General features: G+C 62.7%; 52 protein-coding genes (2 of these 52 cut by a window edge). 24 read left to right on the top strand and 28 right to left on the bottom strand.

Going from position 1 to position 57,173, the window contains the following annotated elements; translation table 11 throughout:
- Positions 1–304, bottom strand: the 5' end (the start) of a protein-coding gene (locus tag HU715_RS16290; protein ID WP_186706550.1) for a DUF6515 family protein. 704 nt of this gene lie to the left of the window's left edge; only the first 304 of its 1,008 coding nucleotides appear in the window; its start codon is at positions 302–304; its stop codon lies off the left edge, out of view.
- Between the two features lie 414 nt (positions 305–718).
- Here HU715_RS16290 and HU715_RS16285 point away from each other — a divergent pair, with 414 nt between their 5' ends.
- Positions 719–1,198, top strand: a complete 480-nt coding sequence (locus HU715_RS16285) for an Lrp/AsnC family transcriptional regulator (RefSeq protein WP_003185723.1) — start codon at positions 719–721, stop codon at positions 1,196–1,198.
- A 250-nt stretch (positions 1,199–1,448) separates the two neighbouring features.
- A complete protein-coding gene (locus HU715_RS16280; RefSeq protein WP_003228500.1) occupies positions 1,449–1,658 on the top strand; it encodes a DUF2788 domain-containing protein in 210 nt (69 codons plus the stop codon).
- On the opposite strand, the gene HU715_RS16275 is transcribed toward HU715_RS16280, so the two are convergent.
- The 4 genes from HU715_RS16275 to HU715_RS16260 form a co-directional block, all read right to left on the bottom strand.
- Positions 1,653–2,219 (bottom strand): pseudouridine synthase, encoded by a 567-nt coding sequence (locus tag HU715_RS16275; RefSeq protein ID WP_186706610.1) that lies wholly within the window; start codon positions 2,217–2,219, stop codon positions 1,653–1,655. The genes HU715_RS16280 and HU715_RS16275 overlap by 6 nt on opposite strands.
- A 152-nt stretch (positions 2,220–2,371) precedes the next feature.
- Positions 2,372–3,871, bottom strand: coding sequence for an AMP nucleosidase (amn, locus tag HU715_RS16270; RefSeq protein WP_186706611.1), 1,500 nt, complete (start codon positions 3,869–3,871; stop codon positions 2,372–2,374).
- A 314-nt stretch (positions 3,872–4,185) separates the two neighbouring features.
- Positions 4,186–5,835, bottom strand: coding sequence for an acyl-CoA dehydrogenase family protein (locus tag HU715_RS16265; protein WP_186706551.1), 1,650 nt, complete (start codon positions 5,833–5,835; stop codon positions 4,186–4,188).
- A gap of 70 nt (positions 5,836–5,905) precedes the next feature.
- Positions 5,906–8,290: a hybrid sensor histidine kinase/response regulator gene (locus tag HU715_RS16260; RefSeq protein WP_186706552.1), complete on the bottom strand. Its 2,385-nt coding sequence runs from the start codon at positions 8,288–8,290 to the stop codon at positions 5,906–5,908.
- A gap of 420 nt (positions 8,291–8,710) precedes the next feature.
- Between HU715_RS16260 and HU715_RS16255 the strand changes: the two genes are divergently transcribed.
- From HU715_RS16255 to HU715_RS16240, 4 genes are all read left to right on the top strand, one after another.
- Positions 8,711–9,508: a hydroxymethylpyrimidine/phosphomethylpyrimidine kinase gene (locus HU715_RS16255; RefSeq protein WP_186706553.1), complete on the top strand. Its 798-nt coding sequence runs from the start codon at positions 8,711–8,713 to the stop codon at positions 9,506–9,508.
- A 17-nt stretch (positions 9,509–9,525) separates the two neighbouring features.
- The gene (thiE, locus tag HU715_RS16250; protein WP_186706554.1) at positions 9,526–10,152 is read left to right on the top strand and encodes a thiamine phosphate synthase; all 627 of its coding nucleotides are present in this window, start codon (positions 9,526–9,528) and stop codon (positions 10,150–10,152) included.
- A 28-nt stretch (positions 10,153–10,180) separates the two neighbouring features.
- The gene (gene hemL, locus HU715_RS16245) at positions 10,181–11,464 is read left to right on the top strand and encodes a glutamate-1-semialdehyde 2,1-aminomutase (protein WP_186706555.1); all 1,284 of its coding nucleotides are present in this window, start codon (positions 10,181–10,183) and stop codon (positions 11,462–11,464) included.
- Between the two features lie 217 nt (positions 11,465–11,681).
- Positions 11,682–12,236, top strand: coding sequence for a tetratricopeptide repeat protein (locus HU715_RS16240; RefSeq protein ID WP_186706556.1), 555 nt, complete (start codon positions 11,682–11,684; stop codon positions 12,234–12,236).
- Positions 12,237–12,424: 188 nt separating this feature from the next.
- Here HU715_RS16240 and HU715_RS16235 read toward each other — a convergent pair whose 3' ends face one another.
- Positions 12,425–12,754 carry a DUF1820 family protein gene (locus tag HU715_RS16235; RefSeq protein WP_003185742.1) on the bottom strand — a complete coding sequence of 110 codons (330 nt, stop codon included), beginning with the start codon at positions 12,752–12,754 and terminating at the stop codon, positions 12,425–12,427.
- A gap of 133 nt (positions 12,755–12,887) precedes the next feature.
- Between HU715_RS16235 and miaB the strand changes: the two genes are divergently transcribed.
- The 5 genes from miaB (at position 12,888) to lnt (ending at position 18,326) form a co-directional block, all read left to right on the top strand.
- Positions 12,888–14,216, top strand: a complete 1,329-nt coding sequence (miaB, locus tag HU715_RS16230) for a tRNA (N6-isopentenyl adenosine(37)-C2)-methylthiotransferase MiaB (RefSeq protein ID WP_186706557.1) — start codon at positions 12,888–12,890, stop codon at positions 14,214–14,216.
- A 217-nt stretch (positions 14,217–14,433) separates the two neighbouring features.
- On the top strand, positions 14,434–15,444 hold the full coding sequence (locus HU715_RS16225; RefSeq protein ID WP_186706558.1) for a PhoH family protein: 1,011 nt from the start codon (positions 14,434–14,436) through the stop codon (positions 15,442–15,444).
- Complete coding sequence (ybeY, locus tag HU715_RS16220) at positions 15,437–15,895, top strand: rRNA maturation RNase YbeY (protein ID WP_186706559.1); 459 nt, start codon at positions 15,437–15,439, stop codon at positions 15,893–15,895. Before HU715_RS16225 ends, ybeY begins: the two co-directional genes overlap by 8 nt.
- Before the next feature lie 40 nt (positions 15,896–15,935).
- On the top strand, positions 15,936–16,775 hold the full coding sequence (locus tag HU715_RS16215) for a CorC family transporter (RefSeq protein ID WP_186706560.1): 840 nt from the start codon (positions 15,936–15,938) through the stop codon (positions 16,773–16,775).
- Positions 16,776–16,802: 27 nt separating this feature from the next.
- Entirely contained in the window at positions 16,803–18,326 is a 1,524-nt protein-coding gene (lnt, locus tag HU715_RS16210; RefSeq protein ID WP_186706561.1) for an apolipoprotein N-acyltransferase, read from the top strand.
- 142 nt (positions 18,327–18,468) lie between these two features.
- Here the strand turns inward: lnt and HU715_RS16205 are convergent, their stop codons facing one another.
- Positions 18,469–19,230 carry a YdcF family protein gene (locus HU715_RS16205; protein ID WP_186706562.1) on the bottom strand — a complete coding sequence of 254 codons (762 nt, stop codon included), beginning with the start codon at positions 19,228–19,230 and terminating at the stop codon, positions 18,469–18,471.
- A gap of 103 nt (positions 19,231–19,333) precedes the next feature.
- The gene (locus HU715_RS16200; RefSeq protein ID WP_181289424.1) at positions 19,334–19,654 is read right to left on the bottom strand and encodes a hypothetical protein; all 321 of its coding nucleotides are present in this window, start codon (positions 19,652–19,654) and stop codon (positions 19,334–19,336) included.
- Positions 19,655–19,947: 293 nt separating this feature from the next.
- Between HU715_RS16200 and leuS the strand changes: the two genes are divergently transcribed.
- The 5 genes from leuS (at position 19,948) to HU715_RS16175 (ending at position 26,117) form a co-directional block, all read left to right on the top strand.
- Positions 19,948–22,554: a leucine--tRNA ligase gene (gene leuS / locus HU715_RS16195; RefSeq protein ID WP_186706563.1), complete on the top strand. Its 2,607-nt coding sequence runs from the start codon at positions 19,948–19,950 to the stop codon at positions 22,552–22,554.
- Between the two features lie 90 nt (positions 22,555–22,644).
- Positions 22,645–23,250, top strand: coding sequence for an LPS-assembly lipoprotein LptE (locus tag HU715_RS16190; RefSeq protein WP_186706564.1), 606 nt, complete (start codon positions 22,645–22,647; stop codon positions 23,248–23,250).
- 39 nt (positions 23,251–23,289) lie between these two features.
- The gene (gene holA, locus HU715_RS16185) at positions 23,290–24,327 is read left to right on the top strand and encodes a DNA polymerase III subunit delta (RefSeq protein ID WP_186706565.1); all 1,038 of its coding nucleotides are present in this window, start codon (positions 23,290–23,292) and stop codon (positions 24,325–24,327) included.
- Between the two features lie 230 nt (positions 24,328–24,557).
- A complete protein-coding gene (gene arfA / locus HU715_RS16180; RefSeq protein ID WP_030140368.1) occupies positions 24,558–24,722 on the top strand; it encodes an alternative ribosome rescue factor ArfA in 165 nt (54 codons plus the stop codon).
- A 72-nt stretch (positions 24,723–24,794) separates the two neighbouring features.
- Positions 24,795–26,117, top strand: coding sequence for a lytic murein transglycosylase (locus HU715_RS16175; RefSeq protein WP_186706566.1), 1,323 nt, complete (start codon positions 24,795–24,797; stop codon positions 26,115–26,117).
- 129 nt (positions 26,118–26,246) lie between these two features.
- Here HU715_RS16175 and HU715_RS16170 read toward each other — a convergent pair whose 3' ends face one another.
- The 13 genes from HU715_RS16170 to HU715_RS16110 form a co-directional block, all read right to left on the bottom strand.
- A complete protein-coding gene (locus HU715_RS16170; protein ID WP_186706567.1) occupies positions 26,247–27,179 on the bottom strand; it encodes a S66 peptidase family protein in 933 nt (310 codons plus the stop codon).
- A gap of 1,026 nt (positions 27,180–28,205) precedes the next feature.
- Positions 28,206–29,228: a lipoyl synthase gene (lipA, locus tag HU715_RS16165; RefSeq protein WP_014340371.1), complete on the bottom strand. Its 1,023-nt coding sequence runs from the start codon at positions 29,226–29,228 to the stop codon at positions 28,206–28,208.
- A gap of 1 nt (position 29,229) precedes the next feature.
- Positions 29,230–29,877 carry a lipoyl(octanoyl) transferase LipB gene (gene lipB / locus HU715_RS16160; protein WP_186706568.1) on the bottom strand — a complete coding sequence of 216 codons (648 nt, stop codon included), beginning with the start codon at positions 29,875–29,877 and terminating at the stop codon, positions 29,230–29,232.
- A complete protein-coding gene (locus HU715_RS16155) occupies positions 29,877–30,152 on the bottom strand; it encodes a DUF493 domain-containing protein (protein WP_053125656.1) in 276 nt (91 codons plus the stop codon). The genes lipB and HU715_RS16155 overlap by 1 nt, the downstream gene beginning before the upstream one ends.
- Positions 30,153–30,233: 81 nt before the next feature.
- Positions 30,234–31,391, bottom strand: a complete 1,158-nt coding sequence (locus HU715_RS16150; protein ID WP_186706569.1) for a D-alanyl-D-alanine carboxypeptidase family protein — start codon at positions 31,389–31,391, stop codon at positions 30,234–30,236.
- 308 nt (positions 31,392–31,699) lie between these two features.
- Positions 31,700–32,725 (bottom strand): septal ring lytic transglycosylase RlpA family protein, encoded by a 1,026-nt coding sequence (locus tag HU715_RS16145; RefSeq protein WP_186706570.1) that lies wholly within the window; start codon positions 32,723–32,725, stop codon positions 31,700–31,702.
- Entirely contained in the window at positions 32,725–33,735 is a 1,011-nt protein-coding gene (gene mltB / locus HU715_RS16140; RefSeq protein ID WP_186706571.1) for a lytic murein transglycosylase B, read from the bottom strand. Before mltB ends, HU715_RS16145 begins: the two co-directional genes overlap by 1 nt.
- A 17-nt stretch (positions 33,736–33,752) precedes the next feature.
- Positions 33,753–34,856 (bottom strand): rod shape-determining protein RodA, encoded by a 1,104-nt coding sequence (rodA, locus tag HU715_RS16135; protein WP_186706612.1) that lies wholly within the window; start codon positions 34,854–34,856, stop codon positions 33,753–33,755.
- 31 nt (positions 34,857–34,887) lie between these two features.
- A complete protein-coding gene (gene mrdA, locus HU715_RS16130; RefSeq protein WP_186706572.1) occupies positions 34,888–36,783 on the bottom strand; it encodes a penicillin-binding protein 2 in 1,896 nt (631 codons plus the stop codon).
- Between the two features lie 10 nt (positions 36,784–36,793).
- Positions 36,794–37,261, bottom strand: a complete 468-nt coding sequence (gene rlmH, locus HU715_RS16125; protein WP_047229490.1) for a 23S rRNA (pseudouridine(1915)-N(3))-methyltransferase RlmH — start codon at positions 37,259–37,261, stop codon at positions 36,794–36,796.
- A gap of 9 nt (positions 37,262–37,270) precedes the next feature.
- Complete coding sequence (gene rsfS, locus HU715_RS16120; protein ID WP_186706573.1) at positions 37,271–37,765, bottom strand: ribosome silencing factor; 495 nt, start codon at positions 37,763–37,765, stop codon at positions 37,271–37,273.
- A 71-nt stretch (positions 37,766–37,836) separates the two neighbouring features.
- Positions 37,837–38,523: a nicotinate-nucleotide adenylyltransferase gene (gene nadD / locus HU715_RS16115; protein WP_186706574.1), complete on the bottom strand. Its 687-nt coding sequence runs from the start codon at positions 38,521–38,523 to the stop codon at positions 37,837–37,839.
- Position 38,524: 1 nt separating this feature from the next.
- Positions 38,525–39,796 (bottom strand): glutamate-5-semialdehyde dehydrogenase, encoded by a 1,272-nt coding sequence (locus HU715_RS16110; RefSeq protein WP_186706575.1) that lies wholly within the window; start codon positions 39,794–39,796, stop codon positions 38,525–38,527.
- A 404-nt stretch (positions 39,797–40,200) separates the two neighbouring features.
- On the opposite strand from HU715_RS16110, the gene HU715_RS16105 reads away from it, so the two are divergent.
- Together HU715_RS16105 and HU715_RS16100 are read left to right on the top strand one after the other, a co-directional pair.
- Positions 40,201–40,878, top strand: coding sequence for a DNA-3-methyladenine glycosylase (locus tag HU715_RS16105; RefSeq protein WP_186706576.1), 678 nt, complete (start codon positions 40,201–40,203; stop codon positions 40,876–40,878).
- 334 nt (positions 40,879–41,212) lie between these two features.
- Positions 41,213–42,529, top strand: a complete 1,317-nt coding sequence (locus tag HU715_RS16100) for a bifunctional DedA family/phosphatase PAP2 family protein (RefSeq protein ID WP_186706577.1) — start codon at positions 41,213–41,215, stop codon at positions 42,527–42,529.
- 157 nt (positions 42,530–42,686) lie between these two features.
- On the opposite strand, the gene HU715_RS16095 is transcribed toward HU715_RS16100, so the two are convergent.
- Genes HU715_RS16095 through HU715_RS16085 form a run of 3 tightly spaced genes read right to left on the bottom strand, consistent with a single transcriptional unit; the run spans position 42,687 to position 44,366 of the window.
- Positions 42,687–43,277, bottom strand: coding sequence for an LON peptidase substrate-binding domain-containing protein (locus tag HU715_RS16095; RefSeq protein ID WP_186706578.1), 591 nt, complete (start codon positions 43,275–43,277; stop codon positions 42,687–42,689).
- A 10-nt stretch (positions 43,278–43,287) separates the two neighbouring features.
- On the bottom strand, positions 43,288–44,004 hold the full coding sequence (locus HU715_RS16090) for an LrgB family protein (protein WP_186706579.1): 717 nt from the start codon (positions 44,002–44,004) through the stop codon (positions 43,288–43,290).
- Positions 44,001–44,366, bottom strand: coding sequence for a CidA/LrgA family protein (locus HU715_RS16085; protein WP_186706580.1), 366 nt, complete (start codon positions 44,364–44,366; stop codon positions 44,001–44,003). The genes HU715_RS16090 and HU715_RS16085 overlap by 4 nt, the downstream gene beginning before the upstream one ends.
- A gap of 354 nt (positions 44,367–44,720) precedes the next feature.
- On the opposite strand from HU715_RS16085, the gene HU715_RS16080 reads away from it, so the two are divergent.
- The 3 genes from HU715_RS16080 (at position 44,721) to HU715_RS16070 (ending at position 47,666) form a co-directional block, all read left to right on the top strand.
- Positions 44,721–45,176: a MaoC family dehydratase gene (locus HU715_RS16080; RefSeq protein ID WP_186706581.1), complete on the top strand. Its 456-nt coding sequence runs from the start codon at positions 44,721–44,723 to the stop codon at positions 45,174–45,176.
- A gap of 102 nt (positions 45,177–45,278) precedes the next feature.
- Positions 45,279–46,997 carry a C13 family peptidase gene (locus tag HU715_RS16075; RefSeq protein WP_186706582.1) on the top strand — a complete coding sequence of 573 codons (1,719 nt, stop codon included), beginning with the start codon at positions 45,279–45,281 and terminating at the stop codon, positions 46,995–46,997.
- Positions 46,998–47,024: 27 nt separating this feature from the next.
- A complete protein-coding gene (locus HU715_RS16070; protein WP_186706583.1) occupies positions 47,025–47,666 on the top strand; it encodes an oxidoreductase in 642 nt (213 codons plus the stop codon).
- Positions 47,667–47,950: 284 nt separating this feature from the next.
- Here the strand turns inward: HU715_RS16070 and HU715_RS16065 are convergent, their stop codons facing one another.
- From HU715_RS16065 to HU715_RS16050, 4 genes are all read right to left on the bottom strand, one after another.
- Positions 47,951–48,235, bottom strand: coding sequence for a YceK/YidQ family lipoprotein (locus tag HU715_RS16065; RefSeq protein ID WP_186706584.1), 285 nt, complete (start codon positions 48,233–48,235; stop codon positions 47,951–47,953).
- Positions 48,228–48,860: a flavin prenyltransferase UbiX gene (ubiX, locus tag HU715_RS16060; protein ID WP_053125690.1), complete on the bottom strand. Its 633-nt coding sequence runs from the start codon at positions 48,858–48,860 to the stop codon at positions 48,228–48,230. The genes HU715_RS16065 and ubiX overlap by 8 nt, the downstream gene beginning before the upstream one ends.
- Positions 48,857–50,206 carry a UDP-N-acetylmuramate:L-alanyl-gamma-D-glutamyl-meso-diaminopimelate ligase gene (gene mpl, locus HU715_RS16055; protein WP_186706585.1) on the bottom strand — a complete coding sequence of 450 codons (1,350 nt, stop codon included), beginning with the start codon at positions 50,204–50,206 and terminating at the stop codon, positions 48,857–48,859. Before mpl ends, ubiX begins: the two co-directional genes overlap by 4 nt.
- A gap of 252 nt (positions 50,207–50,458) precedes the next feature.
- On the bottom strand, positions 50,459–52,363 hold the full coding sequence (locus HU715_RS16050) for a sigma-54-dependent Fis family transcriptional regulator (protein ID WP_186706586.1): 1,905 nt from the start codon (positions 52,361–52,363) through the stop codon (positions 50,459–50,461).
- A gap of 534 nt (positions 52,364–52,897) precedes the next feature.
- Here HU715_RS16050 and exaC point away from each other — a divergent pair.
- The 3 genes from exaC to HU715_RS16035 all read left to right on the top strand — a co-directional run.
- Entirely contained in the window at positions 52,898–54,418 is a 1,521-nt protein-coding gene (gene exaC, locus HU715_RS16045) for an acetaldehyde dehydrogenase ExaC (protein WP_186706587.1), read from the top strand.
- 280 nt (positions 54,419–54,698) lie between these two features.
- The gene (gene eat, locus HU715_RS16040; RefSeq protein WP_053125697.1) at positions 54,699–56,147 is read left to right on the top strand and encodes an ethanolamine permease; all 1,449 of its coding nucleotides are present in this window, start codon (positions 54,699–54,701) and stop codon (positions 56,145–56,147) included.
- Positions 56,148–56,204: 57 nt separating this feature from the next.
- On the top strand, positions 56,205–57,173 hold the 5' portion of the coding sequence (locus HU715_RS16035) for an ethanolamine ammonia-lyase subunit EutB (protein ID WP_186706588.1). The gene runs 426 nt beyond the window's last position; the window shows 969 of its 1,395 coding nt (coding positions 1–969); the start codon lies at positions 56,205–56,207; its stop codon lies beyond the right edge, outside the window.

Genomic DNA, 57,173 nt, shown 5'->3' with positions numbered 1-57,173 from the left:
GGTTGCCAGGTTGCGGCTGCGGCGGCCGCCCATGAACGTTAGGGTCCTGGGGCGGACGATCGTAGTGCTGTCCGCCTGGGTCATGCGGCTTGACCTCGAACTGACGACTGTTGTCGCCCCGAATGATCTCGTTGCCCTGCGGCCGTGGCTGGCCTGAGTAACCCTGGCCGTTGCCGCCACGACCGTCCTGCCCGCGACCGCCGTCCGGGCCGCCACGGTTTTGCTGATCGTCGGCCATTCCCTGCGCACTGACACTTGCCCACAACAGACCAACACCTGCCAAACGCCAGATGCGCGACTTCATGAAATTCCTCACAACGGTTCAAGGCCTGATGATAAGACTGAGAAAGCCCAGGCCGGTTCTGCGACAGATTATCAGCCACGGGGTTTATTTCGCAGGCATTAAAAAAGGGAGGCCCGTCGGCCTCCCCTTGAGAATTTCGTCCGTGCGCGACGCTTATGACGTCGGCTCACCTCACGCCGTCTTCTGGACGGTGTGCAGCTCGGGGGCCTGCCAGTACCGGTGGGTACTGCGGCCGCAGCCGGCCTGATTGGGCGGGCTGCACTGGACTGTTTGTCCGAGCAGTGATCTTGGTGATAAGCATAAGCCTGGGGTGCCGATAGATGATTGCGAAGATTGCGGAAATAAACATCACTTGCGCAATTTTTAACCCCGGATAGATAATCCGCCGCAATTATCAAGATAAAGGCCCGACCGATGAGCAAACTCGACCGTTACGACCTGAGCATTCTGGCGGAATTGCAACGTGACGCGCGCATCTCCAACCAGGAACTGGCCGAACGCATTGGCCTGTCGCCCTCCCCCTGCTCACGGCGGGTCAAGCAGTTGGAGGATGACGGCTACATCACCCGCCAGGTCGCCCTGCTCGACCGCAAGCTGCTCGGCCTGAGCCTGACGGCTTATGTGCTGATCGGCATGGACCGCCACACTCCCGAGCGTTTCGAGAACTTCGAAGCCGCCATCCGCAACCTGCCACAAGTGCTGGAGTGCAGCCTGGTCACCGGCATGGACGCCGACTACCAGCTCAAAGTGGTGGTGCCGGACATGGACCATTACCAGAAACTGCTGCTGGGGCACCTGACCCGGATCGATGGCGTTACCAGCGTGCGTTCGAGTTTTGTGCTGAACCAGGTGCTTAACAGCACTGAACTGCCGTTGACGCATCTGCGTAGCTGACCGCTTTCATGCTCTACACAGTTTTCCTGTGGGAGCGGGCTTGCTCGCGAAGACGACGGCACACTCAACATTTTTGCTGTTTGACAGACCGCTTTCGCGAGCAAGCCCGCTCCCACAGTCAATTTGGCACTGCTGAATCCGGGTTCACGATGAATAGCTGCGACACACCGCCGCAGGCCAATCCTCCACCCGCCCCCCATGCCTTATACTCGCCGCGCCTTTTCAATCCCGCCCACGCCGGAGTGTCCTGATGGATCCTGCTGTCTTCGAAGAGTGGATGATGACCGGCCTGGTCAGCATCCTGATCATTTTCATGGGCTTCATCGTCTGGGACCTGGCGAAGAAGTCCAAGGCCGGGCGTTTTGGCTCGTTCATCCTGTTTTTCGTGCTGGGCCTCGGCGTGGCGGCGTTCATCATCAAAAGCGTGGTGATCGGCCTGATCGAATCCGGCGCGTTATAAGCGCGCCGGGACTTCTTTCCACTGGCCCTGGTCGAGCCCTTCGAGTGTCCAGTCGCCGATCCTGACCCGCACCAGGCGCAGTGTCGGCAAGCCCACTGCGGCAGTCATCCGCCGCACTTGGCGATTGCGCCCTTCGCGGATCACCAATTCCAACCAACTCGTCGGCACGCTTTTACGAAAACGCACCGGCGGGTTGCGTGGCCACAATTGCGGTTCGTCCAATGGGCGCGCCTCGGCCGGCAACGTCATGCCGTCGTTCAACTCCACGCCATCACGCAAACGCTGCAACTGTTCAGCGCTCGCCTCACCCTCGACCTGCACCCAATAGGTCTTGGCCAATTTGTGCTTGGGGTCGGCAATACGCGCCTGCAACTGCCCATCGTTAGTCAGCAACAGCAAGCCTTCGCTGTCCCGGTCCAGGCGTCCGGCCGGGTAGATGCCCGGTATGTCGATAAAATCCTTGAGCGTCGCCCGCCCCTCACCGTCACTGAATTGCGTCAGCACATCGAAGGGTTTGTTGAACAGGATCAGCTTCGGCTCGGCCGGCGGAGCCTTGGCCACACGGCGCGGTGCGGCGATTGCAGGCTTCGCGCCAGGGCGACGGGAAGCAGGGCGTGGCGGACGGGGCATGGCAAATACAACATCTAACGGTCAGGGCCGACCATGCTAGTGGCCCGACCGTTAAATAACCACCATCCCCCTTCAACAGGACATCAGCGGAACGGCGGCTCGTCGAAGCTGCGCAGCTTGCGTGAGTGCAACGAGTTGAGTTCGGTGCGCAGCAGGTCCAACGCCGCGATGCCGATTTTCAGGTGCTGGTTGACCGCTCGCTCATAGAACGCGTTGGCCGAGCCCGGCAATTTGATCTCGCTGTGCAACGGTTTGTCCGAGACGCACAGCAACGTGCCATAGGGCACCCGCAGGCGATAACCCTGGGCGGCGATGGTGCCGCTTTCCATGTCCACCGCCACGGCGCGGGACAGGTTGATCAGCGGCCGTTCCTGGGCCCAGCGCAATTCCCAGTTGCGGTCGTCGTAGGTCAGCACGGTGCCGGTGCGCAGGCGTTTTTTCAGCTCGTCGCCCTTCTCGCCAGTGATGTTCGCCGCGGCCTGCTGAAGCGCCATCTGCACTTCGGCCAGGGCTGGAATCGGAATATTCGGCGGCACCACCCGGTCGAGGATCCCGTCGCGGCGCATGTAGGCGTGGGCCAGCACGTAGTCGCCGATGGTCTGGGACTGCCGCAGCCCGCCGCAATGGCCGATCATCAGCCAGCAATGCGGGCGCAGCACGGCCAGGTGATCGGTGATGTTCTTGGCGTTGGACGGGCCGACACCGATGTTCACCAGCGTCACGCCATGGCCGTCGCTGGCCTGCAAGTGATAGGCCGGCATCTGGTAGCGGTGCCAGACCACGCCGGCAGCGATGGCCGACGCTTCGCTGTGCTCCATGTTCTTGTCGATGATCACGTTACCCGGCAGGACCATGCGCACGAAACGCGGGTCGCTGCGCAGTTGCTCCAGGCCATGGACGATGAACTGGTCGACGTAGCGGTGGTAGTTGGTCAGCAGGATCCACGGCTGCACATGGCGCCAGTCGCTGCCGGTGTAATGCACCAGCCGGCGCAGGGAAAAGTCCACCCGCGCGGCGTCGAACAGCGCCAGGGGCAGCGGGTCGGTGTTTTCCCAATCATAGAGGCCGTCGGCGATGCCATCGGTGGCGGCCGACAGGTCTGTGCTGGGGAATACCCGCGCCAGCACGGCGGCGGTCACACCGGAGCCGGCCAGTTCGTCGCCTTGCTCCACCACGTACGGGTACGGAATGTTCTGCTCGCTGACCCCCACTTCCACGGTGACGGTAAAGTCGTGCATCAGCGGGACCAGCTGTTCCAGCAGATATTTACGGAACGCGGCGGGATGAGTGACGGTGACGCTGTAGGTGCCGGGCAACTGGACCTTGGCATAGGCACGCGTGGTTTGCGGGACTTCACCGTGGCAGTGATAGGTCAGGCGCAGGGCGGGATAACGAAACAATGCACGCTGCTCGGCATCCGGCTCGACGCGGTCCTTGAGATACCGCATCAGCGCCTGGTTCAGCGCGGTGGTCGCACGCTCGTGCAGGGCCGCCAGACGATCCACGGCTTGTTCGGCGGTTTGAACGACAATAAACGCTTCGGTCACGATCAGCTTCCTGTGTTCTGACTTGCAGGTCTTCATCTTGCCTGCATCGCCGCCCGACGGGAACAGTGGCGTACTTAGATGTTGCGTACGACTCAGGGCCACTGTGTGCGAGCCTGCTCGCGAAAGCGGTGTATCAGTCACTACAAATGCTGGATGGGCCGACGCTTTCGCGAGCAAGCCCGCTCCCACAAGGTTCGGTGGCGTACTCCGATGCTGTGTACCACCTCAGGTCCACTGTGGGAGCGAGCCTGCTCGCGAAAGCGGTGTATTAGCCACCACACATGCTGAATGGGCCGACGTCTTCGCGAGCAGGCTCGCTCCCACAGGGGCCTGTGCCGACCTGAGTCTTCTTAAAAGCCGTGCGGGGTCGAGCGGGCGACGATGGCCTCGACATTCAAGCCCCTCGGCAAGGCACCGTACACCCGGCCGGTCGAACCCAGGCGGCTGGCGATGAACGCATCGCTGACTTCGCTATTGCCCGCTTCGAGCAACAGCTTGGCTTGCAGGCCCACGGCGATGTCTTCGGTCAATTGTCGGGCGCGGTACTGGATGTCGTCGGTGTCCTTGAATGCGGCGTGCAATTGGTCGATATGGCGGGCCAGGCGCTTGTCGCCGTGGCCGTCGCCCAACTCATTGAACAATATCTCCAATACACCGGGTTCCTTGGACAAGGCGCGCAACACATCGAGGCACTGCACATTACCGGAACCCTCCCACGTCGAGTTGACCGGTGCCTCCCGGTACAGGCGCGGCAGGATGCTGTCCTCGACGTAGCCAGCGCCGCCCATGCATTCGGCGGCTTCGTTGATCATCGCGGGGGCGCGCTTGCAGATCCAGTACTTGCCCACCGCCGTCACCAGCCGGGCGAACTTGGCCTCGTGCTCATCGTTCAAGTGGTCCAGCGCCCGGCCCATGCGCAGGCTCAGGGCCAGGGCGGACTCGCTTTCCAGCGCCAGGTCCGCCAGGACATTTTGCATCAGCGGCTGTTCGCTCAACAGCTTGCCACCGACCTTGCGGTGCGCGCAGTGATGGCTGGCCTGGGTCAGCGCCTGGCGCATCAGCGCGCTGGAACCGACCATGCAATCGAAGCGGGTCATGGCGACCATCTCGATAATCGTCGGCACGCCTCGGCCCTCCTCACCGACCATCCAGGCCAGGGCGCCACGGAACTCGACTTCGCTGGAGGCGTTGGAACAGTTGCCCAGTTTGTTCTTCAAGCGCTGGATGTAGAACTGATTGCGCGTGTCGTCGGGGCGATGGCGCGGCAGCAGGAAACAGGTCAGGCCCTTGTCGGTCTGGGCCAAGGTGAGGAAGGCGTCGCACATCGGCGCCGAACAGAACCATTTGTGGCCCACCAGTTCATAGGCCTGGCCCGGGCCGCTGGCGCCCACCGGATAGGCCTTGGTGGTGTTGGCGCGTACATCGGTGCCGCCCTGTTTTTCGGTCATCGCCATGCCCAGGGTCACCCCGGCCTTGTGGGCCATGCCGACGTTGCGCGGGTCGTATTCGGTGGCCAGCACCTTCGGCACCCAGCGCTCGGCCAGGTCCGGCTGCAAGCGCAGCGCCGGCACGCTGGCAAACGTCATGGTCAGCGGGCAACCGGTGCCGGCTTCGGCCTGGCTGTGCAGGTAGGTCATCGAGGCGCGGGCGACATGCGCACCCGGCTGTGGCTGGGCCCAGGGCAAACTGGGCAGGCCATGTTCAATGGCGGTGCGCATCAACTGGTGATAAGCGGGATGGAATTCCACCAGGTCGATGCGATGGCCATAACGGTCATGGCTGGAGAACACCGGCTTGTTCTGGTTGGCGAGGAAGCCTGCTTCCATCAACGGCCCACCGGCCAGCGCCCCATACGCATCGATCCGCGCCTGCGCCCAACCAGCGCCAAAGCGCTGCGACCACTGTTGCAGCGGCAGGTCGATGCGGTACAGGTTGGCGCCATCCAGGGACGGCGGCTGATTGGTGACGTCGTGGGTTTCAGCGAACTGATGCAGGTTCATGACAGGGCTCCTCGATCGGCAGGGATTCAGTTAAGCACCGCCTCCAGGCCGAACAAAGTGTCATATGCGCCTAAATATCGGCGCTTTCGCCCTGCCTGGGGCACAGCACCCGACGCTGGAGCGTCGCCTGCAATGCCTCGAATTTCACCGGTTTGCCCAGGTAATCGATCAACGCGCCCGACGGGCAGCACGCCTGGCCCAGGTTCGGGCTGACTACCAGCACCGGCAGCTCTTCACAGCCGGATAAAGCGCGGATCTGGCAGCAAACCGACACACCGTCCAACGGCGGCAATTGGCAATCGAGCAGTACCGCATCGAAGCGCTCGCCGTGCAGCAGCTCCAGCGCGGCGCGGCCGCTGTCGGCGGTGCGCACCCGATAACCCAGCTTGAGCAACATGCCGCGCATGACCAACTGATCGATGTTGTTGTCATCCGCCAGCAGCACCGTGCAATCCTGGGGCTGGCGCGAGCCCTGGCGGGCCCCGAAGGAAAACGGCGTCGGGACCGCCGCTGGCAGGGCGACGTCAAATTCCACGTCCAGCTGGAAACGGCTGCCGCGACCGGGCTCGGACGTGTGGGTCAGGCGTCCGCCCAGCAGTTCCACCAATTGCCGACAGATCGCCAGGCCAACGCCGAGACCGCCGTATTCCCGGGTCATCGAGCCGTCGAGCTGGAAGAAGCGCTGGTACAAGGTCGCTTCCCCCAGGTCGGTAAAACCGATCCCGGTGTCGATGACGGCGAAAGACAACACCACCCGACCAAACTCCGTCGGCCGGCCGCTGACACGCAGGGCCAGGCCGCCCACCCGGGTGAACTTGATGGCATTGTCCAACAGGCATTCCAGGCTTTGGGCCAGTTTGCCGCTGTCGCCGAGCAAGCGGTCCGCCAGGCCCGGGGCTACGTCGACCTTGAAATCCAGGCCCTTGGCCGCGGCATTGGCGCCGAACTGCACCTGCAGCGCATCGACCACCCCGCGCAGGCTGAACGGCGCCGGATAGACCCTGAGCTTGCCGGCCTGCAACTCGGTGAGGGTGAGCATGCCGTTGACCATGCGCATCATGTCCCGCGCCGAACCGGCGGCGGTCTGTTGATACTGGGTCAGTTCCTCGTCCATCTCGACGGTTTCCATCAACTCCAGGGAGCCGATTACGCCATTCATCGGCGTGCGCAGTTCGTGGGTCAAGGTGGCGAGGAATTCATCCTTGAGCTTGTTGCCGTGGGCCAGTTGCTGGTTGAGCACTTCGAGCTTCTGCCCGGCGTCCAACAGGGTCTGGGCCTGCTGTTCGCGCATGGCATTGATGCGATCGGCCAGGGCCAGGGACAACAGCGCCACTTCGATGGCCGAGCCGATCTGGCTGGCGTACATGGTCAGGAAGACGTTCGGCAGGTAACCCAGCACCATTAAGGTATTGATGATGCCTCCCAGCAGAAACGCCGACCAGGCAATGATGAAATAACGCGCCACCCGCAGGCCACGCCACCAGGCGAACAGCCCGGCGGCGAAGATAGCCACCGTGAACACCAGCGCCAACGCCGTGGCCAGGCGCAGCGCCAGGGCATAGCTGGTCATCAGCGACAGGCCGACCACCACGGCGCTGTAGGCGATCAATGCGAGCAGCAAGCGATCCATCCAGCGGCCATGCTGGGCGGTTTGCAGGAAGCTGCGGGCAAACTGGCTGCCGAACAGCCCCGCGCAACCGATGAAGAACGGTGTCGCGGCGTTGGCCCACCAGGGGTTGTCCGGCCAGAAGTACTCGACGGCGGCGCCATTGACCGACAACTGGTACAGGCCGAACGAGGCAATATAGAAGATGTAATAGAGGTAGCTGGTATCGCGCACGCTCAGGTAGATGAACAGGTTGTACACCAGCATCCCCAGCAGCACGCCATAGATGATGCCCAGCACATACAGGCGCACCGGCTGTTGCTCGAGGTACGCGGTGCTCGACCACAGCGTCAACGGCGCCTGGATCGAACCCTGGCTTTGCAGGCGCAGGTAGACGGTCTGCCGCTGCTCGGGCTTGAACGCCAGGCTGAACAAGTAATTGTTCTGGCGGATTTCGCGATTGGCGAATGGCAACGCGTCACCGGTCTGGCGAACCAGGCGATAGGCTCCCGCCGCGTCGGGCAGGTACAAATCGAGGTGGTCCAGCGGCGGGTACGCCAGCTCCAGCAGCCAGGTGCGCTGGGCGTCCGGATTGGCGGGGCGATAGTGCAGGTCGATTTTCAGCCAGAAGGCTGACCGGGAGTAACCGGCGTTCAGCGTGGTTTTATCGTGGGGTTTGAAAGCACCCGCCGCGGATTGGGCCAGGACCTCGTCAATAGTGGCCGTGCCGGCCGCGTCTTCGAACACTTGCAGGGCATGGCCCAAGGGCAGGCTTTGGGTGAATTCATCGAATTCGAGGGCACTTGCCAGCGAGGGCAAGCACAGCAGCAACATCAGCAAATAGCGCATTTAAGCCCCAGCGTGGCCTGTCCGGTTGAGTCAGGAAGCCCCCCATTCCCTGAGTAGACGTAAAACCGGCATTACCTGTTATGTGTTGGATCCATCTCTAGCATAGCCGTTGATGGCCAATTTGCACCATTGAAATTTTTCCGACAGAGGGCTCTAGAACGGGCGTTTCAGAGCAAAGCATTGAGATAGAGCTGTTGCATTGGTCAGGTCGCAATTTCGTCGGCGCGGAGTTCTATTGTGGCGAGGGGATTTATCCCCGTTGGGCTGCACAGCAGCCCCAATAATTGTCGCCGCGCTATACCAGCCAGTTTGAATGGGGGCGCTTCGCACCCCAGCGGGGATAAATCCCCTCGCCACAGATGACCTCCATCATCACAGGTACACGCCGACCAGACGGGTTTGGTGGTAAGCTCGCGCACCATGAATATCTACAGCTCTCGCCCCGTTGTCCTCTGTCTCTCCGGCCATGATCCCAGTGGTGGCGCCGGCTTGCAGGCAGATATCGAAGCCCTGCTCGCCCAGGGTTGTCACGCCGCCCCGGCCGTTACCGCATTGACCGTGCAAGACACCGTCAACGTCAGCGATTTCCGTGTGCTCGACCGTGAGTGGGTGCTGGCGCAAGCCAATGCCGTGCTCAACGATGCCCAAGTGGCAGCAGTCAAGCTGGGAATGCTCGGCTCACTGGAAATGGTCGACACGGTGGTCGAACTGCTCCAGGCGCACCCGCACCTGCCGATGGTCTGCGACCCGGTGCTGCGCGCCGGCGGTGGTGGGCGCCTGGGCAAGGATGAGGTCGGCTACGCCATGCGCGAACGCCTGTTGCCCCTGGCGATCATCGCCACCCCCAACCTGCCTGAAGCACGCATCCTCGCCGAACTGCCCGACGGCAGCGCCGACGAGTGCGCGGAAAAACTGCTGCCCTTCGTCAAACACCTGTTGATCACCGGTGGCCACGGCGACGAACATGAAGTCCATAATCGCCTGTACAGCCGCGATGGCCGCCGCGAAACCTTTACCTGCCAGCGCTTGCCTGGCAGCTACCACGGTTCCGGCTGCACCCTGGCCAGCGCCCTCGCCGGTCGGCTGGCCCAGGGCGAACAGCTCGCCAGCGCCGTCAAGACAGCGCTGGACTACACCTGGCGCACCTTGCGCGATGCCGAACAACTGGGCAAAGGCCAGTTCGTCCCGCGTCGCCTGCCGCTGGATTTCTGCTCGTAGCACCGGAGGCCTGTGGAATGAAATTACGTGGCCTTTACGCCATCACCGATAGCCAATTGCTGGCCGGCAAGTTCCTCGCTTATGTAGAAGCAGCGCTGGAAGGTGGCGTGACCCTGCTGCAATACCGCGACAAAAGCAGCGACGAGGCCCGCCGCCTGCGGGAAGCCGAAGCCCTGCGCAACCTGTGCGAGCGCTACAAGACCCAGTTGATCATCAACGACGACGCCGAGCTGGCCGCACGCCTGGGCGTCGGCGTGCACCTGGGGCAGACCGACGGCCCGTTGGCGCCGGTACGGGCATTGCTCGGGCACAAGGCAATCGTCGGCGCCACCTGCCACGCCAACCTGGCATTGGCCGAACAGGCCGCCAGCGAAGGCGCCACCTATGTCGCGTTCGGGCGCTTCTTCAATTCCAACACCAAGCCCGGCGCCCCCAGCGCAAACCTTGAACTGCTCGAACAGGCGCACATCAAACTGCATATCCCGATCTGCGCCATTGGCGGCATCACCCTGGAGAACGCCGCCCCGCTGGTGGCCCACGGGGTCGACCTGCTGGCGGTGGTCCACGGCCTGTTCGGCGCCGACAGCACCGCTGAAGTGACGCGCCGTGCCCGCGCCTTCAACGCGCTGCTGCAGATCAAATAGTCCATTTTTCGTTTTCGAGAGCCCAACCATGTCCCGTTCCGAAACCCTGTTTGCCAATGCCCAGAAACACATCCCCGGCGGCGTGAACTCGCCTGTTCGTGCGTTCAAGAGCGTCGGCGGCACCCCGCTGTTCTTCAAGCACGCCGAAGGCGCGTACGTCACTGACGAAGACGACAAGCGCTATGTCGACTACGTCGGCTCCTGGGGCCCGATGATCCTCGGCCACAGCCATCCGGACGTGCTGGATGCGGTGCGCAAGCAATTGGTCCACGGCCTGTCCTACGGCGCCCCGACCGCGATGGAAACCGAGATGGCCGACCTGGTCTGCTCGATCGTGCCGTCGATGGAAATGGTGCGCATGGTCAGCTCCGGCACCGAGGCGACCATGAGCGCAATCCGCCTGGCGCGGGGCTACACCGGTCGCGACAGCATCATCAAGTTCGAAGGCTGCTACCACGGCCACTCCGACAGCTTGCTGGTCAAGGCCGGCTCCGGCGCACTGACCCAAGGCGTGCCGAGTTCGGCCGGCGTACCCGCAGCCTTCGCCAAGCACACCCTGACCCTGCCGTTCAACGACCTCGAAGAAGTCGAGAAGATGCTCGGCGAAGTCGGCCAGGAAGTGGCGTGCATCATCGTCGAGCCGGTGGCCGGCAACATGAACTGCGTACCACCGGCGCCGGGTTTCCTCGAAGGCCTGCGCAGCCTGTGCGACCAGCATGGCGTGGTGTTGATCTTCGACGAAGTGATGACTGGCTTTCGCGTGGCCCTCGGCGGCGCCCAGGCCCATTACGGCGTCACGCCGGACCTGAGCACCTTTGGCAAGATCATCGGCGGCGGCATGCCGGTGGGCTGCTTCGGCGGCAAACGCAAGATCATGGAGTGCATCGCCCCGCTGGGCCCGGTTTACCAGGCGGGTACGCTGTCGGGCAACCCGTTGGCCATGGCCGCCGGCCTGACCACGCTACGCCTGATCAGCCGCCCGGGCTTCCACGCCGAACTGACCGACTACACCACCCGCCTGCTCGACGGCTTGCAGATCCGCGCCGATGCGGCCGGCATCCCCTTCGTGACCACCCAGGCCGGCGGCATGTTCGGCCTGTATTTCAGCGGCGCCGATGACATCGTCACCTTCGAAGACGTCATGGCCAGCGATGCCGATCGGTTCAAGCGTTTCTTCCACCTGATGCTCGACGGCGGCGTGTACCTGGCCCCGAGTGCGTTCGAAGCCGGCTTCACCTCCATCGCCCATGGCGAGACCGAGCTGAAGATTACCCTCGACGCGGCCGAACGGGCCTTCGCGGCACTGAAGTAAGCCTGTGGATAACTGACGCTGGCTGACGCCGGCGTCAGTGATTGCTGACAACCCCCCGCCCTTTTCCTACGTATTTATGCCCGAAGCTGCTATTAGCATTCCCTCGCAGCAGAAAAACGAGTAAAGACTTTGTAAGGATGGCCCCGCTTATTTCATAATGCGCGCTTATTGGATCCCCTGGAGGGTCCGCGCGCCCCTCAGAGGTAAGTCGATTCCCATGAACCGCACCGGCCGCACCCTTGCCTTGGGCTGCCTGTTGCTCCTTCAGCCGCTGCTGGCGAATGCACAGGCAGGCGGCAACTCGTTGTTGATCCCGGCGCTGGGCCGTTGCACGCTCAACACCCAGCCACAAGATCTCGCACCGGCACTCGACGCCTGTCAAAAAGCGGCGGACGCAGGTGATGCACAAGCGCAATACGAGTTGGGCGAGTTCTACTACGAAGGCAAGACTGCACCGCGCGACCTCAAGCAAGCCCTCAACTACTTCGAAAAAGCCTCGCTGCAAGGCCATGCCCAGGCGCAATTCAAGCTCGGTGGCATGTTCTTCCATGGCGAAGGCGTGCCGGCCAACAACGTCCAGGCTTATATCGTGCTGAAGATGGCCGCGGTCAACGGCGCCGAAGAAGCCCTGGACACCGCCGACGAAGTCGCCGAGCAGATGCCTCGCGATGAATTGGAAGTGGCGACCCAGGTGCTGGGGCAGATCTTTCGCAAATACCTGATGGAATTGCAGAACGCCGACGGACGTACGCCTTTTTCGCCGTTGCCCTGAATCCACCACGGCCTTCTGTGGCGAGGGGATTTATCCCCGCTGGGCTGCGAAGCGGCCCCAAAGCAGTCAACTCAATCAATCTCTAATACCGAGGTGTCAGGTTTTAGGGCCGCTTCGCGCCCCAGCGGGGATAAATCCCCTCGCCACAAAGGCCGCGCTCGGCTTCTTTTCTCTTAACTGACTGGCAACTACTTTTCAGGCATCGGCATCGGAAACGGCATCACATTGCCGACCGCGCCGCGGGCTTCGCTGATTTTCGGGGTGCCCAGGCGTTCGACTTCGTCGATGCGCACGATCGAGTGCATCGGCACGAAGCTGCGCACCACGCCTTCGAACTGCGCCTTGAGCTTTTCCTCGCTCGGGTCGACGACCACTTGCGTGCGCTCGCCAAAGACGAACTCTTCCACTTCCAGGAAGCCCCACAGATCACTTTGATAGATCTGCTTGGCGTACATTTCGAACACCTGGCCCTGGTTGAGGAAAATCACCTTGTAGATTGGAGCTTCACGTTTGGTCATGGCTGGCGAAACACATCGGCGGGTAAAAATGAGGGCGCGAACTATAGCATAGCCACTGTTCGCGCAGCGGTAGGAACCGGGGGACTTGTTCCCTATAATGCGCGGTTCTTTGAATCACGTGATGAACCCGTCCATGGCCAAGAAGCTTTACATCGAAACCCACGGTTGCCAGATGAACGAGTACGACAGCTCGCGCATGGTCGATCTGCTGGGCGAACACCAGGCCCTGGAAGTCACCGCTCGCGCCGAAGACGCGGACGTGATCCTGCTCAATACCTGCTCCATCCGCGAACGTGCCCAGGACCGGGTGTACTCCCAGCTCGGCCGCTGGCGTGAACTGAAGCTGGCCAACCCGGAGATGGTCATCGCCGTGGGCGGTTGCGTGGCCAGCCAGGAAGGCGCGGCCATTCGTGATCGCGCGCCCTACGTGGACGTGGTCTTCGGCCCGCAGACCTTGCACCGCCTGCCGGAGATGATCGACGCCGCCCGCAGCACCAAGCTGCCGCAAGTGGACGTCTCGTTCCCGGAAATCGAAAAATTCGACCACCTGCCCGAACCGCGCATCGATGGCCCCAGTGCCTATGTGTCGGTGATGGAAGGCTGCAGCAAGTACTGCACGTTCTGCGTGGTGCCATATACCCGCGGCGAAGAAGTCAGCCGGCCGTTCGACGACGTGATCGCCGAGATCATCCACCTGGCGGAAAACGGCGTGCGCGAAGTGACCCTGCTGGGGCAGAACGTCAACGGCTATCGCGGCCTGACCCATGACGGACGCCTGGCGGACCTCGCCGAACTGATCCGCGTCGTGGCGGCAGTGGACGGCATCGACCGCATCCGCTACACCACCTCCCATCCGCTGGAGTTCTCCGACAGCCTGATCCAGGCCCACGCCGAGGTTCCCGAACTGGTCAAGCACCTGCACCTGCCGGTGCAATCGGGCTCTGACCGGATCCTTGCGGCCATGAAGCGCAACCACACGGCGCTGGAGTACAAATCCAAACTGCGCAAGTTGCGCGCCGCCGTGCCAGGTATCTGCATCAGCTCGGACTTTATCGTCGGCTTCCCCGGCGAAACCGAGAAAGATTTCCAGCAAACCATGAAGCTGATCGAAGACGTGGGCTTCGACTTTTCCTATTCCTTCGTCTACAGCCAACGCCCTGGCACCCCGGCGGCCGACTTGGCGGACGAAACCCCGGAAGAACTGAAAAAAGAACGGCTCAACGCCTTGCAACACCGCCTCAACCAGCAGGGCTTCGAGATCAGCCGACAGATGGTCGGTTCCGTCCAGCGGATTCTGGTGACCGATTATTCGAAAAAAGACCCGGGCGAGCTGCAAGGACGCACCGAAAACAACCGCATCGTCAATTTCCGCTGCGACACCCCGGCCCTGATCGGCCAGTTCGCCGACGTGCACATCGACGCCGCGCAACCGCACTCGCTGCGGGGTTCGCTCATTCAGTGAGCACTTATTCCCCTGTGGGAGCGGGCTTGCTCGCGAAAGCGGTAGATCAGACAACACATGCGCTGAATGTAAGACCGCCTTCGCGAGCAAGCCCGCTCCCACAAAAGACCGCGCCGGTCGCCGGAACCAGATTCGCCTGTTTAAGAGCTTTCGCACCCAGCCTACTGGCGTTATCCTTGATTTCACCCTAATTGCCCCTGGGCGGCTAAAAACGACCTTGAACGCACCCATCGAACCACATCGCTTTATTCTCGAGCCCTTTGAGGCTCGCCGCTTCGCCAATCTGTGCGGGCAATTCGACGAGCATCTGCGCTTGATCGAACAGCGCCTGGCCATCGAGATCCGCAACCGCGGAAACCAGTTCGAACTGATCGGCGAACCCAAGCACACCACCTCCGCGGAAAACCTGCTGCGCCGTCTCTACCGGGAAACCAAGGGGAGCGAGCTGTCGCCGGATACGGTCCACCTGTTCCTCCAGGAGTCGGCTGTCGAAGAACTCGACAACCCCGCCCCGTCGGAACCTGCCGTGGCCCTGCGCACGAAAAAAGGCATGATTCGCCCGCGCGGCTTGAATCAGCAGCGCTACGTGAAGGAAATCCTCGGCAACGACATCAACTTCGGCATCGGCCCGGCCGGTACCGGCAAGACCTACCTGGCCGTGGCCTGCGCCGTCGATGCGCTGGAACGCGAACAGGTGCGGCGTATCCTGTTGGTGCGACCGGCGGTCGAAGCGGGTGAAAAACTCGGCTTCCTGCCCGGCGACCTGGCACAGAAGATCGACCCGTACCTGCGCCCGCTCTATGACGCGCTGTATGAAATGCTCGGCTTTGAATACGTCGCCAAGCTGATCGAGCGCCAGGTCATCGAGGTCGCGCCACTGGCCTACATGCGTGGCCGAACCTTGAACAACAGCTTCATCATCCTCGACGAAAGCCAGAACACCACGGTCGAGCAGATGAAAATGTTCCTGACCCGGATCGGCTTCGGCTCCACCGCCGTCATCACCGGGGACATCACCCAGGTCGACCTGCCCCGGGGCACCAAGTCCGGCCTGAACCATGTGATCCAGGTGCTCAAGGACGTGCCGGGCATCAGCTTCACGCATTTCATGCCCAAGGACGTCGTGCGCCACCCGTTGGTGCAGCGCATTGTCGAAGCCTACGAGCGTTTCGAGCATCGCGCCGAGGAAGAGTTGGCCGAAAGCAAAGGCAATGGCCGCAATGCTTGAACTCGACCTGCAAGTGGCCTGTGAACACGCCGCCCCCAGCGAAGCCCAGTTCCGCCAATGGTGCGAACTGGCCCTGCGCCAGCGCAGCGCCGATTCCGAGCTGACGATCCGCCTGGTGGACGAGCCCGAAGGCCGCGAGCTGAACCACACCTGGCGGCAGAAAGACTACGCCACCAACGTGCTGTCGTTCCCCGCCGATGTTCCCGACGAATTGCTCGACATCCCGCTGCTGGGCGATCTGGTGATCTGCGTCCCGGTGGTGGAACGTGAAGCGGCGGAACAAGACAAGACATCCGAGGCCCATTGGGCCCATCTGGTGATTCACGGCTGCTTGCATCTATTGGGTTACGACCATATAGAAGATGACGAAGCCGAAGAAATGGAAGCGCTGGAACGAACGTTGCTTGCAGAGCTGGGTCATCCCGACCCCTACGCCGGCGACGAACACTGATACATCAACCTGTAACGACAAAGGATTCAGAGTAATCGCTATGAGCGAAGATCGATCGACCAACGGGCAGAAGTCATGGCTGGGCAAGCTCACCCAGGCTTTTGCCCATGAGCCGAAAAACCGCCAGGAGCTGCTGGAGCTGCTGCGCGATGCACACCAGAACAAACTGCTGGACAGCGAAGCGCTGGCCATCGTCGAAGGCGCCATCCAGGTCGCTGACCTGCAAGTGCGGGACATCATGGTCCCGCGCTCGCAGATGGTCAGCATCAAGGCGACCCAGACCCCGCGTGAATTCCTGCCCGCCGTGGTCGACTCCGCTCACTCGCGCTACCCAGTCGTCGGCGAGAGCCATGACGATGTCATGGGCGTGCTGCTGGCCAAGGACCTGCTGCCGCTGATCCTCCAGGAGAACGGCGACAGCTTCAACATCAAGGACCTGCTGCGCCCGGCCACCTTCGTGCCCGAGTCCAAGCGCCTGAACGTGCTGCTGCGTGAATTCCGCGCCAACCACAACCACATGGCCATCGTCATCGACGAATATGGCGGCGTGGCCGGCCTGGTCACCATCGAAGACGTGCTCGAGCAGATCGTTGGCGACATCGAGGACGAGCACGACGTCGAGGAAGACAGCTACATCAAGCCACTGCCCAGCGGCGACTTCCTGATCAAGGCCCTGACGCCGATCGAGAACTTCAACGAATTCTTCGACAGCCAGTTCTCCGACGATGAGTTCGACACCGTCGGCGGCCTGGTGATGAGTGCTTTCGGGCACCTGCCCAAGCGCAACGAAACCACGGAAATCGGCTCCTGGCGCTTCCGCATCCTGAATGCCGACAGCCGTCGGATTCACTTGCTGCGCCTGTCACCCATTGGCCGATAACCCCTGCGAGACCCGCTAAGGACACACATGCGCTGGACAACCCGCCCCGGCTGGCCCGGTAACTTGCTGGCCGTGGCGGCCGGTGCGATCACCACCCTGGCCTTGGCGCCGTTCGATATCTGGCCGCTGGCATTGCTGGCGGTCGGTTTGTTCTACGCCGGGCTGCGCGAGCTTTCGCCGCGCCAGGCCTTGGGCCGTGGCTGGTGTTTCGGTTTCGGTTTGTTTGGCGCCGGCACCAGTTGGATCTACGTCAGCATCCACAACTTCGGTGGCGCCTCGGTGCTGCTCGCCGGGTTCTTGATGCTGCTGTTCATCGCCGCCATCGCCTGGTTCTTCGCCCTGCCCGCCTGGTTGTGGGCGCGCTGGTTGCGCCGCAACGAGGCGCCACTGGCCGATGCCCTGGCATTCGCCGCGCTGTGGCTGGGCCAGGAAGCGTTTCGTGGCTGGTTTCTCACCGGGTTCCCGTGGCTGTATTCCGGCTATAGCCAGCTCGACGGCCCCCTGGCCGGCCTCGCGCCATTGGGCGGGATGTGGCTGATCTCCTTCACCCTCGCCCTGACCGCCGCGCTGCTGTACAACGCGCCCCGGTTGCTCCGCGGCGCCCGCAAAGGCTTTATTGCCGCGGGCGTGTTGCTGCTGATCGGCCCATGGGTGGCCGGCATGGCGCTCAAGGGCCACGCCTGGACCAGCCCCTCGGGCAACCCGCTGAGTGTCGCGGCGATCCAGGGCAACATCGAACAAAGCATGAAATGGGACCCCGACCAGCTCAATGCGCAGCTGGCGCTGTACCGCGACATGAGCTTCGCCTCCAAGCGCGTCGACCTGCTGATCTGGCCGGAAACCGCGGTGCCGGTGCTCAAGGAGTCCGCCCAGGGCTACCTGGACATGATGGGCAACTTCGCCGCCGAACGGCAGTCGGCGTTGATCACCGGCGTGCCGATCCGGCAACTGGTGCGCCACGAAAAGCGTTACTACAACGGCATCACCGTGACCGGCGAAGGTGACGGTACTTATTTGAAGCAAAAGCTCGTGCCGTTCGGCGAATACGTGCCCCTGCAGGACCTCCTGCGCGGCCTGATCGCCTTCTTCGACCTGCCCATGTCGGACTTCGCCCGGGGCCCGGCCGACCAGCCGTTGCTGCAAGCCAAGGGTTACCAGATCGCGCCGTTCATCTGCTATGAAGTGGTCTACCCGGAGTTTGCCGCCAGCCTGTCGGCGCGCAGCGACCTGCTGCTGACCATCAGCAACGACACCTGGTTCGGCACCTCGATCGGCCCGTTGCAACACCTGCAAATGGCCCAGATGCGCGCCCTGGAGGCCGGCCGCTGGATGATCCGCGCCACCAACAACGGCGTGACCGGCCTGATCAACCCCTTCGGCCAGATCACCGCACAGATCCCGCAATTCGAGCGCGGCATCCTGTATGGCGAAGTAGTGCCGATGCACGGCTTGACCCCGTACCTGCAATGGCGCTCGTGGCCGCTGATCGTTTTGTGTGTGTTGTTGCTGGGCTGGGCGCTGATGGCGAGCCGGATGGCCAGGACGGTTTGACTCGTTCCCCCCATGTGAATGAAAAACCCTGTGGCGAGGGAGCTTGCTCCCGCTGGCCTGCGCAGCAGGCCCTTTTTTTGGGGCCGCTTCGCGACCCAGCGGGAGCAAGCTCCCTCGCCACAATAGCGTTCATTTCAATTATTCAGCGATAAAACAACCAATACCCCACCAGCCCCACCGCCTCGTTCATCAGTTGCCCCGACTGCCAGATCGCCTTGAACTCCGGCATCCAGCCACCCAGTGGCCGGGCGTTGTCCTGGCCCAGGAAACCCACAGGTGCCGGCACCACTTCAAATCCCGAGCGTTCGAAACTCCAGGCCGCCCGCGGCATGTGCCAGGCCTGGGTGACCACCACCACTCGCTTGATGCCGGCGGGCAGCAGGATTTCGGCGCTCATCTGGGCGTTTTCCCAGGTCGTGCGGCTGCGCTCTTCCTGCCAGCGCACGGTCACGCCGAAATCATCGCGCATCGAGTCAGCCATCAGCCTGGCCTCGCTGGGCGGGGTGCCGTAGTGCAAGCCCCCGGTTGTCAGCACGGGCAAGCCCGAAGCCTTGGCCAGCCGCGCCGCATAACGCTGGCGCTCAAGACCCACACCGGTGGGCTGGTCGGCCCCCCAGGCCGGGTCACCGCGCTCGCGACCGGAGCCCAGCACCACGATGGCGTCGGCACGCTGGGCCAGGCTCGCCCAGTCACTGCGCAGTAGCGGTGGATCACGCTCCAAGGCCTTGGCGCTCCACTGCACCACCACCGGCAGGCTCATCAGCCAGAAGCCGCCCAAGCCCACGACGAAACACAGGCGGGCCAGGCGCGGTCGTGAATGGCGCCACCACCAGGCAAGCGCCAACAGCAGCAAAAGAATGCCGGGTGGCAATAAAAGTTGTTTGATGAAATAGCGAAACGGCATCGGGCATCTCCATAGATGCCCGAAGCCTAGGTGGGTTGACGCAAAGCGACAACAGATTCGAAAAAACCTTGAATCAAAAAAAGCGACACGCGTGAATCCGGCGTTACTTGAACTGCAGTGACCGGACCTTTACAGCATCCTTGTCAGGCGTCCGGTCCTTGAGCCACACGACTTTGGCCGAACGGGGCGCATCGAGACGCTTGTTTGCCTGGGCCCCAATAGCAGGGGCCTGGTGCCCGACCTGCTCAAGGTAGGCCTTGACCAGTTCGAACTCTGCGGGGCTCAAGCCACGCAGTTCCAGCTCTGCCGGACGCTCATCACGCAAGCGACCGGCGGTTCTTGCAGCGTCCAGGGCCACCCCGAGACGATCGATCAATTTTTCATACAACTCAGGTGTAGCGACTTTTCGTTGTGATTCAACCATCCCTCACCTCATTGAAGATAAGACTCACTCCCCATTGAGAAGCTTAGCTTCGCTGGGCAAACCGGCAGGGCGCCGCGACCAACGGCCCTGAACACGGGTCATCGCCTGGGGTCGTCGATGGTCGACACGCAATCTAAGGTTTCCCTCGGTAGAGCGCGGTCATGTATGCTACGGCGCTTCCTGTAACTCCACTTCCAGCTTGGCTGGGCATCGAAAACGCCACATTCGGCGTCGTCTGCGCCCAGCATCGCCACGAAGAGGATTGGGCCACCCCATTCAGTACAAAAGTAGCCATGCACGAACACTACCAGCCCCGTGAAATCGAAGCCGCCGCCCAGTCGTTCTGGGACGAGCAAAAGTCCTTTGAAGTCAGTGAACAGCCAGGTAAGGAGACTTACTACTGCCTGTCGATGTTCCCTTACCCCAGCGGCAAGCTACACATGGGGCACGTGCGCAACTACACCATCGGCGACGTGATCTCCCGTTACCAGCGCATGCAAGGCAAGAACGTCCTGCAACCCATGGGTTGGGACGCCTTCGGCATGCCGGCGGAAAACGCCGCGATGAAGAACAACGTGGCGCCCGCCAAGTGGACCTACGAAAACATCGCCTACATGAAATCCCAGCTGCGCAGCCTGGGCCTGGCGGTGGACTGGTCCCGCGAAGTGACCACCTGCAAGCCCGACTACTACCGCTGGGAACAATGGCTGTTCACCCGCCTGTTCGAAAAAGGCGTGATCTACCGCAAGAACGGCACCGTGAACTGGGACCCGGTGGACCAGACCGTACTGGCCAACGAGCAAGTGATCGACGGGCGCGGCTGGCGCTCCGGCGCGCTGATCGAAAAGCGCGAGATCCCGATGTACTACTTCAAGATCACCGCCTATGCGGATGAACTCCTGGAGAGTCTCGACGAGCTGACCGGCTGGCCCGAGCAGGTCAAGACCATGCAGCGCAACTGGATCGGCAAGTCCCGGGGCATGGAAGTCCAGTTCCCGTACGACGTCGCCTCCATCGGCGAAGCCGGCACCCTGAAAGTCTTCACCACCCGCCCCGACACGCTGATGGGCGCCACCTATGTGGCCGTGGCCGCCGAGCATCCGCTGGCGACCCTGGCCGCCCGCAAGAACCCTGAGCTGCAGGCGTTCATCGCCGAATGCAAAGGCGGCAGCGTCGCCGAAGCCGACGTCGCCACCCAGGAGAAGAAAGGCCTACCGACGTCGCTGTTCGTCGAGCACCCGCTCACCGGTGAGAAGCTGCCGGTGTGGGTCGCCAACTACGTGCTGATGCACTACGGCGACGGCGCGGTCATGGCCGTGCCGGCCCACGACGAGCGTGATTTCGAATTCGCCCACAAGTACAACCTGCCGGTCAAAGCGGTGGTGCGCACCAGCGCCGGCGACCAGACCCCGGCACCTTGGCAGGACGCCTACGGCGAACACGGCGAGCTGATCAACTCCGGCGAGTTCAACGGCCTGGATTTCGCCGGTGCGTTCGACGCCATCGAAGTCGCCCTGATCAAGAAGAACCTCGGTGCCTCGCGCACCCAGTTCCGCCTGCGTGACTGGGGCATCAGCCGCCAGCGCTACTGGGGCTGTCCGATCCCGATCGTGCATTGCGACACCTGCGGTGACGTACCGGTGCCGGAAGACCAACTGCCTGTGGTCCTGCCGGAAGACGTCGTACCCGACGGCGCCGGTTCGCCCCTGGCACGCATGCCTGAGTTCTATGAGTGCAGCTGCCCGAAATGCGGCGCGCCAGCCAAGCGCGAAACCGACACCATGGACACCTTCGTCGAGTCCTCCTGGTACTACGCCCGCTACGCCTCGCCGCACTATGAAGGTGGCTTGGTGGAAAAATCCGCGGCTGACCATTGGCTGCCAGTGGACCAGTACATCGGCGGCATCGAACACGCCATTCTCCACCTGCTCTATGCGCGCTTCTTCCACAAGCTGATGCGCGACGAAGGCCTGGTGAGCTCCAACGAGCCGTTCAAGAACCTGCTGACCCAAGGCATGGTGATCGCCGAGACTTATTATCGTCGCGAAGCCAACGGTGCCTACACCTGGTTCAACCCGAGCGACGTCGAGCTCGAACGCGACAGCAAGGCCAAGGTCATCAGCGCCAAGCTGATCGCCGACGGCCTGCCGGTGGAAATCGGCGGCACCGAGAAGATGGCCAAGTCGAAGAACAACGGCGTCGACCCACAGTCGATGATCGATCAGTTCGGCGCGGACACCTGCCGCCTGTTCATGATGTTCGCCTCGCCACCTGACATGAGCGCCGAATGGTCCGACTCCGGCGTCGAAGGCTCGCACCGCTTCCTCAAGCGCGTCTGGCGCCTGGCCCAAGCCCATGTCACCCAGGGCCTGCCGGGCAAACTGGACGTCGCCGGCCTGAACGACGAGCAGAAAGCCGTTCGCCGCTCGATCCACCTGGCCATCAAGCAGGCCAGCCATGACGTCGGCCAGAACCACAAGTTCAACACCGCCATCGCCCAGGTGATGACGCTGATGAACGTGCTGGAAAAAGCCGCCCAAGGCACCGAGCAGGATCGCGCACTGATTCACGAAGGCCTGGAAGCCGTGACGCTGTTGCTGGCGCCGATCACGCCGCACATCAGCCACGAGCTGTGGAATCAACTGGGTCACGCCGACCCGGTGATCGATGCACGCTGGCCGCTGGTGGACGAAACCGCGCTGGTGCAGGACAGCCTGACCCTGGTCATCCAGGTCAACGGCAAGTTGCGCGGCCAGATCGAAATGCCGGCCGCCGCCACTCGCGAAGAAGTCGAAGCCGCTGCACGGGCCAACGAAAACGTGCTGCGCTTCGTCGATGGCCTGACGATTCGCAAAGTGATCGTCGTGCCCGGCAAGCTGGTCAACATCGTCGCAAGCTAATTGGATCGGGCGCCTGGCTCGAGCCTGGCGCCGAATACAACCTGCGGGGTCGCCTGGTCGACCCCCATAGGGTTCAAGGGGAGCAACAAGATGATCAAACGTAATCTGCTGGTAGTGGGCCTGGCGGTCCTGTTGAGCGCCTGCGGCTTCCAACTGCGCGGCACCGGCACCACCGAGCTGGCGATCAACGAACTGGACCTCAGCGCACGGGACGCCTATGGCGAAACCGTCAAGATGCTGCGCGACAACCTGGAAAACAGCGGCGTGAAAGTCTACGGCGGAGCGCCGTACAAGCTGGTATTGACCCGTGAACAGCAAAGCCAGCGCAGCCTGAGCTATGCCGGCGCCGGTCGTTCGGCCGAATACGAACTGAACAACGTGCTGAGCTATGAAATCCGCGGCCAGAACGATCTGGTGCTGCTGGACGACAAGCTGGAGGTACAGAAGGTCTACCTGCACGACGGCAACAACATCACCGGTTCCGACCAGGAGTCGAGCGAAGTGCGCGACGAAATGCGTCGTGACCTCGTGCAACGCATGATGCTGCGTCTGCAACAGCTGAGCCCGGCCCAACTGGACCAGCTGCAACAGACCGCCGACGCCAAGGCCAAGGCCGAAGCCGAAGCGCTGGAAGCGGCACGCAAGGCTGAAGCGGAAACCCCGCAGCAGTCGCCAATGCAGATCCCGGCTGAATAAGCCTTGCGGGGCGCTCCGGCGCCCCGCTCGCCTTCTCTTATGAAGCTCGCTCCCGCCCAACTCGGCAAACACCTGCAAGGCGCGCTTGCGCCCGTCTACATCATCAGCGGCGATGACCCGCTGCTGTGCCAGGAAGCCGCCGACGCCATCCGCTGCGCCGCTCGCCAACAAGGCTTCGACGAACGCCAGGTCTTCGCCGCCGATGCCAGTTTCGACTGGGGCACGCTGCTGCAAGCCGGGGCGAGCATGTCGTTGTTCGCCGAAAAACGCCTGCTGGAACTGCGCTTGCCGTCTGGCAAGCCCGGTGACAAGGGCGCCGCCGCGCTGATCGAATATTGCTCGCGCCCGGCCGAAGACACGGTGCTACTCATCAGTTTGCCGAAACTTGACGGCAGCGCGCAGAAGACCAAATGGGGCAAGGCCCTGGTGGAAGGCCCGCAGACCCAGTTCGTGCAGATCTGGCCGGTGGACGTCAGCCAGTTGCCCAGTTGGATTCGTCAGCGCCTGTCCCAGGCGGGCCTCTCGGCCACCCAGGACGCAGTGGAGCTTATTGCCGCCCGGGTCGAGGGCAACCTGCTGGCCGCTGCCCAGGAAATCGAAAAGCTCAAGCTGATGGCCGAGGGCGGGCAGATCACCGTGGAAACGGTGCAGGCCGCCGTGGCCGACAGTGCGCGCTTCGATGTCTTCGGGCTGACCGATGCGATCCTCAACGGCGAAGCCGCCCACGCCTTGCGCATGCTCGAAGGCCTGCGGGGCGAAGGCGTCGAGCCGCCGGTCATCCTCTGGGCCCTGGCTCGGGAGCTGCGCCTGCTGGCCAACCTGTCCCTGCAATACAGCCAGGGCGTACCGCTGGACAAAGCCTTCAGCCAGGCCCGCCCGCCCGTGTGGGACAAGCGCAAACCGCTGATGAGCAAGGCCCTGCAGCGTTATTCCGCGTCGCGCTGGGCGCAATTGCTGCTCGAGGCCCAACGCATCGACGCGCAGATCAAGGGCCAGGCCGCGGGCTCGCCGTGGATGAGCCTCAGTCGGTTGTCGCTGTTGATGGCCGGGCAGCGGCTGCCCTTGCCTGCCGAGTAAGCAATTTCTTCCGCCCGCAGAGCTTTTTGTGGCGAGGGAGCTTGCTCCCGCTGGGGCGCGTAGCGGCCCTGTTTTTTGGGGGGCTGCTGCGCAGCCCAGCGGGAGCAAGCTCCCTCGCCACAAAAGCGCTTCACCTCAGATGACATTTCCTACGCAATGCAGGGACTGGACAACCACCCAACTCTGTCCCATGATTTGCCCCGCAAAACCACCCCACGAGAGATCCCATCATGAGCAAAAAGCCATCCAGGCATGGCCCCAACAAGGCCAAGTCCATCGTCGCCCAGCCCCTGTTCCGCAGCCGCCAGGAACGACCCGCCAAGGGCAAGGGCAGCTACCGCCGCGAAGCCTTCCAGTCTGACAACTGGGAGGCTTCTTGCTTTCTGGCCGCTTGAAACACTCGGACAAGCCCTACGCCCCTTTCGCATGATAAGGTCAGCACCTGATTTGTATTTCTGGACCCGTGCATGCCCTTCTGTCTTTCCCATCGTTGGCCACTGCGCCAAATGATTGTTGCCGCAAGCGTTGTCCTGCTTGTCGCCTGCGCCGAAAAACCTACCGCCGCCGACGCCCAACCACTCCCGACAGCTCCCGTCGTGACCGCGCCTGCCATCGTGCCGCCCGTGGTGCCCACCGGTGACGACTTGGTGATTGCGCCCACCCAGACCTTTGCTGAATGGCAGGCCGGGTTTCGCAAGGAAGCGCTGGCCGCCGGGATCCGTGCCGATTTGTTCGACCGCGCGTTTGTCGGCGTCAGCCCGGACATGAGCGTGATAAAGGCCGACCGCAGCCAGCCGGAATTTACCCGTCCCGTGTGGGAATACCTCGACGGCGCGCTGTCGCCACTGCGAGTCAACAAGGGCAAGAGCCTGATCCAACAGCACGCCCAGATCCTGCAAAGCATCGAGCAGCGTTATGGCGTCGATCGCGAGGCGCTGGTGGCGGTATGGGGCATGGAGAGCAACTTCGGCCAGTTCCAGGGCAGCAAGTCGGTCATCAACTCCCTGGCGACCCTGGCCTACGAAGGACGGCGCCCGGGCTTTGCCCATGCGCAATTGATCGCCGCGCTGCAGATCCTGCAACAGGGCGATATCACACCGGAAAAAATGCTCGGTTCCTGGGCCGGTGCCATGGGCCAGACCCAGTTCATTCCCACCACGTATAACACCCATGCAGTGGATTTCGACGGCGACGGGCGCCGCGACATCTGGGGCAGCTCCACCGACGCCCTGGCCTCGACCGCGCACTACCTGCAAAGCTCCGGCTGGCAGCGCGGGCAGCCGTGGGGGTTCGAGGTCTCGCTCAACGAGGGCTTCGACTACACGCTGGCCGATGGCACGATCCGCAAGCCTGTCTCCGAATGGATGCGGCTAGGCGTTGCAGAATATGGCGGCTTGCCGATCGCCCCCGAGGACAAGCAGCTCTCGGCGTCCTTGCTCCTGCCGGCTGGCCATCGCGGTCCGGCGTTCCTGATCTTCGATAACTTCCGCGCCATCCTCAAGTACAACAATTCATCGTCCTATGCCTTGGCGGTCGGGTTGTTGTCGAAGCGCTTCAGCGGTGCGGGGTTGGTCTATGGCCAATGGCCAAAGGAAGACCTGCCCCTGAGCCGCAGCGAACGCGTGGAACTGCAAACCCTGCTGGGCAAGCACAACTACGACGCGGGCAACCCCGACGGCATCATCGGCGCCAACACCCGCAAAGCGATCCGCAGCGCCCAGCAGTCGTTCGGCTGGCCGGCGGATGGGTATCCGACGCACCAACTGCTTGAGGCGTTGCGCAAGCGCTGAATGGGCGTATGGCGGCTACCGCTTTCGCGAGCAAGCCCGCTCCCACATTCGACCGTGTTCTCATGAAGAAACGCGATCATCTGTGGGAGCGGGCTTGCTCGCGAAGACTGACTTGCAGGCGCTACATGATTAGCGGCTGACCACCACATCCTGCTCCAACACCAACCGCTTCTCTCCCGCATCCAGCGTCACCAATGCCCCCATGGGCAAGGTCAGGTTCGGATCGCAGTGCCCGCTGCGCCAGCCGGACAACACCGGGATGCGCAACGGTGCGAAGGTCTGCTTGAGCAACCGGTTCAACGCCTCGAGGTCTACCCCCGCTATATCCCCTACCAGGACCCCGCGCAACTTCGCCAGGGTGCCCGCCAGTCGCAATTGAGTCAGCAGGCGATCGATGCGATACAGCGGTTCGTTGACATCTTCGATGAACAGGATCACCCCTTCGGCGTCGATCTGATAGGGCGTGCCCATGGTCGCGGCGATGATCGACAGGTTGCCACCCAGCAGACGTCCGTGGGCGATGCCCGGCCCGACGGTGGTCAATGGGTAGGCCGCAGGATGGTTCAGCGCACTGCCGGCCTTTACTTGCCCACGCAGCAGGCTGAAGAACGAGGTGACGGTTGGGGGCTCCTTGTCGCCCAGGAGGTCGGCGTTGAGCAGTGGGCCGTGGAAGGTTACGAAGCCGGTGTAGCGGTTGATGGCCAGGTGCAGGGCGGTGATGTCGCTGTAGCCTATGAATGGCTTGGGGTTGCGGCGTATGAGGTCGAAGTCGATGCGATCCAGCAGCCGGGGGGTGCCGTAGCCGCCGCGCAGGCAGATGATGGCTTTGATTTCTGGGTCGGCGAAGGCGGCGTGCAGGTCGTTGAGGCGTGTGTCGTCGCTGCCGGCGAGGTAGCCGTCTTTTTCGTAGACGCCTGGGAAGATGCGCAGTTCGTGGCCCCTTGCGCGCATCCATTGGGTGGCTTTTTCGGTGTCCAGGGGGGCGGGGCCGGCTGGGGCTATCACTCCGATCAGGCCTTCTATAGGGAGAGCTGGGACTGGGTGGTGTGGGGTTAGGGCCATGGGGTTCCCGGTTTTTTCGGCGTGCTTTGTGTGTATATCCGTTTTTTGTGTAACGGCCACTTAGGGTTCCGCTCTTACAGCGGGTCACTTTTGGAAGAGCGCCAAAAGTAACCAAAAACGCTTTGCCCCACCACTCGGCACCTCGCCTAGGCTCGGTGTGCCCTCACTCCGGCATTGCTCCGTGGGCCGCCGCGAAGGGCCATCCATGGCCCAGCGCGGCTATCCCGGCATCCATGCCGGGATGCCCACTGCGCAATGCCTGCGTTCGGCCAGCGTGGTTTAACGGGGCGTCTCAGATCAAGATCAAGATCAAGATCAAGATCAAAAGCGGTCGGGGCTGGCATTTTATGTGGCTGCACCACTGCTATCGCGAGCAAGCTCGCTCCCACATTGGATCTTCAGCGGACACAAAACTTATATATACCGCAAAAACCTGTGGGAGCGGGCTTGCTCGCGAAGAGGCCGACACATTCAACATCACCGCAAACTGACCCACCGCCCTCGCGAGCAAGCTCGCTCCCACATTAGATCTTCAGCGGACACAAAACCCATATACACCGCAAAAACCTGTGGGAGCGAGCCTGCTCGCGAAGAGGCCGGCACATCCAACATCACCGCAAACTGACCCACCGCCCTCGCTAGCAAGCTCGCTCCCACAATTGGATCGAAGTACGACTGCCAGAGCCAGGTCGGCTATCAGGCCGCCTCGCTTTGGCTTTTGATCTTGATCTTGATCTGGGGCGCCCCGTTAACCACGATGGCCGAACGCAGGCATTGTGGAGTGGGTATCCCGGCATGGATGCCGGGATAGCCACGCTGGGCCATGGATGGCCCTTCGCGGCGGGCCCACGGAGCAATGCCTTCGTTCAGGCATGCCGAGCCTAGGCGAGGCACCGAGTGGTGGGGCAAGAGCGTTTTGGTTACTTTTGCGCTTTTCAAAAGTGACCCGCCGTAAGGGCGGAACCAAAAGTAGCCGTTACCGAAGAAACGGATATACACACCACCCCAAAAACCAACGCTAAAAAATCAGGACCCGAGCAACTCAGCCTTGACCAACTTAGCCTGCTCATCCGCATGATACGAAGACCGCACCAACGGCCCCGAAGCCACGTTCTTGAACCCCATCTTGTACCCTTCCTCGGCAAACCAGGCAAAGGTATCCGGATGCACAAAACGCTGCACCGGCAAGTGGCTACGGGAAGGCTGCAGATATTGGCCCAAGGTCAGCATGTCAATGTCATGCTCACGCATGCGCTTCATGACCTCGATAACTTCCTCATCCGTCTCACCCAAGCCCAGCATCAAGCCAGACTTGGTCGGAATGTGCGGCATCATCTGCTTGAAGCGCTGCAGCAAGGTCAGCGACCACTGGTAATCCGAACCCGGACGCGCGGCCTTGTACAGGCGCGGCACGGTTTCCAGGTTGTGGTTGAACACATCCGGCGGCTCGGCGGCGGTGATTTCCAGGGCGATGTCCATGCGGCCACGGTAATCGGGCACCAGGGTTTCCAGCTGGACGTTCGGCGACAGCTTGCGGATCTCGCGGATGCAGTCGGCAAAGTGCTGGGCACCGCCGTCACGCAGGTCGTCGCGGTCCACCGAGGTGATGACCACGTACTTGAGTTTCAGGTCGGCGATGGCGATGGCCAGGCTTTCCGGCTCGTTGGTGTCCAGCGGCTTCGGACGGCCGTGGCCGACGTCACAGAACGGGCAACGACGGGTGCAGATGTCGCCCATGATCATGAACGTGGCGGTACCGCCGGAGAAGCACTCGCCCAGGTTCGGGCAGGAGGCTTCTTCGCAGACGCTGTGCAGCTTGTGCTTGCGCAGCAGGGCCTTGATCCGGTCGACTTCCGGGGACACCGGGATGCGCACGCGGATCCAGTCAGGCTTCTTCGGCAATTCGGTGGTCGGGATGATCTTGACCGGGATGCGTGCAACCTTCTCGGCGCCGCGCAGCTTGACGCCGGCCTCTACCTTGGCACGCGGGGCCGGACGCTCGGTGACGTCCAGCGTCGGGATCATGGTTTGCACTGCATCAGTAGTCATATCAGTCGATTCCGCCCGTAAGGGTCGTCTGCTCAGCATAGTCGAGGTGTTTGACGAGCTGCGCGCGCAGCCGGGCACTTACCTCGGCAAATTCAATCGATCCTGCATGCTCGCTCAACTGGGTCATCGCCAGTCCCGCGTAGCCACAGGGATTAATCCGTCGAAATGGCGCAAGGTCCATGTCCACGTTCAGCGCCAGGCCATGAAACGAACAGCCGTGGCGGATTCGCAATCCCAAGGAGGCGATTTTCGCCCCGTCGACATAGACGCCCGGCGCATCCGGCTTGGCCGCCGCCGTCACCCCATAGCTGGCCAACAGCTCGATCAGGCACGTCTCCATGCGGGTGACCAGCTCGCGCACGCCAAACCCCAGCTTGCGCACATCCAGCAACAGGTAGGCGACCAGTTGGCCGGGACCATGGTAGGTCACCTGCCCGCCGCGGTCGACCTTCACCACCGGGATTTCCCCCGGCAGCAACAGGTGCTCGGCCTTGCCGGCCTGGCCCTGGGTGAACACCGGCGGATGTTCCACCAGCCAGACTTCATCGTCGGCGCTGGTGCCGCGTTCGTTGGTGAAGCGTTGCATGGCATGCCAGACCGGCTCGTAAGCCATCGTGCCCAGCTCGCGAAAGCCCAGCGTGCCCGGCATCACAACACCATGTGCACGAAACCGGTGGCGCGCAGCTCGCTGTTGATGTCGTAGAGCTGTTCCTGACCGGTGGCAATGATATGCAACTGGATCGTCGTGTACTTGCCGTTGGTACTCTGGCGCTCGGCCAGGGTCTTGTGGTCAACGGTGGCATGTTTTTCAAGGATCGCGATGATCTTGTCCTTGAAACCCACGCCGGTGTCGCCGATTACCTTGATCGGGTAATCCGCGCAGGGGAATTCGATTTTTGGCGCCTTTACTTCGGAGTCTGTCATGGCGTAACGGCCTCGTAAGCCGTGGTAACGCACATGGCCCCGCTCCGGAAGGGAGCGAGGCCATGCAGGTCAACACTTCAATCAGTTGAACAAGCCGTAGAAGAATAGACGGATGCTATCCCAGATGCGGCGGAAGATACCACCTTCCTCGACCGCGTCCAGAGCGATCAGGTCAGCGCTGTGCACCACTTTGTCGTCCAGTTTGACTTCGACTTTACCGATCACGTCGCCCTTGGCGATGGGAGCGGTCAGTTGCGGGTTCATGGTCATGCTGGCAGCGAGCTTCTTGAGCTGGCCTTTAGGCAGGGTCATGGTCAGGTCTTGGGCCAGGCCAGCCTTGACCTGGTTGGTCGAGCCTTTCCAGACCTGGGCCTGGGCCAGTTCGGTGCCCTTCTGGTAGAAGGTCTGGGTTTCGAAGAAACGGAAGCCGTAGGTCAACAGCTTCTGGGTCTCGGCGGCACGGGCCACTTCGCTGCTGGTGCCAAAGACCACGGCGATCAGGCGCATGCCGTCACGCACAGCCGAGGACACCATGCAGTAGCCGGCTTCGTCGGTGTGGCCGGTCTTCAGGCCATCGACGGTCTTGTCGCGCCACAGCAGCAGGTTGCGGTTAGGCTGCTTGATGCCGTTCCAGAAGAATTCCTTCTGGGAGTAGATGGCGTAGTGCGCCGGGTCTTCATGAATGATTGCCCGGGCCAGGATCGCCATGTCGTGAGCCGACGAATAGTGCTCAGGGTTCGGCAGGCCGGTGGGGTTCATGAAGTGGCTGTTGGTCATGCCCAGGTCGGCCACGGTTTTGTTCATCATGTCGGCGAACGCATCTTCGCTGCCGGCGATGTGCTCGGCCAGGGCGACGCTGGCGTCGTTGCCGGACTGGATGATGATGCCGTGCAGCAGGTCGCTGACAGTCACTTGCGAACCGACCTTGATGAACATCCGCGAACCGCCAGTGCGCCAGGCGTTTTCGCTGACGGTCACCGGATCGTTTTCACCGATCTGGCCACGACGGATTTCCAGCGTGGCGATGTAGGCCGTCATCAGCTTGGTCAGGCTGGCCGGTGGCAGACGCTGGTCACCGTTGTTCTCTACCAGCACCTCGCCGCTGCTGGCATCCATCAGCACAAAGGATTTAGCAGCCAATTGAGGGGGCGCCGGCATCATCTCGACCGCGAACGCGGCCGGTGAGAGAAGCAGCGGGACTAGCAGGCAAAGGCGTTTGGCAAAGGTGGTGATGTTCATCCGTCTCTCGAAATCGCTAATGGGACTGCCCGAAGGCAGAACTAAAACAGGCAACCTCAGGCTTTGTATGAAAAGTGCCTGCGCGACGATCATGCTGCGTTGAAAACAGGCTCGGAATGCTCATTGACAACCAGTCAACTCCGCTTCCTCGCCTGTTTTCGCCTTGCCTGATCGCCGCTCGGCGACTTTTCATACAAACCCTCGGGCTGCCGCGTATTTAAGTTGCTCACTCACTGCCCTTGCCGGGCTTTTGTTATTCATGGAGCCAACAACCTGACCCGCTCCAACCGCAAGCGGGCCTCAATCAATTACTCAGCGGTGACCAGGCTCGGCGAACCGAGATTGGCCAGGCGCACACTGTCCTGCACCTTCTGGACTTCACCCGGAGAACCGATCGGCCCCAGGCGTACCCGATGCAGTGTCTGCTGGTTGCGCACGATCGAGCTGATGAACACCGGGGCGCTCACCATCGAGCTGAGCTTCGACCTCAGCAGCTCGGCAGCGTCCGGGTTGGCGAACGCGCCCACTTGCAGAAACTGGCCAGACGCCGTTGCAGAAGCGTTTTTTTTTGCATCGATCTGCACCGGCAGCACGGCCGCGGCGTGTTGCTGCGGCGGCGGTGTCCACTGCTCGACCGTGCCGGTGGACGCCGTCACGGTGGGCGCGGCATTTTGCGCCACTTTCGGCTCGTTGAGCATCAAAGGCGCCGGACGGCCACGTTGGGCCCACCATTCCTGCGGGTCGATGCCTTCGACTTTCACCCGGGCAGTGCCGGTTTCAGCGTAACCGAGTTTTTTCGCCGCCGCATACGACAGGTCGATGATGCGGTCGGAATAGAACGGCCCACGGTCGTTGACCCGCAGTATCACCGTCTTGTTGTTGTCCAGGTTGGTCACCCGCACATAGCTGGGCAGCGGCAAGGTCTTGTGGGCCGCGCTCATGCCGTACAGGTCGTACACTTCGCCGTTGGCGGTGTTCTGGCCGTGGAACTTGGTGCCGTACCAGGATGCCGTGCCCGAGGCCACGTAGCGCTTGGACTCGGCCATCGGGAAATAGGTCTTGCCCAGCACCGTATAGGGGTTGGCCTTGTAGGGGCCGGTGTGCAGGGTCGGCGTGGCGTCGGGAATGCGCGAGACGTCCACGTCCCACCACGGCGCGCCGTCCTTGTGGGCCCGGTTGATGTCCAGGCCCGGCGTGGCGCGCACGGCGGTGGTGTTTTTCTGGACCGGCGCGCGGCTGGTCGAACAACTGACGACCAGCAGCGACAGCGCGGCCAGCGCCACCAGCTTGAAAGGCTTGGTTTTCAGGGGTTGATAGGTAGGCAATGCCCGCATTATTTGACGCCCCGTGCTTTGACCAGCTCTTCAGACAGTTGATATACGGCCATGGCGTACATCACGCTGCGGTTATAACGCGTAATCGCGTAGAAATTCTTCAGGCCCATCCAGTATTCGGGGCCCTGTTCGCCTTCCAGGCGCATCGCGGTGACCGGCATGTCGTCACGCAGCGCATCATGACTCGACCAGCCCAACGCCCGCAACTCCCCGACGGTTTTCGTCGGCTCGATGCCCTCGGTCAGGCCCTGGTCCACTTGCTCGCCGCGCACATCGGCCCGGCTGACCACCGGCTGGCCGGGTTCCCAGCCGTGCCGCTTGAAATAGCTGGCGACACTGCCAATGGCATCGGTCGGGTTGGTCCAGATATTGATGTGGCCGTCGCCGTCGAAGTCCACCGCGTAGGCGCGGAAACTGCTGGGCATGAATTGCGGCAGGCCCATGGCCCCGGCGTAGGAACCCTTGAGGGTTAGCGGATCGACCTGTTCTTCGCGGGCCAGCAGCAGGAATTCGCGCAGCTCCTTGCGGAAGAACTCGGCACGCGGCGGGTAATCGAAGCCCAGGGTCGACAGCGCGTCGATCACCCGGAAATTCCCGGTGTTGCGGCCAAAGAAGGTCTCGACGCCAATGATCGACACAATGAACTGGGCCGGCACGCCGTATTCCTGCTCGGCACGGGCCAGGGCCGCCTCGTGCTGGCGCCAGAAGTCCACGCCCCGGGCGACACGCGCCTCGGTGATGAACATCGGCCGGTACTCGCTCCACTGCTTGACCCGCTCGGCGGGCCGGGAGATCGCGTCGAGGATCGACTGCTTGCGCTCGGCCTCGCGAAACACCCCCATCAGTTGTTCACCGGCGAAACCGTAGTCGCGGGTCATCTCGCCGACGAATTCGGCCACCTGTGGCGAGCCTTCGTATTCACCGGCCAAGGCCTGCGACGCACTGCCCAGGAAGCCGACCAGGCCGATCCACGGCGCACATCGCGTCGACCAGCCACGCATTGCTTGCATTGAACTCTTCACCTTATTCAAACCTGCGCGATCCACTTGCGATGCGTATGAATCGACATCAAAACCCCAAACGCTGACAGTAGTGTCACCAGCGAAGTTCCTCCGTAGCTAATGAAAGGCAACGGCACCCCCACGACCGGCAACAGGCCACTGACCATACCGATGTTGACGAAAACATAAACAAAAAACGTCATGGTCAGGCTGCCCGCGAGCAACTTGCCGAACAATGTCTGGGCCTGGGCGGTGATCACCAACCCCCGGCCGATCAGCAATAAATAGATCAGCAGCAGCACGCAAATGCCCACCAGGCCGAACTCCTCGCCCATCACGGCGATGATGAAGTCGGTGTGGCTTTCCGGCAAAAAGTCCAGGTGCGACTGGGTGCCCATCAGCCAGCCCTTGCCAAATACGCCGCCGGAACCGATGGCGGCCTTGGACTGGATGATGTTCCAGCCGGTGCCCAGCGGATCGCTTTCCGGGTCGAGGAAGGTCAGGACACGCTGCTTCTGGTAGTCGTGCATCACGAAATACCACATGGCCACCGACACCGGCACGGCGGCGGCGATCACGCTGAGGATCCAGCGCCAGCGCAACCCGCCCATGAACAATACGAAGGCGCCGCCGGCCAGGATCAGCAGCGAGGTGCCGAGGTCCGGCTGGCGCACGATGAGGATGAACGGAATGCCGATCAGCAACAGGCTGACACATACATGCTTGAGCTGTGGCGGCAAGGAGCGCTTGGACAGGTACCAGGCAATGGTCGCCGGCATGATGATCTTGAGGAATTCCGAAGGCTGGAAGCGGATGACCCCGGGAATGTTGATCCAGCGGGTGGCGCCCATGGCGTTGTGGCCCATGATGTCCACCACCACCAGCAAACCGACGCCGACGATGTAGGCCACCGGCACCCAGCGCGCCATGAACCGCGGCTCGAGCTGGGCGATGACGATCATCGACACCAGGCCGATGCCGAACGAGGTGGCCTGCTTGGCCAGCAAGTCCCAGCTCTTGCCGCTGGCCGAATACAGCACGAACAGGCTGCCGGCGGCCAGGGTCAGCAGCAGGATCAGCAACGGGCCGTCGATGTGCATGCGCTGCAGCAAGGTGGCGCGGCGGCGCATCACATCTTCGCTGGACAGGATCCGGTCGAAATTATTCTTCACGGGCCGTAGCCTCCGCAGTGATGGGGCTTGCGTATTCAGGCTTGAGCTGGCCGTGCTCATCCAGCAACCAGGCGTCCATGATCTGGCGCACCACCGGCGCGGCGACGCCGGAACCGGATTCACCGTTCTCGACCATCACCGACACGACGATCTTCGGGTTCTCGGCTGGCGCGAAACCGACGAACAAGGCGTGGTCGCGGTGGCGTTCCTGGACCTTGGAGCGGTCGTACTTCTCGCCCTGCTTGATGGCGACGACCTGGGCCGTACCGCTCTTGCCGGCAATCCGGTATTGCGCGCCAAGGGCCGCCTTGCGCGCAGTGCCTCGGGCGCCGTGCATCACCGCCTGCATACCGTTGTTGACCCTCTGCCAGTCCGCCGGATTGCGCAGGATGATGTCCGGCATCGGGTCCGGGTCCACCGGCTTTTGGCCTTCGATGGTCTTGGCCAGGTGCGGGCGATACCACTTGCCCTTGCTCGCCACCAGCGCCGTGGCCTGGGCCAGTTGCAAGGGCGTTGCCTGCATGTAGCCCTGGCCGATCCCCAGGATCAGGGTTTCGCCCGGGAACCAGGCCTGGCGGCGGGTCGCCCGTTTCCATTCCCGGGACGGCATCAGGCCGGGCGACTCCTCGAACATGTCCAGGGAGACTTTCTGACCGAGGCCGAACTTGTTCATGTAGGACGACAACCGATCGATCCCCAGCTTGTGGGCCAGGTCGTAGAAGTAGGTGTCGTTGGAACGCATGATCGCCGTTTCCAGGTCCACGTAGCCGTCACCGGTGCGGTTCCAGTTGCGGTACTTGTGGTCGTAGTTCGGCAGTTGGTAATACCCCGGGTCGTAGACCCGGCTCGACGCGGTGACCACGCCCGCATCCAACCCGGCAATCGCCACGGCCGGCTTGATGGTCGAGCCCGGCGGGTAGAGGCCGCGCAGCACACGGTTGAACAGCGGCCGGTCGATGGAGTCCCGCAGCTCGGCATAGGCCTTGAAGCTGATGCCGGTGACGAACAGGTTCGGGTCGAAACTAGGCTGGCTGACCATCGCCAGCACTTCGCCGGTGTTCGGGTCCAGCGCCACCACCGCGCCGCGCCGGCCGCCCAGCGCCGCTTCGGCGGCTTCCTGCAACTTGATGTCCAGGCTCAGGACGATGTCCTTGCCGGGAATCGGGTCGGTGCGCTTGAGCACGCGCAATACGCGGCCGCGGGCATTGGTCTCGACTTCCTCGTAACCCACCTGGCCATGCAGCTCGGGCTCGTAGAAGCGCTCGATGCCGGTCTTGCCGATATGGTGGGTGCCGCTGTAATTGACCGGGTCGAGGGTCTTGAGCTCTTTCTCGTTGATCCGCCCCATGTAGCCGACCGAGTGGGCAAAGTGCGGCCCCTGGGGGTAATGCCGCACCAACTGCGCCACCACCTCGACGCCGGGCAGGCGGAACTGGTTCACGGCGATCAGGGCGATCTGTTCTTCGGTCAGCTCGAACATGATCGGCACCGGCTCGAAAGGACGCCGGCCCTGGCGCATGCGCTTCTCGAAAATCGCCCGGTCCTCGGGCGTCAACTGCAGCACTTCGACGATCACGTCGAGGACTTTCTGCCAGTCGCCGGAACGCTCGCGGGTCATGCTCAGGCTGAAGCTGGGTCGGTTGTCCGCCACCACCACGCCATTGCGGTCGAAAATCAGCCCGCGGGTCGGCGGAATCGGCTGTACGTGTACGCGGTTGCTCTCCGACAAGGTCGAGTGATACTCGTACTGGATCACCTGGAGGAAATACAACCGCGCGATCAGCACGCCAATCAGCGTCACCACCGCAATAGCGCCGAACACGACGCGACCACGCACCAGGCGGGCGTCTTTTTCGTGGTCCTTGATGCGGATCGGCTGGGGCATGAGGGCAGGATTACTTGTGGTAAGGGTGCCCGGACAGGACTGTCCAGGCACGATACAGCTGTTCGCCGATCAGGATCCGCACCAGCGGGTGCGGCAACGTCAACGGCGACAACGACCAGCGCTGGTCCGCCCGGGCACAGACTTCCGGCGCCAGCCCTTCCGGGCCACCGACCATGAAGTTGACCGTGCGCGCGTCCAATCGCCAGCGATCGAGCTCCACCGCCAGTTGCTCGGTGCTCCAGGGCTTGCCGTGGACTTCGAGGGTGACGATGCGCTCGTTCGGCCCGACCTTGGCCAGCATGGCTTCGCCTTCCTGGCGGATGAAGCGCGCCACGTCGGCGTTCTTGCCACGGGTGTTGAGCGGAATTTCCACCAGTTCCAGGGCCAGCTCGGACGGAAGACGCTTGGCATATTCATGCCAGCCTTCTTCCACCCACTTGGGCATGCGAGAACCGACGGCGATCAGGCGCAGTCGCACAGCGGTCCCTTATTGCTGGTCTTTGTTGAGCTTGGTGAAGTGCTCATGGGGGTTTTCCGGGCTGTGGTGCGCCGCGCTGGCCGAACGGCTCTGCTCGGCACCGGCCCACAGGCGTTCCAGGTCATAGAACTGGCGCGCCGAGGCGGTCATCATGTGCACGATGACATCGTCCATGTCCAACAGGACCCAGTCGCTGTCGCCCTTGCCTTCTTCACCCAATGGCTTGACGCCCTGGGCCTTGACCGCTTCGCGGACCTTGTCCAGCATCGCGCCGATCTGGCGGTTGGAGGTACCGGTGGCGATGATCATGTAGTCCGTGATGCTCTGCTTGTCACGAACGTCGATCACCTGGATGTCCTGGGCCTTGACGTCTTCCAGGGCTGCCACGGCCACCTTGACCAGTTCTTCGCCAACCAGCGCCACGCCGGTGTGGACTTCTACAGGCAGCGGGGCGCTCTTGAACGTGCCCTTGCGCTTTACTTTGTTTACGTCTTTGTCAGTCATATAAAACTCGTTTTGCTCGTATGTTCGGGCGCTTCGCTACACGCATTCACGTGCCTTGAAGCGCGCCTTTTTCAGTTCGACGCACGGTACAGCCCGTGCGCATCGATGTAGGCCAGGACCGCGTCGGGCACCAGGAAACGTACCGACTTACCGCTGGCCAGCAGTTGACGGATCTGGGTGGCGGATACCGCGAGCGGCGTCTGCCAGACGAATGCAATCTGTCCGCTCGGCCCTTTCAGGGCCAGCGGGTCGCTCACCGAGCGGGCCGCCAGCAGGTTGCGCAAGGCATCCGGCGGCTCGCTGTCGGCATCCGGGCGTTGCAACACCAGGATGTGGCAATGCTGGAGCAACTCTTCCCAGCGATGCCAAGTGGGCAGGCCGCAAAATGCGTCCCAGCCCAGAAGCAGGAAAACCTGGGCATCAACGGCCAGTTCGGCGCGCATCAGCTCCAGGGTATCAATGGTGTAGGACGGTTTGTCCCGCTGCAATTCGCGGGCGTCCACCACCAACGGTGCCACACCGGCCACCGCGCACTCGACCATCGCCAGGCGGTCCCGGGCCGACACCTGCGGCGTATCCCGGTGAGGCGGCCGGGCGCTGGGCGTCAGGCGTAGCTCATCGAGGGCCAGGGCGTCGGCGACTTCCAGCGCACCGCGCAAATGGCCGATGTGCACCGGGTCGAACGTGCCGCCCAGGATACCGATGCGCCGGGGCGGGGTTGTCGTCGTCACAGAGGCCGGCGGTTCGAGGTCGCCCAAGTCAGACCGACTCCTGTCCGCGCAACTGGCCGTCACCGACCACGATGTATTTCTCGCAGGTCAGGCCTTCCAGGCCCACCGGGCCACGGGCATGCAGCTTATCAGTAGAAATGCCGATCTCGGCACCCAATCCGTATTCAAAGCCATCGGCGAAGCAGGTCGGGGTGTTGATCATCACCGACGCCGAATCCACTTCGGCCACGAAACGCCGGGTTTCGCCCTGGTGCTCACTGACGATGGAATCGGTGTGGTGCGAGCCGTGGCGGTTGATGTGTTCGATGGCCTGGTCCAGCCCGTCGACCACGCGGATCGACAGGATCGGCGCCAGGTATTCGGTGTCCCAGTCTTCTGCCGTGGCCGCGACGGCCTCGACAATTGCCCGGGTGCGCTCGCAACCGCGCAGTTCGACGCCTTTTTCGCGGAACTGGGCAGCCATCGACGGCAGGAAGTCCTGGGCAACGGCCTGGTCCACCAGCAGGGTTTCCATCGCGCCGCAGATACCGTAGCGGTAGGTCTTGGCGTTGAAGGCGATGCGCTGGGCCTTCGGCAATTCAGCGTGGGCACTGACGTAGACGTGGCAGATGCCGTCCAGGTGCTTGATCACCGGCACCCGGGCGTCACGGCTGACCCGTTCGATCAGGCCCTTGCCGCCGCGCGGCACGATGACATCGACAAACTCGGGCATGGTGATCAGCGCGCCAACCGCGGCGCGGTCGGTGGTTTCCACCACTTGCACCACGGCCGCCGGCAGATCGGCCTCGGCCAGGCCGCGCTGGATGCAGGCGGCAATGGCGCGGTTGGAATGGATGGCCTCGGAGCCGCCCCGCAGGATGGTCGCGTTACCGGACTTCAGGCACAGGCTCGCGGCGTCGATGGTCACGTTCGGCCGCGACTCGTAGATGATCCCGACCACGCCCAGGGGCACGCGCATCTTGCCGACCTGGATGCCCGACGGGCGGTAGCTCATGTCGCGGATCGCCCCGACCGGGTCCGGCAGGGCCGCGACCTGGCGCAGACCGACGATCATGCCGTCGATGCGGGCCGGAGTCAGCGCCAGGCGCTCGAGCATGGCCGGCTCCAGACCGTTGGCCCGGCCGGCGGCCAGGTCCAGCTCGTTGGCGGCGGACAACTCGGCGCGCGCAGCGTCCAGCGCATTGGCGGCGGCCTGCAGGGCGCGGTTTTTCTGCGCGGTGCTGGCCCGGCCGATGATGCGCGACGCTTCGCGAGCGGCGCGACCCAGGCGGGTCATGTAGTCAAGAACGGACTCAGTCATGGTCTGTGTGGTCTTGGCGATGGGGAAAGCGGCAGATTATAGCTGTCGTAACCCTCGACTAACAGCATGGACTCGCAGTGGTGACCGGCGGAGAAGCAAAACAGCCATAAACAGCCCGTTGAAACGCAATGCTGTTCACTTAAGGCAATCGACAAACCCGTGGCGAGGGAGCTTGCTCCCGCTGGGCCGCGAAGCGGCCCCAAAACCTGCCAATTACGGCATATCAGACACACCGCACCCGCCGGTTTACGACTGCTTCGCAGCCGAGCGGGAGCAAGCTCCCTCGCCACAGGGTCATCATTTTTCCTAAGTGAACGGCACTACGGTTGAAACGAGTGTTCAGCGGTGATTAAGCTTTCCATTGCTATCATCGCGCTTCCTTTGGCCTCACTTCGTCTATCGCCATGACCGATTTGCCATCGCCCAACGCCCTGCCCCACGCCTTTTTCGATCGCGACGCCCAGGTGCTTGCCAAGGACCTGCTGGGCAAAGTCATCCGCCACAAGGTCGGCGACCTGTGGCTCAGCGCGCGGATCATCGAGACCGAGGCGTATTACTTCGCCGAAAAAGGCAGCCACGCCTCCCTGGGCTACACGGAAAAACGCAGGGCTTTGTTTCTGGATGGCGGGCACATCTATATGTACTACGCCCGGGGCGGCGATTCGCTGAACTTCAGCGCCCAGGGCCCGGGCAACGCGGTGTTGATCAAGTCGGCCTACCCGTGGGTCGATGCCGTTTCGGGGCCGGCGAGCCTGGCGCAGATGCTGTTGAACAACCCCGACGCCCAAGGTCGGCCACGCACACCGCAAAAACTCTGTGCCGGCCAGACCCTGTTGTGCAAAGCTTTGGGGCTGAAAGTGCCGGACTGGGACGCCAAGCGCTTCGACCCCGAGCGCTTGCTGGTGGAAGATGTCGGCGTGCCAACGGTCAACGCGATCCAGACCACCCGCCTGGGTATTCCCCTGGGAAGGGACGAGCATTTGCCCTACCGCTTCGTCGACGCAGCCTACGCCCCTTGGTGCACCCGCAACCCGTTGCGGCGCGGACAGGTCGAAGGGCGTGATTATTTCTTGCTTTCATGAACACAAACACTGCATGACCCTGGGGCCCCTTGTGGGAGCGAGCCTGCTCGCTATGGCGCCAGGCCTGTGAATTAAATGGCGACTGACACACCGCTATCGCGAGCAGGCTCGCTCCCACAGTTGATCTTCAGTGGATACGAAATTTGCTACACCCGAAATTCCCATGTGGGAGCGGGCTTGCTCGCGATAGCGGTGTGTCAATTGATATTGACCTATCTGACACACCGCATTCGCGAGCAAGCCCGCTCCCACAGTTTGAAGCTTCAGTGATCTTGAGTTTTCGTTCACACAGTAAAAAACTGCATGCCAATCAATATTCAATGGAGTTGTATTTATGGGCCCATGGCTCGATAGCATCACTGCCTGGCTGACCGTCAACCCGCAATGGCTGGCGGTGGCGGTTTTTGTCGTTGCTTGCGTGGAATGCCTGGCCATCGCCGGGTTGATCGTGCCGGGCACGGTGCTGTTGTTTGCGATTGCGGTGCTGGCCGGCAGCGGCGCGTTGTCCTTGGGCGAGACGCTGCTTCTGGGGCTGCTCGGAGGTCTGCTGGGGGACTTGGTGTCGTATTTCCTCGGCCGGCATTTCCACCAGAACATCCGGCGCCTGCCGGGGCTGCGGCATCACCCGGAATGGATGAGCGCAGCGGAAAGCTATTTCCAGCGCTACGGCATCGCCAGCCTGCTGGTGGGCCGCTTCATCGGCCCGCTACGGCCCATGCTGCCGATGGTGGCCGGCATGTGCGACATGCCGTTCCCGCGCTTCGCCGCCGTCAGCGTGTTGGCCGCCGCCGGCTGGACCGTGGCGTACCTGTTGCCAGGCTGGGCCACCGGGGCGGCGTTTCGCCTGCCGCTGCCCGAGGGTTTCTGGCCCCAGGCCGGCGTGGTTATTGGCAGCATCGCGGTGATGATCGGGCTGAGCGTCAACAGCACCCTGCGTCGCCATCGCCATGCCACGGCGCTGATCGCCGGCATCGGCCTGGTGATCCTGATCGGCCTGTTCATCGGCTTTCGCTACCTGACGGCGTTCGACCAGGGCTTGATGGCCCTGGTCCAGGAGCATCGCAGCGCGACGTTGGATGAAATAGCCGTGACCTTCACCTTGATCGGCGAATTCCGCTACATGTTGATTGTCTGCAGCCTGGTGACCGCGTTGCTGCTATTGGCACGACAATGGCGCCAGGCGATCTTTGCCGGCGGCACGATGTTGTTCACCGCCCTGGCCAATACCGGCTGCAAACACTTCTTTGCCCGGGTGCGCCCGGAAATCCTCACCGACCCACTGACCAGCTACAGCATGCCCAGCGGCCACTCCTCCGGGGCATTTGCGCTGTTCCTGTCCCTCGCCGTGCTGGCCGGCCGCGGCCAACCGCCACGCCTGCGCCTGACCTGGCTGTTGCTGGGCTGCTTGCCGGCCTTGGCCATCGCCCTGTCGCGGGTCTACCTGGGGGCGCATTGGCCGAGCGACATCGTCGCAGGGGCGATGCTCGCCGCCAGCGTCTGTGCGGCCGCCCTATGGCTGAGCCAGCGCCAGACCCTGCTGCCGGCCATGCCACCGAAAGTCTGGTGGCTGGTCCTGCCGGCGCTGACGGCGGCGTTCAGCTTCTTCGCCCTGCGGCACTTGCCCCATGCGATGTTGCGGTATGCCTATTGAACACACTATTTGTGGGCACTGAAGATCCCCTGTGGGAGCGGGCTTGCTCGCGAAAGCGGAGTGTCATCCAACACATGTGTTAACTGATCCACCGCCTTCGCGAGCAAGCCCGCTCCCACAGGGGGGGGACGGTGTTGTTCGGTGGATATGAGTGGTGTCAGGCAAAGAGTTCACCCTGCAACTCATCGAGCAACGCCTGGATCGCATCCAGCCGCTGTTGGGGATCATCGAGTTGCAGCAGGTCGATCTTGTCCAGCTCATTGAACGGCAACAGGTAGGCCAGTTGATTGGCCAGCGATTGCTGGCCGGTGGCTTCGGTGCCCATGTTCAGCGCCTCGACCATCGGGTGCTCGGCCAGGGCCTTGAGCAGCGCCACCAGGTCGGCATCTTCGTCTTGCAGCGGTTGTTCCGGCTCGTCTTCCAGCCACTCGACCTCGGCCACCGTGAGTTGATCGGCCTGGACGCTGCTGCTGTGCACCAGAAAACGCCGTCCGCCCTGCACGCGAATCCCCAGCAGGCCATTGTCCTGCTGGGAAAAATCGGTAATCAGCGCCTCACAACCGACCCGCGCATAACCTTCAGGCGCGACGCCGACTTCCTCGCCATCGAGGATGCACACCACACCAAAGCCTTCGCCCTTTTTCATGCAGCGCCCGATCATGTCGAGGTAACGCGCCTCGAAAATCTGCAAGTCGAGGATGCAACCGGGGAACAGCACGGTGTTCAACGGGAAAAGCGGCAAGCTCATAACCAATTCCTTAAACCGTCATCGACACCACCAACGGCAGCAACACCGCCGTGGCCACGCCCATCAGACTCATTGCCAGCGCCGCGAAGGCACCCGACTCCTCGCTTTCCTGCAACGCCACCGACGTGCCCACCGCATGGGCCGCCAACCCCAGGGCCATGCCTCGGGCCTCAGGGCTATGGACACCCAACCGGGTCAGAATACTCGGGCCGAGAATCGCCCCGAGCACCCCAGTAATCAACACGAACACCGCCGCCATGGCCGCCACGCCGCCGATCTGCTCGGCCACCAGCATGGCGATCGGCGAGGTCACGGACTTGGGCGCCATGGTCATCAGGATCATGTGCTCGGCACCAAAGGCCCAGCCCAATACCACCGCAGAGCCCGTGGCAAACACCCCGGCTATCACCAGCGTAGTAAAAATCGGCCAGAACAACTGCCGGATCCGTCGCAAGTTCAAATACAGCGGCACCGCCAGGGCGACCGTGGCCGGGCCCAGCAGGATGCTGAGGATCTCGGTGCTCTTGCGGTACTCGGCATAACCGATGCCGCAGCCCACCAGCACGCCGATCAACAGCACCATCGACATCAGCACCGGTTGCAGGAACACCCAGCGGGTCTTTTCGTACGCCGCCAGCACCAGTTGGTAGGCGCCCAGGGTGATGCCAATGCCGAACAGCGGATGATGGATCACCGAGGCCCAGGCGCCCTGCCAGTCGAGCATCATTGGCGGTCCTCCGGAGCGGCGACATGGCGACGGGCCAGGCGCTGCATCAGCACGCCCGTCAGCGCCACGGACAGCACCAGCGACAAGGTCAACGCGCCAACGATGGCCCAGAAATCGGCGGCAATCGCCCCGGCGTAAACCATTACCCCGACCGCAGGCGGCACCAGCAGCAACGGTAGGTAACGCAGCAGACTGCCGGCGGCCAGGTTCAACGGCTCGCTGACTTCGCCGCGCATCACCAGATAACCCAGCAGCAACAGCAGGCCAATGATCGGCCCCGGCAGTACCGGCAAGAACAAATGATTGATCGCAGTGCCCAGCAATTGAAACAGCACCAGCCAGGTCAGGCCCCGTAGCAACATCCGCTCTATCCCCCCGCAACAGCCCCAATGAACGCGCCAATTCGGTTCACGACATGATTCTGTGGCGAGGGAGCTTGCTCCCGCTGGGCTGCGCAGCGGCCCCAAGATTTTGCGGTCGCTGCGCAACCGAGCGGGAGCAAGCTCCCTCGCCACAGAATCAAACACGCACGTTGAATGAACCGAATTGCAAAGAATGCGCCGGCATTATAAGCATGCCCGCGCTATGGTTCGGCATTCGTAAAAAGCATGGTCGATGACCTTCCCGGCGCGCCATGTTGATCTACAGTGGTTTTCCGGGGACGCAAAATCCCCGCTTCAGAAAAAGTAAAAACGATGAACCCAAGGAGAGTCTCAATGCCCTACGTCCCCGTTGCAGCGCTCAAAGATTATGTCGGCAAGGAACTTGGACGTTCCGATTGGCTTACCATCGACCAGGACCGCATCAACCTGTTCGCCGAAGCCACTGGCGACTTTCAGTTCATCCACGTCGATCCGGTCAAGGCCGCGCAGACCCCGTTCGGCAGCACCATCGCCCACGGTTTCCTGTCGCTGTCGCTGATGCCCAAGTTGATGGAAGACATCCTGATCCTGCCCGAGGGCGTGAAGATGGTCGTCAACTACGGGCTGGACAGCGTGCGCTTCATCCAACCGGTGAAGGTCGATTCCAAGGTCCGGCTCAAGGTCGACCTGGTGGACGCCACCGAGAAAAAACCCGGCCAATGGCTGCTCAAGGCCACCGCCACCCTGGAAATCGAAGGCTCGGAAAAACCGGCCTACATCGCCGAGCCGCTGTCGCTCTGCTTCGTGTAAACCTGCGCACATGCGAAACCGTCCAGGCAGTTTCGCATCGCTTCTCTATATCCAGGAGCCAAAGCTGCGGCATACTCGTGGCCTGATGACCTGGATCCCGTTATGCGCTTACTCGTCCCACTGACCCTGACCCTGTTGCTCACCGCCTGTGGCGCCGGCGAATCGCCGCTGCCTCCCGACGCGCGCCTGCCCGACGGCGGCCGCTACCGTGGCGACCTGGTGGACGGGCTGCTGCAGGGCCAGGGGCGCATCGACTACCCCAACGGCAGCTGGTACGCCGGGCAGTTCGACAAGGGTCAATGGCACGGCACCGGGGAATGGCATGGCAGCAACGGCGAGGTCTATCGCGGCCAGTTCCACCAAGGCCTGTTCCACGGCCAGGGCAGCCTGACCACACCCACCAGCAGCTACACCGGCGGCTTCAAGCTGGGGCGCCGGGACGGTGAAGGGACGCTCAAGGAAAACGGCATGACCTACCGGGGCGAGTTCAAGGCCGACCGCTATTCCGGCCTCGGACGCCTGGAACTCGACGACGGCAGCCAGTACCAGGGCCCGTTCGTCAACGGCAAGCCCAACGGTGAAGGCCAGCGCTTCGACGCCAGCGGCAACCAATTCACCGGGCACTTTGTCGATGGGCAACTGCAGGGCAAGGGCACCTTCAACAGCGCCGAAGGCGATGTCTACATTGGCGGTTTCCGGAACAACCAGCTCAACGGTCGCGGTCGCTACGAAAATGCCGACGGCGATGTCTGGATCGGCCAGTTCAAGGACGGCGCGCTGACTGGCAAGGGCGAACTGATCGGCGCCGACGGCAGCCACTACCTCGGTCAATTCAATGATTGGCGCTTTACCGGCGAGGGCCGCCTGAACCTGCCCGACGGCAGTTTCTACATCGGCCAGTTCGAGGCCGACAGCTATCACGGGCGCGGCACCCTGGTGCTCACCGATGGCACGGTGCAAAGCGGCACCTGGGCCAACGGCCAACGGGTGCGCGACGCCGGCGGCAGGCTGCTGCCGGATGTGCTCGAACTCGGCCTGCTGGCCCAGGGCCGACTGCTGGAGGATGCCCTGGCGAACATCCCAGCCTCGACCCCGGCGGTGGAGCTGTACAGCCTGACCCTCGGCGGCGACGGCAAGCAAAGCGTGTTCCTGCGCGAATCCGACTATGTCGCCAACATGCTAACCAGCCGCTTCGGCGCGTTCGGCCAGATCCGCCTGGTGAACCACCGCGACCACCTCGGCGACCGGCCCATGGCCAGCCGTGAAAGCCTGCGTCGCGCCGCCGCCACCCTGGCCGAACGCAGCGGCCCGGAAGACCTGATTTTCATCTACCTCACCAGCCACGGCACCAGCGAGCACGAACTGGTACTCGACCAGCCGCGCATGGAGCTGGCCGACCTGCCCGCCGATGAACTGGCGGTGGTCCTCGCACCACTGAAGAATCGCGACAAGATCGTGGTGATCTCGGCCTGTTATTCCGGCGGTTTCATCCCGGCGCTCAAGGACGAACGCACGCTGATCATGACCGCCTCCCGGGCCGACCGGGTGTCCTTCGGCTGCTCCGAGGAAGCCAACTTCACCTATTTCGGCGACGCGCTGTTCGCCCAGGCGCTGAACCAGACCGACGACCTGGAGCAGGCCTTCAAACGGGCCAAGGGCATCGTTGCCGAGCGCGAGCAGGCAGACAATTTCGAAGCCTCGGAACCGCAGATCTGGGCGCCGAGAACGGTCCTGTCCCACTGGCAATTGCTGCGCAAGCAGCAGGCGCGAAAAGCATTGCAAAGTGCGGCATTGAACGACGAGGCGACAAAGAGCAACTAAGCTGAACCGTATCAAGGGGGAAACACTATGTACTTGACGCCTCAGCATGTTTTGCTCGCCGGTGCCACCGGATTGACCGGGGAACACCTACTGGACCGGCTGCTTAACGAGCCGACCATCACCCGTGTATTGGCGCCTTCACGCCGGCCACTGGCCGAGCATCCACACTTGGAAAACCCGGTAGGGGAGCCGGCCCAGGTGCTGCCACAACTCAGTGGCCAGGTCGACATTGCCTTTTGCTGCCTCGGCACCACCCTCAAGAAAGCCGGCTCCGAGCAAGCCTTCCGCGCGGTGGACCTGGACTTGGTCGTGGCGTTTGCCAAGCGCGCCCGGGAACTGGGCGCACGGCATTTGGTGGTGATCAGCGCGTTGGGGGCCGATGCCAAGTCATCGCTCTTCTACAACCGGGTCAAGGGTGAGATGGAGGCGGCCCTCAAGGCCCAGGGCTGGCCACAACTAACCATTTGCCGCCCTTCCCTGCTGCTGGGCGACCGCGTCGAACCGCGCCTGGCCGAGCAACTGGCCGGGCCGTTGTCGAAGCTGATCCCCGGCAAATACCATGGCATCGAAGCCTGCCAACTGGCCCGGGCCATGTGGCGTCTGGCGCTGGAAGAACAGGATGGGGTGCGGGTGGTGGAGTCGGATGAGTTGCGCAGGCTTGGCAAATAGTCATGTGGCGCCTAGTCGGACGCTTTCGCGAGCAGGCTCGCTCCCACAGTTGCCCGAGTTCCGTCAGGAAGAATGAGGTCGAATGTGGGAGCGAGCCTGCTCGCGAAGGGCTCGCTACCAAATCCAAAGCCAAGCACTCATTGTGGCGAGGGAGCTTGCTCCCGCTCGACTGCGCAGCAGTCGCCTTGGATTTCAGGGGGAAAAAGCTTGGGGCCGCTTCGCAGCCCAGCGGGAGCAAGCTCCCTCGCCACAGGTTCCAGGCAGATCAAGCACTGTGGTGTTTGCTACAACCCGCCTGTCGCCCGGAACCCTACGCCTAATGCCGTGAACAACGACAACGGCAACAACAAGGTATCCAACAGCGCGCTACCCGGCAGGTCCACGCCCGGGTAACTCGGCGCCTCGGCACCAAAGCGGTCCTTGGCGCAGCAGCCACCCTTCAGGGCATACAAGTCTAGGCGCGTGCCCGCGTACACCACCGGCGCGCCCGGCTTGGCCGCGTCGAGGGTGCGGGCGGTGGCGCAGCCGGTCAGTTGCAGCGCCAGCAGCACGATCAGCAGCTTACTCATCACTGCTCAAATGATGCTCGCCCCAACGGGGCAACATGTCCTGGGGAATGTTCAGCAGATTGAGGATCCGCGCGACCACGAAATCGATCAGGTCGTCGATGGTCTGCGGCTGGTGATAGAAACCCGGCGACGCCGGCAGGATGGTCACACCCAGGTTCGACAGTTTGAGCATGTGCTCCAGGTGAATGCTCGAATACGGCGCTTCCCGCGGCACCAGGATCAACTGGCGGCGCTCCTTGAGCGTGACGTCCGCCGCCCGTTCGATGAGGTTGTTGCAGGCCCCGGTGGCAATCGCCGACAGCGTCCCGGTGGAACACGGCACCACCACCATCGCCGCTGGCGCGCCGGAACCCGAGGCCACCGGCGACATCCAGTCTTCCTTGCCGTACACACGAATCTGCCCCGCCGCCGCACCGGTGTATTCGGTGAGGAAGGCCTGCATCATCTGGGTCTTGGCCGGCAGGGTCACGTCGGTCTCGGTGGCCATCACCAGTTGCGCAGCCTTGGAGATGAGGAAGTGCACCTCGCGGTCCTCACGCACCAGGCAATCGAGCAGGCGCAAGCCGTACTGGGCGCCGGACGCACCGGTCATCGCCAGCGTGATGCGTTCCGGGCCGTTGCTCATTTCAGCGCCTCGGCGAGTTTGCCGTGCAGGCCGCCGAAGCCGCCGTTGCTCATGATCACCACGTGGGTGCCGGGCTGGGCCTGGCTCTTCACGCGCTCGATGATGCCCTCCAGGGAATCGCTGACAATCGACGGCACCGTGCACAGCGCGGCGGTGGCACCGAGGTCCCAGCCGAGGTTGGCCGGTGCGTACCAGATCACCTGGTCGGCATCGACCACGCTTTCCGGCAGGCCGTCGCGGTGGGCGCCGAGCTTCATGGAGTTGGAGCGCGGCTCGATGATCGCCACCAGCGGCGCGTCACCGATGCGCTTGCGCAGGCCGTCGAGGGTGGTTGCGATGGCTGTTGGGTGGTGGGCGAAGTCGTCATAAATGGTGATGCCGTTGACCTCGGCGACTTTCTCCATCCGCCGCTTCACGCTTTTAAACGCGCTCAACGCGGCAATGCCCATGGACGGCACCACGCCGACATGACGGGCTGCCGCCAGGGTCGCCAAGGCGTTGGCAACGTTGTGCTGGCCGGTCATGTCCCACTCGACCACGCCTTGGGACTGGCCTTCGAACATGACTTCGAACTGCGAGCCGTCATCCTTGAGCAACTTCACCTGCCACTGACCGCCCGCGCCGGTGGTCTGCACCGGGGTCCAGCAGCCCATCTCGATGACGCGCTGCAACGCCGGCTCGGTGGTCGGGTGAATCACCAGGCCTTCGCTGGGAATGATGCGCACCAAGTGGTGGAACTGCCGCTCGATGGCCGGTAGATCGGGGAAGATGTCGGCATGATCGAACTCAAGGTTGTTGAGGATCGCCGTGCGTGGACGGTAGTGGACGAATTTCGAGCGTTTGTCGAAAAACGCGCTGTCGTACTCATCGGCTTCGATCACGAAGAACGGCGTGCCACCCAGGCGCGCCGACACCGAGAAATTCTGCGGCACGCCACCGATCAGGAAGCCCGGGCTCATGCCCGCGTGCTCCAACACCCAGGCGAGCATGCTGCTGGTGGTGGTCTTGCCGTGAGTGCCGGCCACGGCCAGGACCCAACGGCCCTGCAACACGTGATCGGCCAGCCACTGGGGCCCGGACACGTACGGCAGGCCTTTGTTGAGCACGTATTCCACCGCCGGGTTGCCACGGGACATGGCGTTGCCGATGACCACCAAGTCTGGCGCCGGTTCCAGTTGCGCCGGGTCATAACCTTGGGTCAGCTCGATGCCCTGGGCCTCCAGCTGCGTGCTCATCGGCGGGTAGACGTTGGCGTCGGAACCGGTCACGTGATGGCCCAGCTCCTTGGCCAGGACCGCCATCGAACCCATGAAAGTGCCGCAAATACCGAGAATATGGATGTGCATAGTCGACCTCGTAAACATGGCCGCAGGTTAGCGTAGGGAGGGGAAAATCGCACCTTGTGTTTGAGGCCCCCGTGCACAGACGGCCTCCTGTGGGAGCAAGGCTTGCCCGCGATAGCGGTGGGTCAGTTGCATAGATGTTGAAAGTGCCGTCGCCTTCGCGAGCAAGCCCGCTCCCACAATTTGACCGAGTCCCTTCAGGAAGAATGCGGTCAACTGTGGGAGCGGGCTTGCTCGCGAATGGCCGCGCCACGGTTAACGGGTAATCGCGTGTTTACGCAGCTTGCGGTAAAGGGTATTGCGGCTGATGCCCAATTGTTCGGCGGTGTGGGTCATGTGCCAGCGCTGGCGCTCCAAGGCATCGAGCAATGCCACGCGCTCGGCATCTGCCAGCGGGTGTTCAGTCGGGGCTTCAACCGGCGCAACCGGCCGCTGGCGGATCATCGCCGGCAAATCCTCCAGCCCAATCCGCCCGCCATCGCACAACGCGGCAAGGGTGCGCAGCACATTGCGCAGTTGTCGCACGTTACCCGGCCAGTCGAAGCCCAGCAATGCCTGGCGCGCCGGTTCGTCGATGAGCACCGTCTCGGCGCCGCTCTCTTCAGCCAACAGGAAATCCAACAATTGCGACTTGTCACTGCGTTCGCGCAACGCTGGGAGGGGGATTTCCAAGCCATTGAGGCGGTAATACAAATCCTCACGGAAACTGCCATCGCGCACCCGGTCGAGCAACTGCCGGTGAGTGGCGCTGATGATGCGCACGTTCACCGCCTCGGGCTCGCCGCCGATGGGCACCACCTGGCGATCTTCCAACACCCGCAGCAAGCGGGTCTGCAAGGCCAGGGGCATGTCGCCGATTTCATCAAGGAACAGCGTGCCGCCGTCGGCCTGTTGCAGCTTGCCGCGCATGCCTTCCTTGCGCGCGCCAGTGAAACTGCCGCCGCGATAACCGAACAGCTCGCTCTCGATCAGGCTTTCCGGGATGGCCGCGCAGTTGAGGGCGACAAAGTTTTTCCCGGCACGCTGGCTGGCGTGGTGCACAGCCTTGGCAAACGCCTCCTTGCCGGAGCCGGTTTCACCCTGGATCAGCAGCGGCACATCGCGTTCGTAGACCCGTAGCGCCTTGCGAAAATGCTCCTGCAGCGCCGCATCTCCCAGGCAGATGCCCGGCAACCGCGCGGGCTCGATGGCCTTGAGCAACGGCGCGACCGGCACCGGCACGCTGCGGGGCTGGCCACGCAACACGGCGAACAAATGCCGGCCGTCACGGGTACGCAGTGGCCAACTGGCGCTGGCTTGGGCGCTGGCCCGGCCCAGCAACTCGTCCAGTGGACAGTCGAAGAAGTCTTCGACCCGCTGACCGAGCAGGCCGCCACGGATATGCCCCAAGAGATTGAGCGCGCTCTGGTTGACCGCGCAGATCCGCCCTTCGCCGTCGAAGGCCATCAAGCCTTCGCTGAATAGTCCTACGGATTCGGCCTGCAAGTGGAAGCGCAGCAGCCATTGATTGTCGAAGCAACGCAGGAAGTAGCAGCTCTCGATCATCTTCGCCGAGAGATTGACCAGGGCCATGGTGTGGAACTGGCTCTGACGCGACACGTCCGGCCGGGCCGACGACACGTCGAGCACCGCGAGCAATTCGCCGTGGGGATCGAAGACCGGGCTGGCCGAGCAGGTCAGGCCGGTGTGGCGGCCACGAAAGTGTTCTTCCTGGTGAATGGTCAGGGCCTGGCGTTCCACCAGGCAGGTGCCGATGCCGTTGGTACCTTCGCAGGCTTCGCTCCAGTCGGCGCCGAGCCAGAGGCCGGCCCGTTCGAAAATCTTCCGTTCGCTGGGGGCGGTGACACAGTTGAGGATTACCCCTCGGGCGTCGGTGAGCAGCACCGCGTGGCCGGCGCCGGAGAGTTGCTGGTGCAGGCTGGTCATTTCATTGCCGGCGATGTGCAGCACTTGCTGCAAGCGCTCGCGGCTCTCCAGCACCCGGCCATGCTCGAGCACCGTCGGCGCCAGGTTCTGGGCCGGGTCGAGGTGATAGTCCTCGAGGCAACGCAGCCAGGAACGGGCAATCGACGGATCGCTGCCAGGGCCCTGCAAATGGGCCTTGCCCTGGGTGACCGTCAGGACTTGCTGGGCATGGCGACTCAAGTGGTTGCTGTGCATGTTCTTATTATTCTCCCCTGACGGACCTGCCTCACTGGAGCAACTGTTTAACATTTAACCCGTGTTCGACACTTAACCTGTGCTTGACACTCAACCCTGTGGCGAGGGGATTTATCCCCGCTGGGCTGCGCAGCAGCCCTGAAACCTGAGCATGCGGTATATCAGATTGATCGAGTTGGCTGCTTTGGGGGCTGCTTCGCAGCCCAACGGGGATAAATCCCCTCGCCACAGATAAATCCCCTCGCCACAATGTGCTGAGCAGGCCAACTTAGTGAGGCCCAGCATCCTCCAGCCCAACCGCCTTTGCAATGCTGGCGCGACCTGTCGGTCACAGACTGTCTCGCATCTGGCACAAACTGTCACACCCGCTGTATCGCAAGCGTCACACAGCCCCTCCGTTTGTCCGACCAACTCCTCCTAAAGTCTTGATTTCCGGGCCCTGCAAGGCAATGGCCCAACCTTTGCTCTAGGCTTAAGTACCAGCGCGAATTTGCGCGGCTCCCTAATAAGCACAAAAGCCAAGGAGAACTCATCATGCGTTACGCTCACCCCGGTACTGAAGGCGCTATCGTTTCGTTCAAGGCTAAATACGGTAACTACATCGGCGGCGAGTTCGTCGCGCCTGTCAAAGGTCAGTACTTCACCAACACATCCCCGGTCAATGGCCAGCCCATTGCCGAATTCCCGCGCTCCACGGCCGAAGACATCGACAAAGCCCTGGACGCCGCCCACGCCGCCGCCGATGCCTGGGGCGCCACCTCGGTCCAGGCCCGTTCGCTGATCCTGCTGAAAATCGCCGACCGCATCGAAGCCAACCTTGAAGTGCTGGCGATCACCGAATCCTGGGACAACGGCAAGGCCGTGCGCGAAACCCTCAACGCCGACATCCCCCTGGCCGCCGACCACTTCCGCTACTTCGCCGGGTGCCTGCGGGCCCAGGAAGGCAGCGCCGCCGAGATCGACGGCAACACCGTGGCCTACCACATCCACGAACCGCTGGGCGTGGTCGGGCAGATCATCCCGTGGAACTTCCCGCTGCTGATGGCCGCCTGGAAACTCGCCCCGGCCCTGGCCGCCGGTAACTGCGTAGTGCTCAAGCCGGCCGAGCAAACCCCGCTGGGCATCTGCGTGCTCATGGAGCTGATCGGCGACCTGCTGCCACCCGGCGTGCTGAACGTGGTGCAAGGTTTCGGCAAAGAAGCCGGCGAAGCCCTCGCCACCAGCAAGCGCATCGCCAAGATTGCCTTCACCGGCTCGACCCCGGTGGGCTCGCACATCATGAAATGCGCCGCCGAGAACATCATCCCGTCCACCGTGGAACTGGGCGGCAAGTCGCCGAACATCTTCTTCGAAGACATCATGCAGGCCGAGCCAAGCTTCATCGAAAAAGCCGCCGAAGGCCTGGTGCTGGCGTTCTTCAACCAGGGCGAAGTCTGCACCTGCCCATCCCGCGCCCTGGTGCAGGAATCGATCTACGACGAATTCATGCAAGTGGTGATGAAGAAAGTCCTGCAGATCAAACGCGGCGACCCGCTGGACACCGACACCATGGTCGGCGCCCAGGCGTCCGAGCAGCAATTCGACAAGATTCTTTCGTACCTGGAAATCGCCAAGGGCGAAGGCGCCGAGCTGTTGACCGGCGGCAAGGTGGAAAAACTCGAGGGCAACCTGGCGACCGGGTATTACATCCAGCCGACCCTGCTCAAGGGCACCAACAAGATGCGTGTGTTCCAGGAAGAAATCTTCGGCCCGGTGGTGAGCATCACCACCTTCAAGGACGAAGCCGAAGCCCTGGCGATCGCCAACGACACCGAGTTCGGCCTCGGCGCCGGCCTCTGGACCCGCGACATCAACCGCGCCTACCGCATGGGCCGGGCGATCAAGGCCGGTCGCGTGTGGACCAACTGCTACCACCTGTACCCGGCGCATGCCGCGTTCGGTGGCTACAAGAAGTCCGGCGTCGGGCGTGAGACGCACAAGATGATGCTCGATCATTACCAGCAGACCAAGAATTTGCTGGTGAGCTACGACATCAATCCGTTGGGGTTCTTCTAAGTAAAAAAGGGCGAGGCAGGTAACCCTGCTTCGCCCTTTAGATCGCCTTCGCGAGCAGGCTCGCTCCCACAGGGATTTGTGGATAACTCGTTTCCAGGGTTGAAACAGATCCACTGTGGGAGCGGGCTTGCTCGCGAAAGCGGTGTGTCAGTCACTTAGATGCTGAAGGTAGGACCGCTTTCGTCGGATCGCCGCCCGGAGCAAGCCCGCTCCCACAGGGGTAATGCGCCACTCCGGCGATCAGGTTGGATAAAACAACAATAAAAACAGGTAAACCCTTATGCCAAGCGATCATGCAAACCCGCAACCGGCAACGTCCTCGGTCGACTTCGAAAAAGTCGGCTCCGAATATTTCCAACAACGCGAACTGAAAAAAGGCGCGGCGGGCTGGGTCCTGCTGGTGGGCCTGGGCGTGGCCTATGTCATTTCCGGTGACTACGCCGGCTGGAACTTCGGCCTGGCCCAGGGCGGCTGGGGCGGGATGTTCCTCGCCACGCTGCTGATGGCCGCTATGTACCTGTGCATGTGCTTTTCCCTCGCCGAGTTGTCCTCGATGATCCCCACCGCCGGCGGCGGCTACGGTTTTGCCCGCAGCGCCTTCGGGCCCTGGGGCGGGTTTCTCACGGGCACGGCGATTTTGATCGAATACGCCATCGCCCCGGCGGCGATTGCCGTGTTCATCGGCGCCTATTGCCAGTCGCTGTTCGGCATTGGCGGCTGGATGATCTACCTGGCGTTCTACATCATCTTCATCGCCATCCACATATTTGGCGTCGGCGAAGCGCTTAAGCTGATGTTCATCATCACCGCCGTCGCCGCCCTGGCGCTGGGGGTTTTCCTGGTGGCGATGGTGCCGCACTTCAACGTCGCCAACCTGTTGGACATTCCGGTCAAGGAAGCCGTGGGCGCCAGTCCGTTCCTGCCCTTCGGCTACGTCGGCGTCTGGGCGGCGATCCCTTATGCCATCTGGTTTTTCCTCGCCGTGGAAGGCGTGCCCCTGGCCGCTGAAGAAACCAAGAACCCCAAGCGCGACCTGCCACGCGGCCTGATCGGCGCCATGCTGGTGCTGGTGGCCTTCGCCCTGCTGATCCTGGTGATCGGCCCGGGCGGCGCCGGCTCCAACGCGCTGATGACCTCGGGCAACCCGCTCGTGGAAGCCCTGGCCAAGGCCTACGGCGGCTCGACCTGGATGGGCAGCTTCGTCAACCTCGTCGGCCTGGCCGGTTTGATCGCCAGTTTCTTCTCGATCATCTACGCCTACTCGCGGCAGATCTTCGCCTTGTCCCGCGCCGGCTACCTGCCACGCAAACTCTCGGAAACCAATAAAAGCAAGGCACCGGTCCTGGCCTTGGTGATCCCCGGCATCATCGGCTTCGGCCTGTCCTTGACCGGCCAGGGCGACTTGCTGATTCTGGTGGCGGTGTTCGGCGCGACCATTTCCTACGTGTTGATGATGGCCGCGCACATCACCCTGCGCATCCGTCGCCCCAAAATGGACCGGCCATACCGCACGCCGGGCGGCATCTTCACCTCGGGCGTGGCGCTGGTGTTGGCGTGCATCGCCGTGGTGGCGGGCTTCCTGGTCGATCCTCGGGTGGTGATCGGCGCCGCGATCATCTATGGAGTGTTAATTGCTTACTTTGCTTTCTACAGTCGGCATCACTTGGTCGCAGGCACGCCCGAAGAGGAATTCGCGGCCATTCAAAAAGCCGAAGAAGCCTTGCACTAAGCCGTAACGTGCCGAAAACCACGGCGCCGCCCAGCGGCGCCGTCACGGAGAACCTGTATGGCCAGCTTTGCACACACGGTCGGCGCCCAGACCTACCGCTTCGACAGCCTCAAAGACCTGATGGCCAAGGCCAGCCCGGCCCGTTCCGGGGATTTCCTGGCCGAGATCGCCGCCCTCAACGATGGCGAGCGCGTGGCCGCGCAAATGGCGTTGGCTGACTTGCCCCTGAGCCATTTCCTGCAAGAAATGCTGATTCCTTACGAGGTCGACGAAGTCACCCGGTTGATCGTCGACACCCACGACAAACAAGCTTTTGCCGCCGTCAGCCACCTCACCGTCGGCGGGTTTCGCGACTGGCTGCTCAGCGAAGCCGCAGATGAACAGAGCCTGCGCGCCTTGGCCCCGGGCCTGACACCGGAAATGGTCGCCGCTGTCTCGAAGATCATGCGCGTGCAAGACCTGGTACTGGTGGCGCAGAAAATCCGCGTCGTCACCAAGTTCCGCGGCACCCTCGGCCTGCGCGGGCGCCTGTCCACCCGCCTGCAACCCAACCACCCCACCGACGAACCCGCCGGGATCGCCGCGAGCATCCTCGACGGCCTGCTCTTCGGCAATGGCGACGCCATGATCGGCATCAACCCGGCCACCGACAGCACCGCCTCGATCTGCGCCATGCTGGAAATGCTCGACGCCATCATCCAGCGCTACGACATCCCCACCCAGGGCTGCGTGCTGACCCACGTCACCACCTCCATCGAGGCGGCGAACCGTGGCGTGCCCCTGGACCTGGTGTTCCAGTCCATCGCCGGCACCGAAGCGGCCAACGCCAGTTTTGGCATCAGCCTGAACATCTTGAAAGAAGGCTACGACGCCGGGCTCAGCCTGAATCGCGGCACCCTCGGCAACAACCTGATGTATTTCGAAACCGGCCAGGGCAGCGCGCTGTCGGCCAACGCCCACCACGGCGTCGATCAACAGACCTGCGAGACCCGGGCCTACGCCGTGGCGCGACATTTCAACCCGTTT

The organism is Pseudomonas zanjanensis, assembly GCF_014268745.2.
Lineage (GTDB): Bacteria > Pseudomonadota > Gammaproteobacteria > Pseudomonadales > Pseudomonadaceae > Aquipseudomonas > Aquipseudomonas zanjanensis.
Note: the sequence above shows the minus strand (reverse complement) of the source record. Positions and strands in the feature narration are given on the sequence as shown.

Excerpts from the sequence above, each read along its gene's own strand:
- HU715_RS16285 (WP_003185723.1), top strand. The coding sequence starts at position 719 with ATGAGCAAACTCGACCGTTACGACCTGAGCATTCTGGCGGAATTGCAA.
- HU715_RS16280 (WP_003228500.1), top strand. The coding sequence starts at position 1,449 with ATGGATCCTGCTGTCTTCGAAGAGTGGATGATGACCGGCCTGGTCAGC.
- amn (WP_186706611.1), bottom strand. The coding sequence starts at position 3,871 with ATGAAGACCTGCAAGTCAGAACACAGGAAGCTGATCGTGACCGAAGCG.
- HU715_RS16265 (WP_186706551.1), bottom strand. The coding sequence starts at position 5,835 with ATGAACCTGCATCAGTTCGCTGAAACCCACGACGTCACCAATCAGCCG.
- HU715_RS16260 (WP_186706552.1), bottom strand. The coding sequence starts at position 8,290 with ATGCGCTATTTGCTGATGTTGCTGCTGTGCTTGCCCTCGCTGGCAAGT.
- HU715_RS16255 (WP_186706553.1), top strand. The coding sequence starts at position 8,711 with ATGAATATCTACAGCTCTCGCCCCGTTGTCCTCTGTCTCTCCGGCCAT.
- thiE (WP_186706554.1), top strand. The coding sequence starts at position 9,526 with ATGAAATTACGTGGCCTTTACGCCATCACCGATAGCCAATTGCTGGCC.
- hemL (WP_186706555.1), top strand. The coding sequence starts at position 10,181 with ATGTCCCGTTCCGAAACCCTGTTTGCCAATGCCCAGAAACACATCCCC.
- HU715_RS16240 (WP_186706556.1), top strand. The coding sequence starts at position 11,682 with ATGAACCGCACCGGCCGCACCCTTGCCTTGGGCTGCCTGTTGCTCCTT.
- HU715_RS16235 (WP_003185742.1), bottom strand. The coding sequence starts at position 12,754 with ATGACCAAACGTGAAGCTCCAATCTACAAGGTGATTTTCCTCAACCAG.
- miaB (WP_186706557.1), top strand. The coding sequence starts at position 12,888 with ATGGCCAAGAAGCTTTACATCGAAACCCACGGTTGCCAGATGAACGAG.
- ybeY (WP_186706559.1), top strand. The coding sequence starts at position 15,437 with ATGCTTGAACTCGACCTGCAAGTGGCCTGTGAACACGCCGCCCCCAGC.
- HU715_RS16215 (WP_186706560.1), top strand. The coding sequence starts at position 15,936 with ATGAGCGAAGATCGATCGACCAACGGGCAGAAGTCATGGCTGGGCAAG.
- lnt (WP_186706561.1), top strand. The coding sequence starts at position 16,803 with ATGCGCTGGACAACCCGCCCCGGCTGGCCCGGTAACTTGCTGGCCGTG.
- HU715_RS16205 (WP_186706562.1), bottom strand. The coding sequence starts at position 19,230 with ATGCCGTTTCGCTATTTCATCAAACAACTTTTATTGCCACCCGGCATT.
- HU715_RS16200 (WP_181289424.1), bottom strand. The coding sequence starts at position 19,654 with ATGGTTGAATCACAACGAAAAGTCGCTACACCTGAGTTGTATGAAAAA.
- leuS (WP_186706563.1), top strand. The coding sequence starts at position 19,948 with ATGCACGAACACTACCAGCCCCGTGAAATCGAAGCCGCCGCCCAGTCG.
- HU715_RS16190 (WP_186706564.1), top strand. The coding sequence starts at position 22,645 with ATGATCAAACGTAATCTGCTGGTAGTGGGCCTGGCGGTCCTGTTGAGC.
- holA (WP_186706565.1), top strand. The coding sequence starts at position 23,290 with ATGAAGCTCGCTCCCGCCCAACTCGGCAAACACCTGCAAGGCGCGCTT.
- arfA (WP_030140368.1), top strand. The coding sequence starts at position 24,558 with ATGAGCAAAAAGCCATCCAGGCATGGCCCCAACAAGGCCAAGTCCATC.
- HU715_RS16175 (WP_186706566.1), top strand. The coding sequence starts at position 24,795 with ATGCCCTTCTGTCTTTCCCATCGTTGGCCACTGCGCCAAATGATTGTT.
- HU715_RS16170 (WP_186706567.1), bottom strand. The coding sequence starts at position 27,179 with ATGGCCCTAACCCCACACCACCCAGTCCCAGCTCTCCCTATAGAAGGC.
- lipA (WP_014340371.1), bottom strand. The coding sequence starts at position 29,228 with ATGACTACTGATGCAGTGCAAACCATGATCCCGACGCTGGACGTCACC.
- lipB (WP_186706568.1), bottom strand. The coding sequence starts at position 29,877 with ATGCCGGGCACGCTGGGCTTTCGCGAGCTGGGCACGATGGCTTACGAG.
- HU715_RS16155 (WP_053125656.1), bottom strand. The coding sequence starts at position 30,152 with ATGACAGACTCCGAAGTAAAGGCGCCAAAAATCGAATTCCCCTGCGCG.
- HU715_RS16150 (WP_186706569.1), bottom strand. The coding sequence starts at position 31,391 with ATGAACATCACCACCTTTGCCAAACGCCTTTGCCTGCTAGTCCCGCTG.
- HU715_RS16145 (WP_186706570.1), bottom strand. The coding sequence starts at position 32,725 with ATGCGGGCATTGCCTACCTATCAACCCCTGAAAACCAAGCCTTTCAAG.
- mltB (WP_186706571.1), bottom strand. The coding sequence starts at position 33,735 with ATGCAAGCAATGCGTGGCTGGTCGACGCGATGTGCGCCGTGGATCGGC.
- rodA (WP_186706612.1), bottom strand. The coding sequence starts at position 34,856 with ATGCGCCGCCGCGCCACCTTGCTGCAGCGCATGCACATCGACGGCCCG.
- mrdA (WP_186706572.1), bottom strand. The coding sequence starts at position 36,783 with ATGCCCCAGCCGATCCGCATCAAGGACCACGAAAAAGACGCCCGCCTG.
- rsfS (WP_186706573.1), bottom strand. The coding sequence starts at position 37,765 with ATGACTGACAAAGACGTAAACAAAGTAAAGCGCAAGGGCACGTTCAAG.
- HU715_RS16110 (WP_186706575.1), bottom strand. The coding sequence starts at position 39,796 with ATGACTGAGTCCGTTCTTGACTACATGACCCGCCTGGGTCGCGCCGCT.
- HU715_RS16105 (WP_186706576.1), top strand. The coding sequence starts at position 40,201 with ATGACCGATTTGCCATCGCCCAACGCCCTGCCCCACGCCTTTTTCGAT.
- HU715_RS16100 (WP_186706577.1), top strand. The coding sequence starts at position 41,213 with ATGGGCCCATGGCTCGATAGCATCACTGCCTGGCTGACCGTCAACCCG.
- HU715_RS16095 (WP_186706578.1), bottom strand. The coding sequence starts at position 43,277 with ATGAGCTTGCCGCTTTTCCCGTTGAACACCGTGCTGTTCCCCGGTTGC.
- HU715_RS16090 (WP_186706579.1), bottom strand. The coding sequence starts at position 44,004 with ATGATGCTCGACTGGCAGGGCGCCTGGGCCTCGGTGATCCATCATCCG.
- HU715_RS16085 (WP_186706580.1), bottom strand. The coding sequence starts at position 44,366 with ATGTTGCTACGGGGCCTGACCTGGCTGGTGCTGTTTCAATTGCTGGGC.
- HU715_RS16080 (WP_186706581.1), top strand. The coding sequence starts at position 44,721 with ATGCCCTACGTCCCCGTTGCAGCGCTCAAAGATTATGTCGGCAAGGAA.
- HU715_RS16075 (WP_186706582.1), top strand. The coding sequence starts at position 45,279 with ATGCGCTTACTCGTCCCACTGACCCTGACCCTGTTGCTCACCGCCTGT.
- HU715_RS16070 (WP_186706583.1), top strand. The coding sequence starts at position 47,025 with ATGTACTTGACGCCTCAGCATGTTTTGCTCGCCGGTGCCACCGGATTG.
- HU715_RS16065 (WP_186706584.1), bottom strand. The coding sequence starts at position 48,235 with ATGAGTAAGCTGCTGATCGTGCTGCTGGCGCTGCAACTGACCGGCTGC.
- ubiX (WP_053125690.1), bottom strand. The coding sequence starts at position 48,860 with ATGAGCAACGGCCCGGAACGCATCACGCTGGCGATGACCGGTGCGTCC.
- mpl (WP_186706585.1), bottom strand. The coding sequence starts at position 50,206 with ATGCACATCCATATTCTCGGTATTTGCGGCACTTTCATGGGTTCGATG.
- HU715_RS16050 (WP_186706586.1), bottom strand. The coding sequence starts at position 52,363 with ATGCACAGCAACCACTTGAGTCGCCATGCCCAGCAAGTCCTGACGGTC.
- exaC (WP_186706587.1), top strand. The coding sequence starts at position 52,898 with ATGCGTTACGCTCACCCCGGTACTGAAGGCGCTATCGTTTCGTTCAAG.
- eat (WP_053125697.1), top strand. The coding sequence starts at position 54,699 with ATGCCAAGCGATCATGCAAACCCGCAACCGGCAACGTCCTCGGTCGAC.